This window comes from Paraburkholderia gardini, from assembly GCF_907164545.1.
Lineage (GTDB): Bacteria > Pseudomonadota > Gammaproteobacteria > Burkholderiales > Burkholderiaceae > Paraburkholderia > Paraburkholderia gardini.
Genome location: NZ_CAJQZB010000043.1, coordinates 1 through 53,327 on the forward strand (window position 1 = coordinate 1; position 53,327 = coordinate 53,327).

Annotated in this window: 49 protein-coding genes and 2 pseudogenes; 27 read left to right on the top strand and 24 right to left on the bottom strand. The window is 62.5% G+C overall.

What is annotated here, in order from left to right:
* Positions 1 to 270: 270 nt before the first annotated feature.
* Positions 271 to 1,218 (bottom strand): transcriptional regulator GcvA, encoded by a 948-nt coding sequence (gcvA, locus tag LPA37_RS23730; RefSeq protein WP_228978183.1) that lies wholly within the window; start codon positions 1,216 to 1,218, stop codon positions 271 to 273.
* 142 nt (positions 1,219 to 1,360) lie between these two features.
* Between gcvA and LPA37_RS23735 the strand changes: the two genes are divergently transcribed.
* Positions 1,361 to 2,587 (top strand): MFS transporter, encoded by a 1,227-nt coding sequence (locus LPA37_RS23735; protein WP_229013867.1) that lies wholly within the window; start codon positions 1,361 to 1,363, stop codon positions 2,585 to 2,587.
* A 47-nt stretch (positions 2,588 to 2,634) separates the two neighbouring features.
* Here the strand turns inward: LPA37_RS23735 and LPA37_RS23740 are convergent, their stop codons facing one another.
* From LPA37_RS23740 to LPA37_RS23750, 3 genes are all read right to left on the bottom strand, one after another.
* Positions 2,635 to 3,024: a hypothetical protein gene (locus LPA37_RS23740; protein WP_229013868.1), complete on the bottom strand. Its 390-nt coding sequence runs from the start codon at positions 3,022 to 3,024 to the stop codon at positions 2,635 to 2,637.
* A 135-nt stretch (positions 3,025 to 3,159) separates the two neighbouring features.
* A complete protein-coding gene (locus LPA37_RS23745) occupies positions 3,160 to 4,356 on the bottom strand; it encodes a GGDEF domain-containing protein (protein WP_229013869.1) in 1,197 nt (398 codons plus the stop codon).
* A 357-nt stretch (positions 4,357 to 4,713) separates the two neighbouring features.
* On the bottom strand, positions 4,714 to 5,586 hold the full coding sequence (locus LPA37_RS23750) for an EamA family transporter (RefSeq protein ID WP_229013870.1): 873 nt from the start codon (positions 5,584 to 5,586) through the stop codon (positions 4,714 to 4,716).
* Positions 5,587 to 5,671: 85 nt separating this feature from the next.
* Between LPA37_RS23750 and LPA37_RS23755 the strand changes: the two genes are divergently transcribed.
* On the top strand, positions 5,672 to 6,148 hold the full coding sequence (locus tag LPA37_RS23755; protein WP_228978174.1) for an Lrp/AsnC family transcriptional regulator: 477 nt from the start codon (positions 5,672 to 5,674) through the stop codon (positions 6,146 to 6,148).
* Between the two features lie 145 nt (positions 6,149 to 6,293).
* Here LPA37_RS23755 and LPA37_RS23760 read toward each other — a convergent pair whose 3' ends face one another.
* From LPA37_RS23760 to LPA37_RS23795, 8 genes are all read right to left on the bottom strand, one after another.
* A complete protein-coding gene (locus tag LPA37_RS23760; RefSeq protein WP_229013871.1) occupies positions 6,294 to 7,250 on the bottom strand; it encodes a quinone oxidoreductase family protein in 957 nt (318 codons plus the stop codon).
* A 289-nt stretch (positions 7,251 to 7,539) separates the two neighbouring features.
* Positions 7,540 to 8,973, bottom strand: coding sequence for a DUF1254 domain-containing protein (locus LPA37_RS23765; protein ID WP_228978171.1), 1,434 nt, complete (start codon positions 8,971 to 8,973; stop codon positions 7,540 to 7,542).
* Positions 8,974 to 9,143: 170 nt separating this feature from the next.
* Positions 9,144 to 9,509, bottom strand: coding sequence for a response regulator (locus LPA37_RS23770; protein ID WP_090536429.1), 366 nt, complete (start codon positions 9,507 to 9,509; stop codon positions 9,144 to 9,146).
* A gap of 29 nt (positions 9,510 to 9,538) precedes the next feature.
* Positions 9,539 to 10,078, bottom strand: a complete 540-nt coding sequence (locus LPA37_RS23775; protein ID WP_228978170.1) for a hypothetical protein — start codon at positions 10,076 to 10,078, stop codon at positions 9,539 to 9,541.
* Positions 10,075 to 10,809 (bottom strand): methyl-accepting chemotaxis protein, encoded by a 735-nt coding sequence (locus LPA37_RS23780; RefSeq protein WP_228978169.1) that lies wholly within the window; start codon positions 10,807 to 10,809, stop codon positions 10,075 to 10,077. The genes LPA37_RS23775 and LPA37_RS23780 overlap by 4 nt, the downstream gene beginning before the upstream one ends.
* 68 nt (positions 10,810 to 10,877) lie before the next feature.
* On the bottom strand, positions 10,878 to 13,259 hold the full coding sequence (locus LPA37_RS23785; protein WP_229013872.1) for an ATP-binding protein: 2,382 nt from the start codon (positions 13,257 to 13,259) through the stop codon (positions 10,878 to 10,880).
* A gap of 201 nt (positions 13,260 to 13,460) precedes the next feature.
* Entirely contained in the window at positions 13,461 to 13,754 is a 294-nt protein-coding gene (locus LPA37_RS23790) for a hypothetical protein (protein WP_229013873.1), read from the bottom strand.
* Positions 13,755 to 14,020: 266 nt separating this feature from the next.
* The gene (locus LPA37_RS23795; RefSeq protein WP_228978164.1) at positions 14,021 to 14,842 is read right to left on the bottom strand and encodes an alpha/beta fold hydrolase; all 822 of its coding nucleotides are present in this window, start codon (positions 14,840 to 14,842) and stop codon (positions 14,021 to 14,023) included.
* Positions 14,843 to 15,053: 211 nt separating this feature from the next.
* Here LPA37_RS23795 and LPA37_RS23800 point away from each other — a divergent pair, with 211 nt between their 5' ends.
* A complete protein-coding gene (locus tag LPA37_RS23800) occupies positions 15,054 to 16,409 on the top strand; it encodes a TAXI family TRAP transporter solute-binding subunit (RefSeq protein WP_229013874.1) in 1,356 nt (451 codons plus the stop codon).
* A gap of 73 nt (positions 16,410 to 16,482) precedes the next feature.
* On the opposite strand, the gene LPA37_RS23805 is transcribed toward LPA37_RS23800, so the two are convergent.
* Complete coding sequence (locus tag LPA37_RS23805; RefSeq protein WP_228978158.1) at positions 16,483 to 16,803, bottom strand: DUF4148 domain-containing protein; 321 nt, start codon at positions 16,801 to 16,803, stop codon at positions 16,483 to 16,485.
* A 227-nt stretch (positions 16,804 to 17,030) separates the two neighbouring features.
* Positions 17,031 to 18,056 carry a LacI family DNA-binding transcriptional regulator gene (locus LPA37_RS23810; RefSeq protein ID WP_228978157.1) on the bottom strand — a complete coding sequence of 342 codons (1,026 nt, stop codon included), beginning with the start codon at positions 18,054 to 18,056 and terminating at the stop codon, positions 17,031 to 17,033.
* Between the two features lie 233 nt (positions 18,057 to 18,289).
* Here LPA37_RS23810 and LPA37_RS23815 point away from each other — a divergent pair, with 233 nt between their 5' ends.
* The 7 genes from LPA37_RS23815 (at position 18,290) to LPA37_RS23845 (ending at position 25,383) form a co-directional block, all read left to right on the top strand.
* Positions 18,290 to 19,438, top strand: coding sequence for an ABC transporter ATP-binding protein (locus tag LPA37_RS23815; protein ID WP_228978155.1), 1,149 nt, complete (start codon positions 18,290 to 18,292; stop codon positions 19,436 to 19,438).
* Positions 19,439 to 19,629: 191 nt separating this feature from the next.
* Positions 19,630 to 20,832, top strand: a complete 1,203-nt coding sequence (locus LPA37_RS23820) for an ABC transporter substrate-binding protein (protein WP_229013889.1) — start codon at positions 19,630 to 19,632, stop codon at positions 20,830 to 20,832.
* Positions 20,833 to 20,925: 93 nt separating this feature from the next.
* A complete protein-coding gene (locus tag LPA37_RS23825) occupies positions 20,926 to 21,831 on the top strand; it encodes a carbohydrate ABC transporter permease (protein WP_229013875.1) in 906 nt (301 codons plus the stop codon).
* 18 nt (positions 21,832 to 21,849) lie between these two features.
* On the top strand, positions 21,850 to 22,701 hold the full coding sequence (locus LPA37_RS23830; protein ID WP_228978153.1) for a carbohydrate ABC transporter permease: 852 nt from the start codon (positions 21,850 to 21,852) through the stop codon (positions 22,699 to 22,701).
* Positions 22,702 to 22,729: 28 nt separating this feature from the next.
* Entirely contained in the window at positions 22,730 to 24,694 is a 1,965-nt protein-coding gene (locus tag LPA37_RS23835) for a beta-galactosidase (RefSeq protein ID WP_229013876.1), read from the top strand.
* A gap of 97 nt (positions 24,695 to 24,791) precedes the next feature.
* Positions 24,792 to 25,112, top strand: coding sequence for a hypothetical protein (locus tag LPA37_RS23840; RefSeq protein WP_228978206.1), 321 nt, complete (start codon positions 24,792 to 24,794; stop codon positions 25,110 to 25,112).
* Between the two features lie 67 nt (positions 25,113 to 25,179).
* The gene (locus tag LPA37_RS23845) at positions 25,180 to 25,383 is read left to right on the top strand and encodes an aspartate/glutamate racemase family protein (RefSeq protein WP_324251727.1); all 204 of its coding nucleotides are present in this window, start codon (positions 25,180 to 25,182) and stop codon (positions 25,381 to 25,383) included.
* Positions 25,384 to 25,467: 84 nt separating this feature from the next.
* Here the strand turns inward: LPA37_RS23845 and LPA37_RS23850 are convergent, their stop codons facing one another.
* Both LPA37_RS23850 and LPA37_RS23855 read right to left on the bottom strand, forming a co-directional pair.
* Entirely contained in the window at positions 25,468 to 25,746 is a 279-nt protein-coding gene (locus tag LPA37_RS23850) for an HU family DNA-binding protein (RefSeq protein WP_228978149.1), read from the bottom strand.
* 213 nt (positions 25,747 to 25,959) lie between these two features.
* The gene (locus LPA37_RS23855; RefSeq protein WP_229013877.1) at positions 25,960 to 26,664 is read right to left on the bottom strand and encodes a YceH family protein; all 705 of its coding nucleotides are present in this window, start codon (positions 26,662 to 26,664) and stop codon (positions 25,960 to 25,962) included.
* 163 nt (positions 26,665 to 26,827) lie between these two features.
* On the opposite strand from LPA37_RS23855, the gene LPA37_RS23860 reads away from it, so the two are divergent.
* Both LPA37_RS23860 and LPA37_RS23865 read left to right on the top strand, forming a co-directional pair.
* Positions 26,828 to 27,217 (top strand): cytidine deaminase, encoded by a 390-nt coding sequence (locus tag LPA37_RS23860; RefSeq protein WP_228978146.1) that lies wholly within the window; start codon positions 26,828 to 26,830, stop codon positions 27,215 to 27,217.
* Complete coding sequence (locus LPA37_RS23865; protein ID WP_229013878.1) at positions 27,214 to 28,185, top strand: nucleoside hydrolase; 972 nt, start codon at positions 27,214 to 27,216, stop codon at positions 28,183 to 28,185. The genes LPA37_RS23860 and LPA37_RS23865 overlap by 4 nt, the downstream gene beginning before the upstream one ends.
* Positions 28,186 to 28,220: 35 nt before the next feature.
* On the opposite strand, the gene LPA37_RS23870 is transcribed toward LPA37_RS23865, so the two are convergent.
* The 3 genes from LPA37_RS23870 to LPA37_RS23880 form a co-directional block, all read right to left on the bottom strand.
* Positions 28,221 to 28,904 carry an alpha/beta hydrolase gene (locus LPA37_RS23870; RefSeq protein ID WP_228978143.1) on the bottom strand — a complete coding sequence of 228 codons (684 nt, stop codon included), beginning with the start codon at positions 28,902 to 28,904 and terminating at the stop codon, positions 28,221 to 28,223.
* A 19-nt stretch (positions 28,905 to 28,923) separates the two neighbouring features.
* Positions 28,924 to 29,556, bottom strand: a complete 633-nt coding sequence (locus LPA37_RS23875) for a DNA-3-methyladenine glycosylase I (protein ID WP_228978141.1) — start codon at positions 29,554 to 29,556, stop codon at positions 28,924 to 28,926.
* Positions 29,557 to 29,673: 117 nt separating this feature from the next.
* The gene (locus LPA37_RS23880; RefSeq protein WP_228978204.1) at positions 29,674 to 31,119 is read right to left on the bottom strand and encodes an NAD-dependent succinate-semialdehyde dehydrogenase; all 1,446 of its coding nucleotides are present in this window, start codon (positions 31,117 to 31,119) and stop codon (positions 29,674 to 29,676) included.
* Between the two features lie 187 nt (positions 31,120 to 31,306).
* Here LPA37_RS23880 and LPA37_RS23885 point away from each other — a divergent pair.
* A pseudogene (locus LPA37_RS23885) lies at positions 31,307 to 31,719 on the top strand (SDR family oxidoreductase); the annotation flags it as partial.
* Between the two features lie 193 nt (positions 31,720 to 31,912).
* Here LPA37_RS23885 and LPA37_RS23890 read toward each other — a convergent pair.
* From LPA37_RS23890 to LPA37_RS23900, 3 genes are all read right to left on the bottom strand, one after another.
* Positions 31,913 to 32,977, bottom strand: a complete 1,065-nt coding sequence (locus tag LPA37_RS23890) for a DMT family transporter (RefSeq protein WP_228978139.1) — start codon at positions 32,975 to 32,977, stop codon at positions 31,913 to 31,915.
* 127 nt (positions 32,978 to 33,104) lie between these two features.
* A complete protein-coding gene (locus tag LPA37_RS23895) occupies positions 33,105 to 33,689 on the bottom strand; it encodes a catalase (RefSeq protein WP_228978137.1) in 585 nt (194 codons plus the stop codon).
* A gap of 61 nt (positions 33,690 to 33,750) precedes the next feature.
* Positions 33,751 to 34,545 (bottom strand): hypothetical protein, encoded by a 795-nt coding sequence (locus LPA37_RS23900; protein ID WP_229013879.1) that lies wholly within the window; start codon positions 34,543 to 34,545, stop codon positions 33,751 to 33,753.
* A 138-nt stretch (positions 34,546 to 34,683) separates the two neighbouring features.
* Between LPA37_RS23900 and LPA37_RS23905 the strand changes: the two genes are divergently transcribed.
* The 3 genes and pseudogenes from LPA37_RS23905 to LPA37_RS23915 form a co-directional block, all read left to right on the top strand.
* Entirely contained in the window at positions 34,684 to 35,274 is a 591-nt protein-coding gene (locus tag LPA37_RS23905) for a thiamine phosphate synthase (protein WP_229013880.1), read from the top strand.
* Between the two features lie 166 nt (positions 35,275 to 35,440).
* A complete protein-coding gene (locus tag LPA37_RS23910) occupies positions 35,441 to 35,713 on the top strand; it encodes a DUF4148 domain-containing protein (protein WP_229013881.1) in 273 nt (90 codons plus the stop codon).
* Positions 35,714 to 36,044: 331 nt separating this feature from the next.
* A pseudogene (locus LPA37_RS23915) lies at positions 36,045 to 36,325 on the top strand (ABC transporter permease); the annotation flags it as partial.
* Here LPA37_RS23915 and LPA37_RS23920 read toward each other — a convergent pair.
* Positions 36,288 to 36,680: a hypothetical protein gene (locus tag LPA37_RS23920; RefSeq protein ID WP_229013890.1), complete on the bottom strand. Its 393-nt coding sequence runs from the start codon at positions 36,678 to 36,680 to the stop codon at positions 36,288 to 36,290. The pseudogene LPA37_RS23915 and the gene LPA37_RS23920 sit on opposite strands and share 38 nt — an antisense overlap.
* 366 nt (positions 36,681 to 37,046) lie before the next feature.
* Here LPA37_RS23920 and LPA37_RS23925 point away from each other — a divergent pair, with 366 nt between their 5' ends.
* Positions 37,047 to 38,171 carry a purine-nucleoside phosphorylase gene (locus LPA37_RS23925; protein ID WP_228978119.1) on the top strand — a complete coding sequence of 375 codons (1,125 nt, stop codon included), beginning with the start codon at positions 37,047 to 37,049 and terminating at the stop codon, positions 38,169 to 38,171.
* 210 nt (positions 38,172 to 38,381) lie between these two features.
* Here LPA37_RS23925 and LPA37_RS23930 read toward each other — a convergent pair whose 3' ends face one another.
* On the bottom strand, positions 38,382 to 38,771 hold the full coding sequence (locus LPA37_RS23930; protein WP_229013882.1) for a hypothetical protein: 390 nt from the start codon (positions 38,769 to 38,771) through the stop codon (positions 38,382 to 38,384).
* On the opposite strand from LPA37_RS23930, the gene LPA37_RS23935 reads away from it, so the two are divergent.
* The 10 genes from LPA37_RS23935 (at position 38,763) to LPA37_RS23980 (ending at position 53,162) form a co-directional block, all read left to right on the top strand.
* The gene (locus LPA37_RS23935) at positions 38,763 to 42,587 is read left to right on the top strand and encodes a nitrate reductase subunit alpha (RefSeq protein ID WP_229013883.1); all 3,825 of its coding nucleotides are present in this window, start codon (positions 38,763 to 38,765) and stop codon (positions 42,585 to 42,587) included. The genes LPA37_RS23930 and LPA37_RS23935 overlap by 9 nt on opposite strands.
* Positions 42,584 to 44,125: a nitrate reductase subunit beta gene (gene narH / locus LPA37_RS23940; RefSeq protein WP_228978113.1), complete on the top strand. Its 1,542-nt coding sequence runs from the start codon at positions 42,584 to 42,586 to the stop codon at positions 44,123 to 44,125. Before LPA37_RS23935 ends, narH begins: the two co-directional genes overlap by 4 nt.
* Positions 44,126 to 44,815 (top strand): nitrate reductase molybdenum cofactor assembly chaperone, encoded by a 690-nt coding sequence (narJ, locus tag LPA37_RS23945; protein ID WP_229013884.1) that lies wholly within the window; start codon positions 44,126 to 44,128, stop codon positions 44,813 to 44,815. It begins immediately after the preceding gene.
* Between the two features lie 78 nt (positions 44,816 to 44,893).
* On the top strand, positions 44,894 to 45,580 hold the full coding sequence (narI, locus tag LPA37_RS23950; RefSeq protein ID WP_229013885.1) for a respiratory nitrate reductase subunit gamma: 687 nt from the start codon (positions 44,894 to 44,896) through the stop codon (positions 45,578 to 45,580).
* Between the two features lie 15 nt (positions 45,581 to 45,595).
* The gene (locus LPA37_RS23955; protein ID WP_229013886.1) at positions 45,596 to 46,393 is read left to right on the top strand and encodes a peptidylprolyl isomerase; all 798 of its coding nucleotides are present in this window, start codon (positions 45,596 to 45,598) and stop codon (positions 46,391 to 46,393) included.
* Positions 46,394 to 46,505: 112 nt separating this feature from the next.
* Positions 46,506 to 47,720: an MFS transporter gene (locus LPA37_RS23960; RefSeq protein WP_228978106.1), complete on the top strand. Its 1,215-nt coding sequence runs from the start codon at positions 46,506 to 46,508 to the stop codon at positions 47,718 to 47,720.
* 56 nt (positions 47,721 to 47,776) lie between these two features.
* The gene (locus tag LPA37_RS23965) at positions 47,777 to 48,190 is read left to right on the top strand and encodes a ribonucleotide reductase subunit alpha (RefSeq protein WP_228978105.1); all 414 of its coding nucleotides are present in this window, start codon (positions 47,777 to 47,779) and stop codon (positions 48,188 to 48,190) included.
* Positions 48,191 to 48,435: 245 nt separating this feature from the next.
* The gene (locus LPA37_RS23970) at positions 48,436 to 49,515 is read left to right on the top strand and encodes a phytoene/squalene synthase family protein (RefSeq protein WP_229013887.1); all 1,080 of its coding nucleotides are present in this window, start codon (positions 48,436 to 48,438) and stop codon (positions 49,513 to 49,515) included.
* Positions 49,516 to 49,682: 167 nt separating this feature from the next.
* Positions 49,683 to 51,920 (top strand): NADP-dependent isocitrate dehydrogenase, encoded by a 2,238-nt coding sequence (locus tag LPA37_RS23975; RefSeq protein WP_229013888.1) that lies wholly within the window; start codon positions 49,683 to 49,685, stop codon positions 51,918 to 51,920.
* 321 nt (positions 51,921 to 52,241) lie between these two features.
* Complete coding sequence (locus LPA37_RS23980; RefSeq protein WP_228978100.1) at positions 52,242 to 53,162, top strand: dihydrodipicolinate synthase family protein; 921 nt, start codon at positions 52,242 to 52,244, stop codon at positions 53,160 to 53,162.
* Positions 53,163 to 53,327: the final 165 nt, after the last annotated feature.

Consider the following 53,327-nt stretch of genomic DNA (forward strand, 5'->3'; position numbering starts at 1 on the left):
ACGACTAAGTCGAAGCCAGACCGCCCCTTTGAACGACCGCTTCCCGGTGACCAATCTGGGAATCCGAATGGCGAATATGGGTCGGCTACGGAAGTTCGGTTCGACAGGTGGCTACCCGATAGCCGGCCGCGGGCGTACTTCCGGGTTCGGCCAGGAACGGCCAGCAGGAAGCTTGTCGGCAACGATCCGCGCTCTTCAGGACCTTCGTTGCAGCGGTGCAGCAGTGCAGCACGGCAGCCCGGTGTACTGCCATTCAGGCAAGCCGCAAACCTACACAGACTCAAACGGCCCTGAGCCCTGGCTGGCCATCATCGTGATCCATTGCTCAAATGCCACGACGGCGTCATCGCCGGTGCGATCTGCGTTGATCACCAGCGCGTAGTCGGGGGCGCGCCACGTTGGCGCTGCAATCGGGCACACCAGGCGGCCCGCGGCGACGTCGCGCCCAATCAGCGGCAGCGAGGCGAGCGTCACACCCAGACCCTCCACGGCGGCGGCAAGCTGGAGATAGGCGTGTTCGAACTCGACGTGACGGGCAGCCCGCAGATCGGGCGCGCCCGCCTCCCGCAGCCAGCGCGACCACGCTGTGCGTGTACTGGCGGAATGCAACAAGGTGTGGTGGCGCAGATCCGCCACGTCCTGTATCGGGTGCTGGCGCAACAGCGCGGGGCTGCAGGCGGGCAGGCGCACGTCGGCCATCAGCGTGCGCGACACGAGGCCCGCACCCTGTTCGTGCCCGGAGCGCACCCCAATGTCGAAGGCGTCGCCGATATAGCGCAACTTGCGCGATGTGGTCGACACCCGCACGTCGATGCCGGGATAACGCGCCTGAAAGCCGGCCAGACGCGGCAGCAGCCAGCACAACGCAAAACTGGCCAGCACGTTCACGCGGACGGTGCCCGATACGCGGCGCGTGAATTCATCATGGCGCAGTCGCGCCGCCCCGGTCGCGAGACGCTCGAAGGCGTTGCTCACATCGTTGAGCAATGCTGCGCCCTCATCGGTGAGTAAAACGCCGCGCGCGCGGCGCTCGAATAGCGGTACGCCAAACCAGTCTTCCAGCAGCCTGATCTGTTTTCCGACAGCCCAATGGGTGACGTGCAAATCGGCCGCGGCGGCGGCAAAACTGCCATGCCGGGCCACCGCCTCGAAATTGCGCAGCGCGTTGAGTGGCGGCAGCTTGCTCCAGTCTTTTTCCACGCCTGTGTCCCTACCCATGATGTGACTTTTTTTCTCTGCTGACCCGATATTACGTCAATTGAAGCATGGTGCAGTGGGTCATAAAATTGCCATCCGGGAATGCGCGAAAGCGCCAGACGTCCGCCACTCCGGCCCGCGCCTCGTAACCAGAGGGAGTTTTATGCGCTTCACCCCGTTTTCCCTGCCGCCTCGTGTAGCCAGCCGGTCCGGCCGGCCGGCTTCCCCGGCGCGCTCCCGCGTGTTGTGGCTCTCCTGTGTCGCGCATGCACTGCACGACGGCTACACAGACATGATCTATGTCCTGCTGCCGGTGTGGCAGACGGACTTCGGTCTGAGCTATGGCGCTCTCGCCATGCTACGCGGCATCTATGCGGGCACGATGGCCAGCCTGCAACTGCCTGCCGGGCGCCTGGCGCAGCGCCTGGGCAGCCGGGCCACGCTGGTCCTGGGTACGCTGCTGGCCGCGTCTGGTTATGCGCTGGCGGGGATGTCGGGCAGCCTGTTGGGCCTGTGCGTGGCGTTGACGATATCAGGCAGCGGCTCCAGCACCCAGCATCCGGTCGCCTCGGGCGCGGTGTCCCGTGCCTACGGGCGTAATGCCAGGGGGCCGTTGAGTATCTACAACTTCTCCGGCGACCTCGGCAAATCCGCACTGCCGGCGGCCATTTCGCTGCTGGTGACCCTGATGCCGTGGCGCCATGCGCTGTGGATGGTGTCCACTCTGGGCTTCGTGGTTGCGGCAGCGATTGCACTATTTCTCCCTTCCATACCGCGCAACGCGCACGCTGCCGAGGAGCCGTCCGTCCCCCGTCGCGGCACCGCGGGTACGGGTTTTTCGCTGCTGTTCATGATCGGCGTGCTCGATACCGGCGTACGCATGGGACTGTTGACCTTCCTGCCGTTCCTGCTCAGGGCAAAAGGCGTCTCGTCACCGATGATGGGATCGGCGCTGGCACTGGTTTTTATCGGTGGCGCCGCCGGCAAGTTCGCCTGCGGCTGGCTGGGCGCACGCATGGGGGTAACTGGCACGGTGCTGGTAACGGAGGGCGGCACAGCGGCCTTGATCATCGCCGTGATGTTCTGCCCGCTGCCGCTCACCATGGTGCTGCTGCCGCTGCTGGGCGTGATGCTCAACGGCACCTCTACCGTGCTGTATGGGACGGTGCCGGAACTGACATCCGTTGAGGGTACCGAGCGGGCATTCGCGCTGTTTTATACCGGCACAATAGCTTCGGGGGCGGTCTCGCCGGTGATCTATGGCTTTCTCGGCGACTGGATCGGCATACATGGCGCTACCTTTGCCACGGCTCTTACCGCCGTCGCCATCTTCCCGCTGGCAATTGCACTGCGCTCGTATCTGGCACCCGGAGAGAGAACGCAAGCGTAGGCCGGACGACCCTCCAAAATCGTTTTCGGTCAGCGCCGTGAGGGCATTCAGTCCTTGCAGTGCATGTCCTGCCTTGGCACAACAATGATCACCGGGTATGTTCCCCGGTCGAGCTCCACGCGCGCGACCACGGATATCGTCGCGCTGTCCATGTCGTCATACACGCTGGCCTGTTCATGGCTAAGGCTTGTGATGCCGGTACAGGCAGACGCGCGACCCTCGTCGGAAATGTGGCATTGGATCGGGTTGTCCGCAAGGTACCGATATTTGTCCCTGTCGGGGGTCGCAAGGTATTCACGAATGCTCTGCGCCGATCCACCGACGCCAGTGACATACCCCATCGAGCACTGCTGCCTGGATGGATCGCTGCCCCCGGATGTCTGAGCGTTCGCGGTCGCGACGACTGTTGCGAGTGTCAATGCAAGGAGATATTTCATGGCGCTGGTCACGGTTGCCGGATCGAAGTGCCGAATTGTAAAGGCACCCGGCCCATGGGGTCTGACAAACGCACGCGTAACCGGTCGCTTTTTAGAGCGGCACGCCAAAGATCGATGTCTTCGCAGGAACGCGCGCTAACCGGCGTCTTGCGGTGACAGGTTCACATCGACGGCAGTAACTGCGGCCTTCGGGACCCGGTGATCAGGCCTCGGCCCACTCTGCTTGTTGCGCTTGGCGTCGTACATCGCGGTATCTGCCAGGCGGAGTACTGCGTCGATATCGGTGTCCCCGGCACTCGCATGCGCGATGCCAATGCTCGCCCCTATCGTAATCGCGAGCGTCGGCGAGAGTTCGAATGGCTGTTCAAGCGCGCGTGCAATAGCCGCCGCCAGTTCTTGCGGCGCCTCGCGGTCCGCGAACGCGTCGACGATCACAAATTCGTCTCCGCCCATACGCGCAACCAGCGCGTGCTGGCTTGCGAGTGCGCGCAGGCGCGTCGCGACCTGAATCAACAGCATGTCGCCTGCGTCGTGTCCGTAAGCATCGTTGACCGGCTTGAAGCCATCGAGATCGAGATAGAGGAACGTCATACCCGCCCTGACGGGCGGTGTGCCGCGCGGATCCGTGGCCTTGAACAGGCCTTCGCGGTTGAGCAGTCCGGTGAGCGCATCGTGACGTGCACGGTGACTGTTTTCGCGCTCGGCTTTCATCGTTGAGATGAGCATGCCGTTCAATCGCTGCGCGGCGACACTCATCGCAAACATATAAAACGGAATCTGTAGAAGCGTCAGAAGAAGCACGGGTTCGTCTGCAAGTAGCGCCCCGATACAGCACGGCCCCAGTGAAAAAAAGATCATCACCGCGACGAGACGTGGCGCGGCGAAGTTGCGAAAACAAATGCCGCCGACCATTGCGGCCGCGGAAAGGAACGAAAGCGTTGCGGCAACCCAGTCGCCACTGATCACGCTAACGAATGCACCATAGCCGACCGTGGCGCCCCAAAGCGGAGCCAGCAGGATGTAGAGGTCCGTTGGCGTCGTCCAGGCTTGCGCCGCGCGACGTCGCGAAATGAAGAGCACACATAACCGGGCCGCGCAAACCACGATTTCCGCGACGAGCCACAGGCGGAAAAGCAAGGTCGGATGTCGATACGCGAGGACCCCTGCAACCGCGATCGTATTAAGCACACCGCCGAAGAAAATGGGTAGTGTTCCGAAAAGTGTGCCAACCAGTGCGACGCGAATCTCGAGTGGTGTCTCCTGACCTGGCGCGGCCAGCCATTTCGCCAGCCGGCCGTGCGGCAAGGAATAGTTGTTGTGGATGCTTTGCATGAGCAACACCTTTTTGCGGGCCAGCGCCCGACCCTGGTCGCGAGGCGACGATAGTCAAAGGGGTAATAACAGGTGTCGGCAACCCTGCGACGCGGTTTAAGAGCAGCGTTTCCCCCGAACACGCTGCTGCGCCGTCTTTATCCGGGCGCCTGGTCAACACGGACAGGTTGAGCCGACCGGCAGAGCCCTTGACAGTGTCGTCCTGAACTTGAGTTTATCAGGCTTCCTCGTGAGTTCGGCGGGATGGTCTCCGCCAGAAACGCGTCCCTCACGCGCATATCAGCGTTGCTCCGCTATCGTCCCGCGGCGCTCGCCGTCCATGCCCGGGCACCGCCGGATATCCCTCGCAACTCGCGGTTAATGTGTCTCCTTCGCACGATGCAACGCAATGCCGACGATCACGAGTCCGATACCCGTCAGGTCATGCAACGTCGGTTTTTGCGCCAGCACCAGAAAGCCGATGGCAGTCGCGGTAGCGGGCAGGATCGAAAGCAGCAGTGCAAAGGTCGCGCGGGCAAGCCGTGCCATCGCCAGCTGATCGGTGACGTACGGAATCACCGATGACGAAATGCCGACGCCGATTGCCGCGGCCAGCAGGCCGAAATCCCTGAACGCGGGGAGAGCCTCGTGAATGCCGAAGGGCAGCGCGGCAATCATCGCAATCAGCATCGACAACCCCAGGCGATCGATCCCGCCCTCACCCGAGATTCGATGCCCGAGCACGATATAGACGATGAACAGCGCACAATTCGCAAACGCGTACAGGTAAGCGAGCGGAGCGCCCGCAATGCGGACGTCGGTCAGAATATAAACGCCCGCGCCGGCGACAATCAACGCCGCGACATTGCGAGCGGACCTTGCGCCGAATGCAGCCAGTCCGATCGGTCCGAGGAATTCGATCGCCCCGACCGTGCCGAGCGGCAGCGCATTGATGGCGAGATAGAAAAGCGAATTCATCGCCGCTAACACCGCACCGAGCGATACGACGAGCCAGCGCTCCTGCCCGGTGAGTTTCGCGAAATAGCGCCACGGCCGTCGCCAGATCGCAAAGACGATTGCCGCGCTCGTGATGCGCAGCCAGGCGACGCCGAGCGGTGCGATGTGCGCGAACAACATCACTGCGAACGACGGGCCGAGGTAGTGAAACACCGCGCTGATGACGAACCACGCGTGTGGCGGCACCCGCTCTGCGATGACGCTCCTGGCATGCGGCAATGGTCTCCGGTCCATACGCCCATGCTACGCATGTCGCCTATACTTCGACATACGGAATGGAAGGTGACGCCAGCTATTTTCTTTCGAAATAGAGGCTCGCATGGCATCTGACTTTAGCGAACAACCGGATATCGGCGACGCGACCAACGTCGCAATTCTGAAGGCGCTCAGCGCCGATCCCCGAATCAGCACGGCGGAACTGGCGCGCAAGATCGGTATGTCGGGTCCGGCGGTGCGTGAACGGGTCAGCCGTCTCGAGGAAACGGGCGTGATACGCGGTTACCGCGTCGATATCGATCCCAGAGCGTTAGGGTACGCAGTCACTGCTTTCGTGCGCGTGCGCCCGATGCTTGGGCAACTGCCGAAAGTGATCAGGCTCGCGCAGGAAACACCCGAAGTGATCGAGTGTCACCGCATCACCGGTGAGGACTGTTTCATGATGAAGCTGTGCATCAGAAGCATCGACACGCTCGATACGGTGCTGGACGCATTTCTCGCGTACGGCCAGACCACAACATCGATCATTCAGTCCACACCCGTTGCCTTACGTACACCGCCGCTGCGCGGTCCAACATGACGACGCATACGTTCGCGCAAGTCATCTGCTGGTTATTGGCGATCGCACACCGCTTCCGGTGCAAACCACATCGAGGGCGATCTTTCGATGGACGTGCTGAGCCGTCGCGTCGCCCGGCGGCCCGAAAACATTCGTGCGCCTTGCATCAGAGCGTAAACACAGTCCGCGCGGACGCTTCACCGGTCCATGCGCTTTCGACCTCGGTCAGCGGCACGGCGTCGGCTTCGATCGACAATCCGCTGCTCACGACTGCCTTCAGCAGTTCGCCAATCGCGCCGAGCAGCCGCTCGTTCGACACGCTGCCAAGCCCGGTGCCCATCATCTCCAGCCCCGAACTGCGTAGCGCCGAAGCCGGAACATTGATCGTGTTGCCAGCAAGCGACCCGATCTGCACGAAGCGTATACGCGGTTCGGCTTCGCCGCTGTGTCCGCCCACGGCGCCCAGCAGACTTTCCGCCGACGGCCCGTACAGGTAATCCAGGATCACGTTCACGCGATGACCGTGAATGGCGTCGCGGAACGTTTCGGTCAGCGCGCTGGCGGGCGCATCGAGCGGAATCAGCACGTCGGCGCCCAGTGCGGCAAGGCCTTCGATACTCTTCGCGTTGCGCCCCGTCACGATCACCTTGTTCGCGCCGAGATGCCGCGCGATCTGGATCGCCAGCCGGCCGGAGACGCCGGTCGCGCCGTTGATCAGCACGTTCTCGCCGCGCTGGAAATGCGCGCGTTCGGTCAGCGCGGCCCACGACGACATGCCCGGATTGCCGATCGCCGCGGCCGTGACGTCATCGACGTCGTCCGGCACCGGCACGCAGTACGTCGTCTTCACGACCGTCGTTTGCGCCATCGCGCCGAATGGCCCGCGTGGAAACGCGAAGTACACACGCCGCCCGTCCGGCAGCAGCCCCACGCCATCGACGCCCGGCACGAGCGGTAGCGTTTTGCCGCTGCTGTAGTGGCGCCCGGATGCCTGGCTCTTCACGAGCTGGCTGAGCGCCGCCGCACGGACCTGCACGAGCGTCTCGCCCGCTTCGGCAACCGGACCGGCAAAGTCGCCGTAACGCGGCGATGCGTTGAAATCGTGAACTATCGCAGCTTTCATTTCAGGCTCCCGGATTCGAACGACGACCGTACGGTCTTGCGTCCACGTCAAATGGACCGACTCAGCATTCTACGGATGTCCGCGCCGGCGCGCCGGAAGGCGACGGATGGACTCTGACCGGGGTGTATCGCAGCGAAACGGGATTGTGCCGACGCATCGTCGAGTTAAAAAGTGTCGGGGTGACTGGCGGAGAAGCGGAAACAAAAACCGCCCGGGCGCCCGTAACTCGCAAAGGGCACCCGGGCGGTTCAGGCTTCCGTGAACATGGAAGTCACTTTCAGCGCATCGCTTATTTCGCGGGCTGGATCTTCGGCGAAACCCACTCGTTTTTCAGCAGCGCGGGTTTCGGCCAGTAGTAGCGCATCGCGACCATGAACTTGCCTTGCGGCGCGGGCAGCCAGTTCGCTTCCTTGTCCTTGCCCGGCGATTCGTTCTGGATGTAGATCGTATATCCGCCGTCCGGATCGGTCTTCAGTTCGGGCAGCATCGGCGAATTGATCAGATAGCGGTTGAGCGGATTCTTGACCAGCAATTGTTCCGGCACGTTGTACATTGTCATCGACCAGAACGCGTTGACAGGCGGCAGATGACCCTTCGCGAAATGCAGCGTGTAATGCTTGCTGCCATCCAGCGGTTGACCGGTCGCGTCTTTCTCCAGAATCGGATACAGCGCTTCGTCACGCGAATTCGCGCCGATGCCGACCTGCGTGCCCGTGGCGCGTGCCACATAGTCGTTCTTCAGAAACTTGCGCGAACCGAACAGCGTGTCGCTCCGGCCGGCAAGCGAAGCACGACGTGCATCGATCGCCTTCTGCCCGTCTTCCATGCCCGCCTTCAGCGCCGCCTGCGTGGCAGGCGAAAACGCGGACACGTCGAACGTTTTACCAGGAACGATCCCGATCTGCTCGAAGCGATGACGCAACGCGGCTTCCGCTGGATTCACCGGTGCGAACTGCAACACGAACGCGAGCTGGTTGAAGAATTCGGGCGACGTGTGTTCCGCGCCCGGCGGCAGGGGCTTGATCCAGTCGATGGCGGGTGCCGGTTGCGGTGCGGGTTGACCTTCGAACGCCGAGAGCGGCTCGATCCTGTAGCCGGCCTGGATCTTCTTCACATTGTCGAGATCGGCGGGATTGAAGAGCTGCGTTCGGCCCACCACGTTCACCATGTCGGTTTCCGAATGGATGACCTTGCTGATGCCCTTCGGTGTCGCCCCCTTCCAGCCGGGGCCCGCGATCAGGTAGTGCCCGCCCTGGTTACCCGTTGTGCGGCTGCCGATGTAGTCGAAGTTGAACGTATACATATCCATCAGCTGGAATACGAAGTACCGGTTCTTCTCCATCGGCGGAATCGTGATGACGACCGGCTCCGCGCGCAGGTCCAGCCCGGCGAACGAGTACGGCGTATCGGAATTGGGTGTGACGAACGCAGTGTCTTCAGGTGTGAAGACACGCGCGATATTCAGGATCGAATTGAACGGCCCCTTGTACTGCGACCCGGTCCTGTCGACGGAGAACGCGTACATCGTCCGGTACATATCGACCATCGGCGTGCCGAAAATATAGGCTTCCTTTGCGATGGTCTCGATCTGGGCCGGTTTCAATGCAGCCGCGCCCGCGGAAGGTTGTGACGCGCTATCGCCGGTCGCGGCCTGGGCCGCGGCGGTAAACGTCATTGCAACGGGTAACAGCAGCGAGAGACATACGATCTTCTTTTTGAGCATGGAAAATCCTGTGTGAACCTGAAGATGACCGCGTCGACGGTGTTCGCGGGTCGACACATTCTAGCGCGCGGATGCGCGCCTGCGATCAACGGATCCACACTGCGGGAATCGGGCATGACATCGCGCAGAAATGACGCAAGGAACCGCCTCCGCCCGAACGCGCGGAGCGTTCAGCCTGCCAGCTTCCTGAACGTTTCCAGCACGGCATCGCCCTTGAACGGCTTCACGATCCAGCCCTTCACGCCCGCCGCCTTGCCGCGCTCCTTCATCGCGGGGCTGCTTTCCGTGGTCAGCATGATCACGTTCACAGCATGATTCGCAAGTTCGCCGCGGATCTTCTCGACCATCGTCAGGCCGTCCATGTTCGGCATGTTGACATCGCTGATCACGAGCCGGATGCCCGGGCTTGCCTTCAGGCGCGCGAGGCCGTCCTTGCCGTCGACGGCCGTATCGACGTCGAGGCCGTTCTTGCGCAGAAAACCGGCGACCTCGTCGCGCACCGTGCCCGAGTCGTCCACCACCAGAATTTTCGACATGTTGTTTCCTGTGACGTCAGTTGCAAAATTCAGAACAGTTCGAGTTCGCCGCTGGTTTCCTCGACTGCGTTCACCTCGGCGGTGAAATCCAGCGGCGCGTGCGCGCAGACGCAGACCGTCGCGCCAAGACGGATCGAACCGTTGATCGTGATGGCGAACGATTCGAGGTAACCGGGTTTCAGCTCTTCCAGATAGGGCAGGCAACGCGCGCTCAGCACGTAAGGCGTCGACATGCCGAGGTCCGGAAAGTAGTGCAGCAACGCCTGGTTCATCGCGCCGCTGCAGAGATTGCAGATCTCGAGAAACGTTTCGCGAAACGTCGCGCCCTCTTCGTTCCTCGCGAAGTAATCGCACGTAGTGGCGTCTTCGTCGAAATGCAGCACGAGCAGCATCCGGAAAACGATCGACGAGATCGTCAGAACCACGACGCTTTCCGTGCGTTCAGGCCCGGCGTCGCCCTCGCGGACCGGCACGATTTCGCAACTGTCGCCCGCTTCCATCGGCAGCCGCGCGCGCGCCGCCTTTTGAAAAATGCGCTCGAAACTTTCCCTTGCGTGCTGACTGATCACGTCGGCGCCTGATCGAAGCGGGACTGGAACTGGCTCGCGAGCGTCGCGACGCTGCCCAGCGACGCAGTAATCATTTTCCCGCCGGCCTGGATGTCCTGGAACGTGCCCGTCGTCGTGAGGTCGCTGCGATGCAGGCTGTCGCGATAGCTCTTCGACAGCTCTTCCGAGCGCGCCGCGAGCGCCCGGACTTCGCTCGCCACGACCGCGAAGCCGCGCCCGGCCGTGCCGGCGCGCGCGGCTTCGATCGACGCGTTCAGCGAGACGATCACCACGTGCCTCACGATCGAGGAAAGCTCCTGATTCTTCGCGTGCATGTCCCGGTTCTGCGCCATCAGCGAGATCATCTGTTCGTGCCAGCGCTCGAACGTCGCGCCAAGACTCCTCAGACGCGACGCTTCGCTCGCGATCTGTTGTGCAAGCGCGGCCCATTGATGCCGGTCTTCTGTCGCGGCGTTCATCAAGGCGCGAATGTTTTCCGCCGCGTCGGCCTCGCTCGCGAGTGCCTCGCGCAGCGCGGCCATCTGCGTTTCGAGCTGCTGCTTTTCGTGCGCGGCCTGCTCGATCAATGCATGCTGCGCGGCGCTGGTCTGAGCCAGCGTCTCGATGTGCGCCTGCACTTCGGATCGCTGCCGCGTGCGTGCGTGAGCGCCGTAAAAGCGGTACGCCGCGAACGCGAGTACGCCGCTCACCGCGCCGCCGGCGAGAGCCGCCAGACAATACTGTTCAATCACAACCTGTCCTTCTCTTCTGGATGTCCATCGGGCGATAGGGAAGAAAATCGCGCGACCGGTGCTTCAGTTCAGTCCACGAGCGCGCCGGCCCGCGAAGCGTTGACGTCGCGACGTGCGTCCGTGCCGAGGCTGTCGATCGCCATGTTGTCCGGCAGGCAGACGACCGTCTGAAACTGCCGGAAGTCGGCGCCGTGACGATCGTCGGTGAAACGCAACTCGATGCGGCCGTGTTCGCGAGCGAGGAAATCGCGCACCGCGTCCATGCCGACACCACGCCCCGACACTTCGGTGATCGCGTGAGCGGTCGAAAACCCCGGCCGGAAAATCAGCTGTGCAATGGCGGCGTCGTCCAGTTTCTCGTCGGCGCCGATCCAGCCGCGCCCGATCGCGATGCCCCGGATACGCGCCAGTGCGAGGCCGCGTCCGTCGTCGCTGAGCGTGACCTGAAGCATGTCGTGATCGACGCCGACTTCGATATCGATCGCACCAGCCGCCGGCTTGCCATTCGCGATGCGCTCGTCGCCGTTTTCAATACCGTGGTCGATCGAATTACGCAGCAGGTGCATGAATACGTTTCGCAGCGTGCCGGCGGCCTGGCTGCGCAGGCGGTAGCCGTTGTCGTCGATGCGCACCGCCGGCTCCGCCTTGCCCAGTTCCCGCGCAAGCGATGGCAACGATTCGAGCACGCCCGCGAGCGATTCGCCGACGCTCTCGCTCCCCACCAGACGCAATGTCCGGTGCACCGCATCGCGCATCGCAACCAGCTCGTCGAGACTTGCGACGTTCGCGGTTTCCAGCAGTTGCAGGCTCTCCCGGATGTGCGCGCGATCGACCATCAGATAGTGCTCGACGTGAGCGCTACGCGACGCGCCCTTGCGTCCGAGGCTGACTTCGTTGATCGTCGCGTAGCTTTCGATCGCTTCGCGCACGCGCGCGAGTTCCTGCATCAGGTCGTCCTGATCCCACGCACGATCGGCATCGGCCTGGCGCAGCTCGTGATAGCGCTGTTCCGTTTCGTGCACGACGTTGGTCAGATACTGAAGGTTGTAGGTGCGCGCGTTGCCCTTGATCGTATGCATGTTGCGGAACAGTTCGGCGATCGCCGCACCGTCGGCCTGCGAATGCTTGCGGATGATCCGCTCGTTCTCGCTGACGAAGCCCGCTGAACTCTCGATGAACTGCTGGAATTTCTCCTCGCTCACCGCGAGAATCTCGCCGATCATCTCCAGCCGGCGCTGCTGCTCGCTCGCCTGCGCCGCGAGTTCGCGCAACTCGGTGACGTCGCGCACGCACAGCATCAGACGCACGACCGTATCGCTTTCGTCGGTGATCGCGGACCAGCTGAGATCGAGCGTCTTCTCGCGGCCATCGGGCATGCGTCGTGTGATTTCGTTCACGAGCAGATGCTGGTTGAACGCGAAGTTGATGCAGTCTTCGCCAAGGCACGCATGCGTGGCGGCGTCGATCTGCGAGAGCGCGTCCGCGCCAAGGTCGGTATCGGCGAACACCAGTTCCATCAGGCCGCGACCGGCGATGTCGCGCGTTTCGAAGATCGCTTCCAGATACGCCGAATACTCGGCGTGAATCACCGCGCCATCGACGACCGTCAGAATGCCCTGCTGCATGTTCTGCAACATCGCCTGAATATCGGCGGTTTTCTGCTTGAGCAACGCCGAGCTTTCCTGGATCTTCGCGATCATGCCGTTGAACGCGACGATCGAATGGCCGATCTCGTCCATGCGCCCAACCGGCACGCGACGCGTGAAATCCTGGCTCGAGGCGATCTCGCTCATCATCGCCTGCATACGGCTCAGCGGTCGCGTGATCTGCCGGTACAGCAGTGCGCCGATCAACGTGAGCAGCAATACGGCGATACCCGTCACGATCGCAATCGCCATCGTCGTGGTGGAGAGCGTCGCGTTGAGCGAGGTAATGGCGTCGTCCTTCTCGCGGTTTTTCTCGACGCGCAGCGTTTCGACGATCCCTTCGAGTTCGTCGCGATACTGCGCGACGTTGGCAAACAAGAATGCCTGCGCGAGTTCGTTCTTGCCGGCGGCTTTCATCGTCGCCGTTTCGTTGATCGCCGCGAAGTAATTTTCGACACTGTCGCGCGCCTGTGCGACCAGCCCTTTCTGCGCGTGGCTGGCCGCCGCGCGGTCCTGCAACGCGAGCGCGCGTTGCAGCGAGGCCTGCTTCGTTTTGAGTTCTTCCTGTGCCTGCGCGACCACGTTGCCGTCGGGCGCGTAGACGAGTGTCATCGTGGCCAGCTGTACATCCTTGACCTGCGAGACGAGATCGGCGGAAGCCAGCGTGCCTGGCACGACGCCCTCAGTCACCTGACGGACTTCTGCGGCGCTACGCCCTGTCTGGTAGACGGCATAACCGCCAATGGCCGACAGCGCGATGAACATCAGAACAACGAGCAGCGTAATGCGATGACGGATAGTCATGTACAACCCCCGGGGTCAACCAGCGTATCGGGCCCGCGTGAGAGGCCGATCGCGTTTTAAGATGTTTCGAATGGTCGAGCGCGGTGATTATTCGGGAGGGATGTGACGGACCGATGACGCATCGCGATTCTTCGATGCAGGGTGAAGGCGAATCTAAAAACGAAGACGAAGACGCAGCGCGACAGGATGCGCCGCGCGCGCTCAGGCGAAGTCGGGTACGAGAACGGGCGGCGGTTCGAGCGCGGCCCAGCGGGTCCAGCCCGGCGCCTGGTCGGACGACTTGATCCGCACGGCGCGCGAGCCGTCGACGAAAACCAGCGACTCGAAATCGAGTTCGCTTTCGTCGGCGGCATTACCCACGTTGACGCGACCCTGCTGATGGGTAAAGTCGAGGTTACCTTCGCGCAACAGGTTGAGGTACGTACCGCCTCCGGCCATAGCCGGCTTGCGGTCCCAGCGGTTTAGAAGTGTGGCTGCAATTTCGGCATCGAACATGTGATCTCTCCTTGCCTGTGCGTCATGGCCACGCGGAAGGCATATGCCCAGGCGCTCCACAGGGCGCCTCTAGCAGTCTGGAAGACACCATTGATCCGATCACTATACTGGAAAAACAGGTAAATGGTGCGACGCACAATACGTGTCACATTGCTCCCGCTGCCCTTTTCCGGGGGCAACCGCCGTGAACCTGCCGCACCAGAAGTGGCGATGACGCAGGCGGTTGCGCGTACAACGGTCAGCAGACCCGCGTCAGACAGGCTGTGTCACGACTCGAGAAACGCCAGCAGGTCGGCGTTGATCTTGTCGGCCATCGTGGTGCACATGCCGTGCGGGCCACCTGGGTAAACCTTCAGCGTCGCGTTGGGGATGATCTTCGCGGACAGACGGCCCGCTTCGTCGATCGGTACGATCTGGTCGTCGTCACCGTGCAGCACGAGCGCGGGCACGTCGATCTTTTGCAGGTCTTCGGTGTAGTCGACTTCGGAGAACTGCTTGATGCAGTCGTACTGGCCGCTGATCGAGCCCTGCATGCCCTGCGCCCAGAATGAGTCGATCACGCCCTGCGACACCTTCGCGCCGGGCCTGTTGTAGCCATGGAACGGCATCGCAAGATCCTTGTAAAACTGCGAGCGATCGTCGGCCACGCTCTTGCGGATACCGTCGAACACGTCGATGGGCACGCCGTTGGGATGCGCCCCGGTCTTCACCATCAGCGGAGGCACCGCGCCGATCAGCACGACTTTAGCGACGCGCATCGTGCCGTGACGGCCGATGTAGTGCGCGACTTCGCCGCCGCCCGTGGAATGGCCGACGAGCATGGCGTCCTTCAGGTCGAGATGCACGATGAGGGCGGCGAGATCGTCGGCATAGGTGTCCATGTCGTTGCCGCTCCACGTCTGGCTGGAACGGCCATGACCACGGCGGTCGTGCGCGATGACCCGATAACCCTTCTGGACGAGGAACAGCATCTGCGCGTCCCACGCGTCGGCGCTCAGCGGCCAGCCATGCGAGAAGACGACGGGACGCCCCGTACCCCAGTCCTTGTAAAAAATATCGGTGCCGTCTTTCGTCGTGATCGTGCTCATGGAATCATCTCCTGGGTAGATGGGGGGATCGGACTGCCGGACTGCTGCCTTGCGCGGTAAGCTTCCAGAGGATACTAGCTCACCAATATGACGTCGTCGCACTCGCGGCCAGCCTGCGCGGGCGGCCATGAAAGAATTCAGGGCTGCCGTCCGTATCGCGGTGCCCGCGATGCGACGGACGGGCCCACAACAGCCATCCGGGGAACGACGTATGAGCCACCCTCACGAACAGAACTCACCGCACCGGCGCTACGGCCATGCCACGACGGAGTGGCATGATCACATCCTCGTCTGGGGGCCGGCCGCCCTGCTGTGCGCGCTGGCAGTCGGACTCTTCATCTGGCTCGTCGATCCCGCGCCGCCGAAAGTGATCGTCATGAGCGCGGGGCCGAAGGACAGCACGTTGCTGCCGGCCGCCGAGGCGTACCGCGAGATCCTCGCGCGCAATGGCATCACGCTGAAGGTGCTGACGTCCGCTGGATCGGTGCAGAACCTGCAACGCCTGCTCGACCCGAAACAGCATGTGGACGTCGCGCTCGTGCAGGGCGGCATCGCACAGGGCGTGGATACCTCGTCGCTCATGTCGCTTGGCAGCGTGTTCTACGCGCCGGTCGTGGTGTTCTATCGGGGCCACGGCATGGACCGGCTTTCGCAGTTCGCGGGCAAGCGCATCGCGATCGGCCGGGAAGGCAGCGGCACGCGCCTGCTCTCGCTGGCGCTCCTGGGCGCGAACGGGATCGAGCCGGGCGGCACCACGACGCTTCTGCCCAGCGACGGCGCCGAAGCCGCGAGACAGGTCGTCACCGGGCAGGCGGACGCGGCCATTGTCAACGGCGATTCGGCCACGCGCGCGATGATGCTGCGGCTGTTGCAGGTGCCCGGGGTGTCGGTGCTGGACTTCTCGGAGGCGGCGGCTTACACGCGGCGCTTTCCTTATCTGAACGAGATCGATCTGCCACCAGGCCTTCTCGATCTCGGACACAAGATTCCGCCGGACACCGTCCATCTGATCGGGCCGACGGTCGAAATCGTCGCGCGTTCGACGCTGCATCCGGCCATTTCCGATCTGCTCATCGAAGCGGCGCAGCAGGTTCACGGCACGGCAGGCCTGTTGCAGCACGCCGGCGAGTTTCCGAGTCCGATTGCGCACGAATACCGGATCAGCGAAGACGCGATACGGTACTACCGGTCCGGCAAGAGCTTCTTCTATCGCAACCTGCCGTTCTGGCTCGCGAGTCTCGCCGACCGGCTGCTGGTGATATTGCTGCCCGCGCTGGTGCTGCTCGTTCCCGCGTTACGCACGATCCCGGCGCTGTATCGCTGGCGCGTGCGCTCGCGGATCTATCGCTGGTACGGTTCGCTGATCGCGATCGAGCGCGGCGCACTGGCAAAGGCATCGGGCGAAGAGCGCGACGCGCTGCTCAAGGAGCTCGATCACATCGAGGAAGGCATCAACCGGATGAAGATGCCGCTCGCCCACGCCGACGCGTTCTATGTGCTGCGCGAACACGTCGGCTTCGTGCGTTCCCGGCTGACGGGAGAACGACGCCCGGCATCGAACGCATAACTCGCACGCCAGAAACAACGAAAGCCCGCCAATGCGGGCTTTCGACATTTACAGCGTGTACAACGTGTGCGGCTTAGTGCGCGACGTAGACCGGCGGCGAGTACGAGCTCACCGTGACTTCACGGCGGACACCTGCCTGCGACGAACCATTCGTCGACGAACCGTAACCGCTGTTTTGCACAGTGCTGTTTTGCGCGGCGACGCGTGCTTCGGCGGCCTGGATGTTCTCCGGATAGTCGATTTCACCGATGTTCGGGTTGTAGCCGGCTTTTTCCAGTTGAGCCAGCTCGGCGCGAACCTGTGCGCGGGTCACGGGGCCATTCGATTGTGCGAACGAAACAACCGGAGCAGCGAGCACTACAGCGAGAGCAACAGCCTTGATGAGCGACTTCATGGTAACTACCTCCGAATAAATCTGTCTTGACTGGGTCTGCAAACCGGTTTGTTTGCAGCGATTGAAGCCAGTGTAGAAGCAGACATACCTCGGGATAAATACCGGAAAGGCGAAATCACTGTTCTGAAATGCGGACCAATTGCAAAGCCTTGTCGGGCGGGGGTTTCAAGCTCCCTGGCTCGGGGTCCCGATGCCGATACCGGAGCCGTTTCGTGGAGCGGTTTGCGTCAACCGGTTCGCCCGGGCGCACAGGTCGACTGGCGCACCATCAGCTTCGGCGGCGGTCCTTGCAGCATGGGCGGCGATGCATCGACGCGCTCCTTTCGCATCAGCTGGATCAGCAGATCGATGGACAGCCCGGCGATTTCGCTCGTGTTGATCGCGACCGTCGTGAGCGCCGGGCGCACCTGGTGCGCGAGCTGGATATCGGTGATGCCGATCACGGATACGTCCTCGGGCACCTGACGGCCCAGCGACGCGAGCGCCTGCATCGCGCCGATCGCGAGCAGGTCGTTCGTTGCGAAGATTGCCGTGAGGTCAGGCGTATTCGACATCAGCTGGATGCACGCCTCGTAGCCCGCATCGATCGTGTCGCGGATCTGCAGCACCGCGGCGGCGTCCGGTTCGATGCCGGCGGCACGCATGACCTCGCGAAACCCGTTCGCGCGCGCGTCCTGCAAACCGCCGCAGCCGTCGCCGACCAGCATGCCGATGTCGCGATGTCCCAGTTCCAGCAGATGCCCTGCCGCCAGCGCTCCCGCGCGCGCGAAATCGACCGCGACGCACGGCAATCCTGGCGGCGACTCCGGATGCTCCCACAGGCTCAACACGATCGGCGCGCCGATCGCCGCCGACGCGCACAGCTCGTTGATCGCGATATCGGTATTGAGGACGATCACGCCTTCGGCCAGCGTGCCGGCGACCTGCGTGAGATAGGCGCGGCCGGTTTCGGCGTCGTCGTCGGTGTTGCACACCATCAGGAAATAGCCCGCGCGGCGCGCGGCGCGCTCGGCCGCGAGCACGAACTCCGGATAGAACGGATTGGCGATATTTCCGAGCATCAGCGCGAGCGTCGACGAGCGTCCCTCGGCGAGTGCCCGCGCGTTCAGATTCGGCCGGTAGCCGAGTTCGCGAATCGCGCTCAGCACGCGCTCGGCGGTTTCAGGGCGTACCTTCTCGCGATTGCGCAGCACGTTCGACACCGTGGCCGCCGTGACCCGCGCGCGGCGCGCGACTTCCGTCAACGTGACCATGGCGACCCGTTCCGTGAAGTCACACCGGCGAACCGTCCCACATTCAGGGAACAGCAACCAGATGTTGCACAGCCGGCGCAGGCTTTGTTAAGTTTCATGAAAATACTCCGGAGACAGACATCGTGATTTCAAATCCCAGCTACGAATTTAAGCGCTTAAATGAACGCGGCGCAAGCGTTTCGCCGATTTTTTTGCAGCGAAATTTAAGCGCTTAAATTCAAAGGGAGACGGGCATGTCGGCAATCAGTCTCACGCAGGTCGAGAAGTCGTACGGCAATAATTCGCCGGTGATCCGGCGTCTGAATCTCGATATCGGCGAACACGAGTTCTGCGTTTTCCTCGGGCCGTCGGGCTGCGGCAAATCCACGTTGTTGCGGATCATCGCCGGTCTCGAGGACATGAGCGAAGGCGATCTCCACATCGGCGGCAAGCTGATGAACAGCGTCCCCGCCGCGGAGCGCGGCGTCGCGATGGTGTTCCAGAGCTACGCGCTCTTTCCGCACATGACCGTGTTCGAGAACATGGCGTTCGGACTGAAGCTCGCCAAAACACCGAAGGATGACATCGACCGCAAGGTGCGCGAGGCCGCGCGGATTCTTGAACTCGACGCCCTGCTGGAGCGTCAGCCGAAAGCGCTCTCGGGCGGGCAGCGGCAGCGCGTGGCGATTGGCCGCGCGATCGTGCGCGAGCCCGGCGTATTCCTGTTCGACGAGCCGCTGTCCAATCTCGACGCCGCGCTGCGCGGTCAGACGCGCATCGAAATCGCCCGACTGCATCAGCGTTTTGCACAGGCGAGCGTGGTGTACGTGACGCACGATCAGGTCGAGGCGATGACGCTCGCCGATCGCATCGTACTGCTGCATGCGGGCGCGGATACACAGCGCTTTGGCAGCATCGCGCAGGTTGGCGCGCCACTCGAGCTTTATCATCGTCCGCGCTCGCGTTTCGTCGCGGGTTTCATCGGCTCGCCGCGCATGAATTTTATCGACGCCCGCGTCGATTCGATCGAGCCGGGCCGCGTGACGGTGAAGCTCACCAAGGGCGACGAAAAACTCGCGGTCTGTGTCGACGGCACGCGTCTCGTGCGCGATCAGCCCGTGACGCTCGGCATCCGTCCCGAACACATCCGCGCCGATGGTGAAGACCAGTCGCTGCGTGGCGTCGCGACGCTCACGGAACAGCTCGGCGAACACAGCTATATCCACGCCGATTACGCTGGCGGCGCACTGGTCTTCAAGGCGCCGGGCGATACATCGACGCAGCCTGGCGAGCGCATCGCGCTGCGCATTCCCGCCGACGCGTGCCATCTGTTCGACGCCGATGGCATTGCGCTTGAACGCACGGTCGCGGGGTCCGCATTGCCCTCGCTTCAGGTTGCATGAGCGTTGCTGAAAGCTGTACCGCATGCGCCGGCCGCGGAGCCGGCAGGATCGACCGGCCGCACGGTGCGTGCCGACACATAACGTAGACAACGTAGTCAAGGAGACAGCAGATGAAAACCAGTGGCATCAATCACGCAACGCTCGCACGGCGTCGTACGAAGCGCCTTTCCAGCGCCGTCGCCGCCGTCGCGATGGTCACCGCGCTGCTGGCGGGCGTGACCGCGCAGGCCGGCGAGCTGAACGTCAACGTGTCGGCGCGCGGCAACCAGCGCTCGACCTGGCAGGACGCATTCGACAAGTTCAAGAAAGCGAACCCCGACGTCGACCTGAAAGTGACGTACGTCACCGAGGAAACGTACAAGGTGCAGATGGGCGGCTGGCTCGCCACCGATCCGCCCGATGTCGTGTCGTGGCACGACGGCGAACGCATGGCGTATTACGCGCAGCGCGGACTGCTCGAAGACCTCTCGTCCGACTGGAGCAAGAACGGCTGGGACCAGCAATACGCTTCGGTGAAGGAAGCCTCGACGTACAAGGGCAAGCAGTATGCGGCGCCGCTCGGTTACGACGCGTACGGTTTCTTCTATCGCAAGGATCTCTTCGAGAAGGCCGGCATCAAGGGCGAACCTAAAACGTGGGATGAATTTCTCGACGCCTGCAAGAAGCTGAAGGCAAGCGGCGTTGCGCCGATCGCCGTCGCCGCGCGCGACAGCTGGACGCTCGCAGCATGGTTCGATTATCTCGACCTGCGCATCAACGGCAACGCGTTCCACCAGAAACTGATGGCCGGTGAAGTGCCGTACACGGACGCGCGCGTGAAGAAGGTCTACATGGCATGGAAGACGCTGATCGACGACCATTACTTCATCGACAACGCGCTCTCCTACGATCTCGATTCGATCGCGCCGTTCCTCGTGAACGGCAAGGCGTCGATGATGCTGATGGGCACGTTCTTCTCGGCGAGCATTCCGGCATCGGTCAAGCCCGAGACCGGTTTCTTCCGCTTCCCGATTGTCGACGCGAACGTGCCGACCGCCGAAGACGGTCCGGTCAACGTGCTGCTCGTGCCGGCGAAGGCGAAGAACAAGGTCGATGCACGGCGTCTGCTCGCCTTCATGGAAACGCCGCAGATCAACGCGGATCTCGCACGCGGCTGGGGCCAGTTGCCGTCCAACAGCAAGGCAGAGGAACCGGACGATCCGATCTCGAAGGTCGGCTTCCAGACCCTTGCGAGCACGACCGGCGGCATCGCGCAGTTCTACGACCGCGACATGACAAAGGAAATGGCCGACGAAGGCATGAAGGCGATGCAGCAGTTCTATAGCGATCCGTCGCAACTCGACTCGCTGCTCGCGCGACTCGAAGCGATCCGCAAACGCATCTACAAGAAGTAACGTCTCTGTACAGGCGCCTCGATGCGGCGAATGCATCGGGGCGTGGACTCAAGGCTCATCCGCATTTCCCGCGGACTTTACGAGGCCACTCGAATGTCTGATTCAGCAGCCCGCCCGCTGGCGACGGCTCGGGGCCGGCGCACGCCCGCAACCTTGAAACGCCAGCACCGCGCAGCGTTTTTCTTTTTGCTGCCCGCCTGTGCGCTCTTCAACCTGTGCGTGATCTGGCCCATCATCGACAGCATCGGGCTCAGCTTTTACGACTGGGATGGCATGACGCCGAAGGTCTTCGTCGGCTTCGCGAACTACATCGAGCTGTTTCATGCCGACGTGTTCTACGTCGCGCTGAAGAACAACCTGATCTGGCTTGCCGTCTTCCTGCTCGCGCCGCCGCTCGGGCTCGTGTTCGCGCTGTATCTGAACCAGCAGATCAGGGGCATGCGAATCGTGAAGTCGCTGTTCTTCGCGCCATTCGTGCTCTCGGGTGTCGTGGTCGGGCTCGTGTTCAGCTGGTTCTACGATCCGACGTTCGGTCTCCTCAAGCTCATCGTCGGACACGGCATTCCCGTGCTGGGCGATCCGCACACCGTCACGTTCGGCATCGTCTTCGCCGCACTGTGGCCGCAAACGCCCTATTGCATGGTGCTGTATCTCACGGGGCTGACCGCCATCAATCCGGAAGTCGTCGAGGCCGCGCGCATGGAAGGCGCGAAAGGCGTGCGGCTTCTGTGGCACGTGATCCTGCCGCAACTGCGACCCGCGACGTTCATGGCCGTCGTGCTGACCGTGATCGGCGCGCTGCGCAGCTTCGACCTGATTTCGGTGATGAGCGGCGGCGGTCCGTTCGACAGCTCCACCGTGCTCGCCTATTACATGTACGACCAGGCGATCAAGTACTACCGCGAAGGCTATTCGGCTTCGATCGCGGTCGTGCTGTTCGCGATCATGCTCGTCTACATCGTGTTCCACCTGCGCCGGATGCTGCGCGAAGAACGCTGATTCACGGAGTCTGCCCTTATGTATCCGCTTCCTGTCGAACGCTGGAAACCGCTCAACCGCGCGTTATACAAGGCCTCGCTGCCACTCGCGCTCCTTGTCTGGCTGCTGCCGATGCTGGCCGTTCTCGTGACGTCGATACGCTCGTCCGAAGAGCTTTCGCGAGGCGATTACTGGACCTGGCCGAAACACTTCGCGCTGTGGGACAACTACAGCGCGGCGCTCACGCAGACGCCGATGCTGCACTACTTCGCGAACAGCGTGCTGATCACGGTGCCTTCGGTGCTCGGCGCAATGCTGCTGGCCTCGATGGCGGGGTTCGCGCTGGCGACGTATCGCTTTCGCGGCAACACGGCCGTGCTGTTCGCGTTCGTCGCGGGCAACTTCGTGCCCGTGCAGATCCTGATGATCCCCGTGCGCGACATGGCGCTCAAGGTTGGCCTGTACAACACCGTGTGGGCGCTCGTGATCTTTCACATCGCGTTTCAGACCGGGTTTTGCACGTTATTCCTGCGCAACTTCATCAAGCAGTTGCCGTTCGAGCTGATCGAAGCCGCCCGCGTGGAAGGCGCGAGCGAATGGACGGTCTATGCGCGCATCGTCCTGCCGCTGATTCGCCCTGCTCTCGCCGCGCTCGGCATTCTCGTCTTCACGTTCGTCTGGAACGACTACTTCTGGGCGCTCTGTCTCACGCAGGGTGACGAGGCCGCGCCGATCACCGTCGGCGTCGCCGCGCTCAAGGGCCAGTGGACGACCGCGTGGAATCTCGTCGCGGCGGGGTCCGTACTGGCCGCGATGCCCTCCGTGCTGATGTTCTTTGCGATGCAAAAACATTTCGTTGCCGGCCTGACGTTCGGTGCAAGCAAAGGCTGACCCGTTACTTTTACCAGAGAGAATCCTGATGCAGCTAGGTGTCTGCTATTACCCGGAACAATGGCCGCAATCGATGTGGGCCGACGACGCGAAGCGGATGGTCGAACTCGGCATTTCGCACGTACGTATCGCCGAATTCGCGTGGAGCCGCATGGAACCGCGCGCCCATGAATATGACTGGGCATGGCTCGACGAAGCGGTCTCGACGCTGGCCGATGCCGGTCTGAAGATCGTTCTCGGCACGCCGACCGCGTCGCCGCCCAGGTGGCTGGTGGACACGTATCCCGACATCCTGCCCGTGCGCGCGGATGGCACGCGCTGGAACTTCGGTTCGCGCCGTCATTACGACGTATCGAGCGAACGCTATCGCGAGGAGTGCGTGCGTATCGTCACGGCCATGGCGCAGCGCTATGGAAAGCATCCGTCGGTTATCGCGTGGCAGACCGACAACGAACTCGGCTGCCACGACACGATACCGAGCTACTCGACGGCTGCGCTGACGCGTTTCAGAACCTGGCTCGCGCGCCGCTACGAAACCGTCGACGCGCTAAACCGCGCATGGGGCAACGTGTTCTGGAGCATGGAGTACCCATCGTTCGACACCATCGAACTGCCGAACCTCACGCCCACCGATGCGAATCCCATCCATCTGCTCGACTTTCGCCGCTTCATGTCGGATGAAGTCGCGAGCTTTCATCGCGAGCAGGTCGACGTGCTGCGCGAGTTCGCACCCGGCGCGGACGTACTGCACAACTTCATGGGCTTCTTCACGACTTTCGATCACTACCGTTTCGTGGAGAACGGTGCCATCGACGTCGCCGCATGGGACAGCTATCCGCTCGCGCGCACCGAGGTCATCGCGCTGCCCGAAGAAGACAAGGCACGCTACGCACGCACGGGACACCCCGATGTGTCCGCATTCGATCACGACCGCTATCGCGCGATTGGCGCGGGCCGTTTCTGGATCATGGAGCAGGAAGCCGGTCCGGTGAACTGGGCGCCCTGGAATCCGGTGCCGGCGCCGGGCATGGTGCGACTATGGGCGTACGAGGCGTTCGCACACGGCGCGGAACTGGTGTCGTATTTTCGCTGGCGTCAGTGTCCGTATGCGCAGGAGCAGATGCATTCCGGGCTCAACCTGCCGGACAACCAGCTGTCGCCAGGCGGCCTGGAAATCGCGCGGGCGGCGAAGGAAATCGCGGCGTCTTCCGTGCTGTCGGGCCTCGCGCCCGCTTCGCGCGCACAGGTCGCGCTGGTGTTCGACTACGAGACGCAATGGATGTTCGAGATCCAGCGTCACGGCAAGACGTTCGACTATCAGACGCTCGCATTCGACTACTACCAGGCATTGCGGGAAATGTCGCTGGACGTCGATATCGTTTCGCGCAACGCGGATTTCTCGCAGTACGCGCTGGTGGTCGTGCCGAGTCTCGCCGTCGTGCCGGACGATCTCGTGCGGGCGATTGAAAACTCCTCGGCGCAATGGGTGTTCGGACCGCGCAGCGGATCGCGAACGCCGGAGTTCTCGATTCCCCTGACGTTGCCGCCCGGTCCGCTTCAATCCGTGCTGCCGGTTCGCGTGCTGGAAGCGGAATCGCTGCGCCCGACGCTCACGCCCGCGACGTCGATCCACGGCGTCGACGGCAACGCGATTCACTGGCGCGAGCATCTGCAGCCTGAGGCCAGCACCGAGGTACTGGCGAGCTTCGACGACGGCTGGCCTGCGCTCGTGTCGCATGGACGTGTGCGTTATGTGGGTGCATGGTTCGATCACGCGCTGCATCGCGCGCTGCTCGAAGACGCCGCGCGCGCCGCCGGGATCGCCATCGGCACGCTGCCTGAAGGCCTGCGCGTGCGCCGTCGCGGCAACGTGACGTTCGCGTTCAATTTCGGTCCGGACGTCGTCGCGGCGCCAGCGCCCGCGAACGCGCGCTTCGTACTCGGCGCACGCGAACTGCACACCGCCGATCTCTGCGCATGGCTCGACGCGTGACGATGCAACGCCGGCCGGTGTCTGGCAGTGCTGCGCAGGTTGCCGACGCCGGCGTATCATCACGGCTTCAATCGAGCGAAGAGGTGTAGCGGTGAAGATGAGATCGTGCCGGTCGTTTCTGGCTGCCAGTGCACTGGCAGCGGTGTTGCCACTCGCCGCGTGCTCCCATGCACAACCCGTTGAGTTTTCGGCAGGCGGCACAGTCGGCACGAACGACCCCGACTTCGCCGCGATGGACCGCTCGATCGCCGAGTGCAAGGCGATCTCGCGCAACGCGGCGACGAATCAGTGCTCGAAGATCCGTGCGTACGAGTCGTGCATGAAATCGAGAGGCTATATCACGGTACTCGGCCCGGAAAATCCCAAGGGTTGCGGCGACCCCGCATGGGAAAGCGACGTGCGCAAATGGCTCAACTGACAACGGCCATGAAGACCATCGGACTGACTGGAGCAGGACTTCTCTCGCAGCCGCATGCAGGACCGGTTTGGCATTGAATTCGTCGTGCCACGGCATCGTGCACGAAGCTTACAAACGCGTTATCGACGGCCTGCAGACCCAGGGGGTCGAGGGCGTCATGCTGGGGTGCACGGAAATTGCGCTGCTGAGCGCGCAGAAAGATATGACGTTGCCCGTCTTCGATACCACCGCGCTGCATGCGCAGGCCGCGGTGAGCCAGGCACTGGCCTGACCCGTTTTATCCGCGGGAAACCCCGCGAAAACGGGTCAGCCAGAAGCTGGCGCTGGCTTGCGACACAGCGCCACGAACGGTCGATCAGGACGCGTTCACGACTTCCTTGAACGACTTGCCTGCCACGAACTTGACCGTTTTCGCGGCGGCGATCTGGATCTCGGCACCCGTCGACGGGTTGCGGCCCACGCGCGCGGCACGTGCGCCCGTGGAGAACGAGCCGAAGCCGATCAGCTGGACGGTGTCGCCCTGTGCAACGGCGGAGGTCACTGCTGCGATGATCGCGTCGATCGTGCTGCCGGTCGCTGCCTTGCTTTCGCCCGTCGCTGCTGCGACGGCATCAATCAGTTCCTGTTTGTTCATTACTCATCCCGTTCGGTGATTGTGGTTCGAGCGCACGCAAAAAGGCGCCCGGACCGACACCCTAACCCATCCGGGCGCGTCTGCGCAAATCCGTGATGGGGTGGTCTGACCCGCCAGACGTCCCGAATGACGGGCTCCGGCAGCCGCCGGCAGGGTCGGTCCACCCCGAAAATACGCGCCAAAGCGACCTGAAAGCACCCCTTTCGAGGGTGCTTACGGCTGGTTTGCGGTCTTATCGACGCTGATGCCCAGTTCGGCGGCCATCTTTTCGACCATCGTCCGCAGCTGATCCAGTTCTTCGCGAAGCTGCTTCTGTTCCGCTTTCAGGCTTTCGAAGGCCGAGGGAGACACGGATTCATCCAGCACGCCCGCTTCGGACGTCTCCGGCATCGCGACGTCGCCGCACAACAGATGCATCCAGCGGCTTTCGCGCTCGCCTGGTGTGCGCGGCAGTTTGATCACGCGTGCAGGTTCGCCGGTAGCCAGCTCGTCGAGAAAAACTTCCACCGAGGAGATATCCGCGAAACCATGCAGACGCGCGCTGTTCAGGCGCAATTCAGCGGCCGTTTGCGGTCCGCGCAAAATCAGTGTCGTCAGTAGCGCGGCCGACTGGCCCGGCACACCGAGTACGCGCGCCATGTTGTGCTCGAAACGCGGGACGCGGCTGCTGCTGCCCTCGGACACCAGACTCAGGCGCTTCAGGTTATCGAGCGTGGTGAGCACTTCGGCCTCGGTGACGTTCATGACGGGGTTGCGCGCGGTTTTCTGGTTGCAACCGGACGTGAGCGCGTTCAGCGAAAGCGGATACGTGTCCGGAACGGTGTGCTGCTTTTCGAGCAGCACACCCAGCACGCGTGCTTCGAGCGGCGTCAGCGAGCGCAGCGGCAGGCGCGTGAAAGATTCAGTCGTGGAATTCATTGTGTATTTACGGGCGGGAGCGGATACCTTACGGCGAGCCCTATGATATCCCGCGAGCATCTCGCGGCATGTAAGGGTCCGACTGGTTTAGCATCGGAGGCGTGCTCAAGATGGTCTGGCAGAAACATCGGCATGTGCATCATGCTCAACTGAGGAGTCGGATATGACCATGGAAGAACTGCTGAAACGCGCGGGTTTCGCGCGCGACAAGGCGTATGCCCCCTATTCGAAGTTCAGCGTCGGCGCGGCGCTCCTGACGAGCGACGGCCACGTGTTCGAAGGCTGCAATGTCGAGAACGCGTCGTACGGCCTGTGCAACTGCGCGGAACGTACCGCGTTTTTCAGCGCGATTGCAGCGGGCTACAAACGCGACCAGTTCGCGGCGCTTGCCGTGATCGGCGATACCGATGGCCCGATCGCGCCGTGTGGCGCGTGCCGCCAGGTCATCATCGAGCTGGGCGGCCCCGACCTGCCGATCCGTCTGGGCAACCTGCGCGGCGCGACCCGCGACACCACCGCGCGCGAACAACTGCCGGACGCGTTCCATCCATGAGCCAGCATAAGGTTATCTACGACACCGATCCCGGCGTCGACGACGCGATGGCGCTCGTCTTTCAGGCGCTGCATCCCGACATCGCGCTGCTGGGCGTGACGAGCGTGTTCGGCAACGGCACCATCGAAACCACGACACGCAACGCGTGCTATCTGGCCGCGAAATTCGCGCCGGGTACACCGGTCGCATGCGGTGCCGCCGCGCCGCTCAGGCGCGCCGCACCCGAGCCGCTTGCGTCAATTCACGGCGACGACGGTCTCGGCAACATCAGACCCGATACGCACGCTCAAACCGGAAGCGCGCTCGACCCACGACCGGCGCATCGCTTCATCATCGAAACGGTGCGCGCGCAACCCGGCGAGGTCACGCTGATCGCAGTCGGCCCGTTGACGAATCTCGCGCTCGCGCTCGCCGAAGACCCGCGGATCGCGACGCTCGTGAAGCAGGTGGTGATCATGGGCGGCGCATTCGGCACCGATGGATTCCTCGGCAACGTAACGCCTGCCGCCGAAGCGAATATCCTGGGCGATCCGGATGCAGCCGATGTAGTACTGGGCGCCGCGTGGCCAGTGACGATCGTCGGTCTCGACGTGACGCAGAACACCATCATGTCGACGGCGTATCTCGCCTCGATCCGCGATCGCGCAGGCGACGCCGGACGTTTCGTGTGGGACGTGTCGCGTCATTATGAAGATTTTCACAGGAAGAGCGCGCAGCTGGCGGGCATCTATGTGCACGATTCGTCGGCGGTTGCGTATGTGCTTGCGCCGCATCTGTACACCACGCGCAGCGGCCCCGTGCGTGTGCTGACGGATGGCATCGCTACTGGAATGACAATCCAGAAGCCAGCGACCATGCCGGAGCCGGCACCCGACTGGGACAGCCGGCCGGCATGCAAGGTATGCATTCGCGTCGACGCGCCCGCGATGCTGTCGCTCTACGAAAAGACGCTCTGCGGAACGCTTTAGCGCTATTCCCGCAGCAACGCTCCGGGCTGCACGCCTCAGGCCGCAAGCGCCGCGATGCGCGCGCCGAGCCACGCGCGGATCGCTTCGATCTCTTCCGCGCACACGGAATGCGGCATCAGGTATGCGTGCCAGTCGACCTTGCAGCCTTGCGCGATCGCGAAGTCGCGGCCCTTTTCACCGAGCGCGAGCGGCAGCACATCGTCGTGGGTACCGTGTGCGGCAAAAACCGGCGTGTCGCGATTCGCTGCGCCGAAGCGGCGCTCGATGAAACCGGGCGAAGGCACATAGCCCGACATCACGATCAGCCCCGCGAGCGATTTGTCATGTGTCAGTCCCGCTGAATACGTCATCGCGCCGCCCTGCGAAAATCCGGCGAGGAAAATTTTCGATGTCGGAATGCCATGTGCATTCTGCGCGGCGATCAGTTCGCGCACCGTCGCGCACGAAGCCTCGATGCCGGCTTCGTCGACCTGCCGGTTGACGCCCTGAAACGACAGGATGTCGTACCACGCCCGCATCACATAACCGTTGTTCGCCGTGACGGCGATCTCGGGCGCGTTCGGAAACACGAAGCGCACGGCCGGCAAGCCCGCGAGGCGCAACTCGGGGACGAGCGGAACGAAGTCGTTCGCATCGGCGCCAAGGCCGTGCAGCAGAATGACGGCGAACTCCGGGTTCGGCGCGGTTTCGATTTCGATCGTCGATGAAAGACCAGTCATGTTGAATCGCTCCGCAGGTTCAGGATGATCGTGGCCAGACGCCGGAACTGCCGCGGCGATGGCTGTCGAGCAAATGGGTATCGATGATACCCGTCGCTTCCATCAGCGCGTGCATCGTGGTCGGGCCGACAAATGAGAAACCTCTCTTGCGCAACGCCTTGCTCAGCGCAACGGAGGCATCGGAGGTGGTCGGAATGTCGGCGATGGTACGCGGCTCGGGTGTCGCGCGCGGCTTGAATGACCAGATGAAATCCGCAAGCCCGCCATCCGCGCGCAGCGCGACGGTTGCGGCCGCGTTGCCGATCGTCGCGAGAATCTTCGCACGATTGCGGATGATGCCGCTGTCGGCCAGCAGCCTTTCGACATCGTCCTGCGTGAAAGCGGCAACCGTGTCCGGTTCGAAGTCGCGGAACGCTGCGCGAAACGCATCGCGCCTGCGCAGGATCGTGAGCCACGAGAGACCGGACTGAAAGCCTTCCAGCGCGAGCCGCTCGAAGAGTCCGCGCTCGTCGCGCACCGGCATGCCCCACTCGGTATCGTAATAGCGCTGCAACAGCGGATCGACCGCGGCCCACGCCGGGCGCGCAAGACCATCTTCGCCGATAACGACGCCGCCCGTTTCCGCCACTGCCGTATCTGGATTCGAACGCATGGTTTCAGGATTTTGCCGCGCGTTTAGTCACGCGTTTAGCCGTTCAATGAAAACGCCGCCCTTCGCTTTGCTTTTCAGGCAAGGCTCAGGGCGGCGGCATTACAGCGCCAACGTGAATCAGACTGCCATCACCGACACGGCCTTCGTCACGAGATAGGCTTCCATCGCTTCCGGGCCGCCTTCCGAACCGTAGCCCGAATCCTTCACGCCGCCAAACGGCATTTCCGGCGAAGGCGTGGCGGGCTGGTTGATCCACAGCATGCCGACTTCCATTTGCTGCGACAGCAGATGCACGTTGCGGAACGACTTTGTGAACGCATAGCCGGCGAGGCCGAACGGCAGACGATTCGCTTCGGCGATCGCTTCTTCGAGCTTGTCGAAACCACGGATGGCCGCGATCGGACCGAACGGCTCGTTGTTGAACACATCGGCTTCGAGCGACACGTTCGTCAGCACCGTCGGCGAGAAGAAGTTACCTTCCGCGCCGACGCGCTCGCCACCGGTCGCGATCGTGGCGCCCGTGGCGCGTGCGTTGTCGATCACCTTGCTCATCGCCGTCAGGCGACGTGCATTGGCGAGCGGCCCAAGCGTCGTGCCTTCGGCGAGACCGTCGCCAAGCTTCAGGCTTTCGGCGTGCTTCACGAGCGCGGCGGCAAACTCTTCGCGGATGCTGTTGTGCACGAGGAAGCGCGTCGGCGAAATGCAGACCTGGCCGGCGTTACGGAATTTCGCGCCACCCGCGGCCTTCACGGCGAGCGCCACGTCGGCATCTTCGGCGACGATGACGGGCGCGTGACCGCCCAGTTCCATCGTCGCGCGTTTCATGTGCTGGCCGGCGAGCGCCGCCAGTTGCTTGCCGACCGGCGTCGAACCGGTGAACGTCACCTTGCGGATGACCGGGTGCGGAATCAGGTAGCTGGAAATCTCAGCCGGATCGCCGAAGACGAGACCGACCGTGCCCGGCGGCACGCCTGCATCGACGAACGCCTGCAGCAGGCCCGCCGGCGACGCGGGGGTTTCTTCCGGTGCCTTCACGAGGAACGAGCAGCCGCTCGCGAGCGCCGCGCTCAGCTTGCGCACGATCTGGTTGACCGGGAAATTCCACGGCGTGAACGCGGCAACCGGGCCGATCGGCTCCTTGATCACCAGTTGCTGCGCGGACAGGTTGCGCGACGGCACAATCCGGCCATACACACGGCGACCTTCGTCAGCGAACCACTCGATGATATCGGCGGCGGCCAGCACTTCGACCCGCGCTTCCGGGAACGGCTTGCCCTGTTCCTGCGTCATCAGGCGGGCGATGTCCGCGGCGCGCTCGCGCACGAAGCTCGCGGCCTTGCGCATCGTCGTGGCGCGCTCGTTGGCGGGAATCTTGCGCCACGCCTCGAATCCGCTTTGCGCGGCGGCAAGCGCCCGGTCGAGGTCGGCAATCCCGGCGTGCGCCACCTTGCCGATGGGTTTGCCCGTCGCGGGATTGACGACGTCGAGCGTCTTGCCGCTTGCGGCGTCGCACCATTCGTTGTTGATCAGGAGTCGGGTATCGGTATAGGTCGATGTCACGATGTCGGGTTCCAGATGAGTGAGGAATGTCAGGCAGCAATACGCGCACACCTGTCAGAAGCATGCCGCGGAACTGTTAATGGTATCCGAATGCGCCTGCTCGCGTCGGCGACCCTGGAGCATGGGCAGCCACCAGAATGCTCCGGGGCCTCCGGGCACATTGCCAGAAGGGGAATTCTTGTCATCGCTGTCAATCCAGACGGTGCAGGCGTTGCTGCCGGGCATGCGCGAAAGGGCTGGGGGCGCGTCGTCAACCTGTCCAGTCTCGTCGTGCCCGGATTCGCGCAACGCTCCGCTTACGCGGCCGCCAAAAGCGCGATGATCAGCCTGACGCGCACGTGGGGGCTCGAGCTGGCGGCAACCGGCATCACGGTCAACGCGATCGCGCCGGGGCCCGTCGAAACCGGGATGTTCCGGGAAAACACGCCGAAGGGCAGCGAAGCCGAGCAACGGTTCCTTTCGATGGTGCCGATGCAGCGCCTTGGCAAGCCCGACGAACTCGCCGCGAGCATTGCGTTCCCGCTGTCGGAGGAAGCAGGTTTTATCACGGGGCAGACGCTCTTCGTAGATGGTGGAACGTCGATCGGGCGCGCCAGTTTCTGACGGTTGTCGCGACCATATCAGCCCGGATCGACACCATGGCAATGCCCAAGCCGAAGCCGTCGTCACGCCGCCGAAACAGCGGACAATCGTGCGAGGCGAAACCGTCAGGGGACAGATGTGCGGCCTTGATGTCGCCAGCGATCTGCCAGGCCTGAGAGCGCGATTTCAGCGTCAGTGGTTTAAGGCGCTGCGCTCAATGCGAATGACGATGGTGAATGTCCGGGTAATGCGCATGTGAATGTGCGATACGTGCGTGACGATGAGGATGAACGTGCGGCTCCTGCCCGTCGTACGGAAACGCATGGGTGTGCTGGTGATGCGCGTCGTGACTATGCGCATGCGTATGCTCGAGCGGCTCGTGCGTGTGCAGATGCGCATGACGCTCGCGGATGTGCAGCCATACGCCGAACCCCATCAGAATGGCAGCCATCCAGAAGACGACCGGCGGCCGTTCTGGCCAGATCGCGAGTGAAAGCGTCACGCCAAAGAGCGGCGCCACCGAAAAATACGCGCCGGTTCGCGCCGTGCCGAGATTGCGCAGCGCAACGACGAACAGCACGAGGCTGACGCCGTAGCCCGCGAAGCCGGTCGTCATCGCGGCGGCGATGCGTGCAGCGGAAGGCAGATGCGCGCCGGCGATCAACGCGATCGAAAGATTCACCGTACCCGCAACGAGGCCCTTGATACAGGCGATGATCATCGCGTCACTGGTGGACACCTTGCGCGTCAGGTTGTTGTCGATGGCCCAGCACAGACAGGCGCAGACGACGAGAAGCGCGCCGACGGGCAACGCACCTGCACCCGGCTGCCAGGACAGCAGCACGCCACCAGCGACAATCGTCATCATCCCGAGAAACACCGGCAGATCGACGTTCTCGCGAAACACCACCCACGCGATGATGGCCGTCAGCACGCCTTCCAGGTTGAGCAGCAGCGAAGTCGTGGCTGCGGGCGTCGAGGTCAGTCCGAGCATCAGGAGCGCGGGGCCCGCGATTCCGCCCGCGAGGATCGCACCGAGCAGCCAGGGCACATCAGCGCGTGGCATGCCGCGTTCGCTCTGATGTCGAGTCGGGGTCTTACACAGCACGCGTCGTACGAGGATGCAGAAGCCGAGTCCGATACCGCTTCCCAGATAGAACAACCCCGCGAGCATGAAGGGCGACAGCGCGCCGAGCAGCACCTTGGCGAGCGGCGTCGTGGCGCCGAACAGGGCAGCCGCGACAAGCGCGGTCAGCACGGCATTGAATCGGGTGGTCATGAACGTGTCGGTCTGGATGTCAGGCGATCGCGGGGCAACGCTTCAGGGCACACGTTGCCCTCGCCACGCCATCATGCCAGACCCACGCGCGGAAAGCGCAAGCCTGATCCGGGCGTTCCCGCCGGATTCACTCCCGCCGCTTCGAGAACGACACCCGATACGCAGCGCTGCGGGCGGCGAAAATCTCGTCGGGCGGAATGCCGATGCCGTCCGCCAGGATCGACGGATCGAACACCGTTTCGTCGCACGACGCGTTCTGTTCGAGCGACGTGATGTCGATCGTGCCCAGCACCACGGTTTCGCGACTGTCTTCATCGGGCCAGCGGATTGTCACGTCCATCGTCGGATCACCCGGCCGGTCAGGCACGGCCAGCACGTGAAAACGCGCAGTGCCTGCCGCGATCCGCTTTTCGAGCTCTTCGACGAGGAACCCGGCGGGTTTGTCTTTCGCTTCTTCGTCCGTGAGCGTGACTTCGCCGTCGACCGGAACCACCTTGAACTTGATGAATCGCACGTCGCCCTTTGCGTTGGTGGCGGGAAACGCATGCACGCCCCAGTAGGTCGTGCCGACAAAGCTGCCCGGCAGCGGCCTTTGCGCGACGAATTTCGCCTGGTTCAGGGTTTCAGGATTCGCTTCAGAGAACGCCTTGACCTTCGCGGGATCCGGCTTTCCGTCGGCACCCGGCGCGCGGGCCTTCAGGAACGCGAGCATCTGGTCGAGCGTTCGCGCGAAGCCGCTCCCGCGCCTTCATGCCCCATCCATCCGGCAATCCTCACTCCATCCCGGCCGCGCTTTTAACCTGCGTCCGCACACCAGCCGTCACTGTCAGACGTCTGGTACACCACTGCACGAACATGGCCAGTGCCGCCGCTTCGAGGAACGAGGTCGTGGCCGTCTGATGGGCAAGCACAAGCGAAAGAAACAGACAGAACGCCGCAAACGAAAAACGGCCCAGCACCATCCCGCGCAGTAGCGACACCACGAACGCGGGCCCATGCGCGCGATGTGACGAGACGGACAGCACGCTCCCAAGTAACGGGAATACCGCGAGTAATCCGCTCCACGTCGCGCCTAGCCGCCCTGACAACGTAGTGACGACCAGCGTCAGCACCGCGCCGGCGAACATTCTGCCGGCCAGATCCGCGCGACGAAGCGGCGCCCCTGCGGCGACGGCGGAACTGCGTGGCAGGAACGACTGGCCGAAGAGAACAGCGGTCAACGCCGCGCACACTGCCCATATCGGCGAAACAGGCAGCAAGGACAGAAGGCATGCGGCGACAAACCAGGTTCCCAACGCGGCGGCCAGCGCCGTCGGCCATGAACAGGAACGACATGTCCAGGCGTAGGCAAAATTGAACGCTTCGGATGCGAGGATCGCGCAAAGAGACAGCGTCGCGGCACGCGCACCAAACGCGGGGCCGTGCTCAAGGACAAGCAGATAAAGAATGGGGCCGGCGACGACGGGGAGTCCAGCAAGCCATCCGGCGATCGATGGACCCCACCACTTACCGGACATCGAGACGATCAGCAGAAACAGAGGTACCAGTGTGAGCTTGAGTGCAAGCATGGCAAAACCGCGCGGATATAAAGCCAGATACTATCAAAGGACCGCGTCGTAGCGTCGTATAAAGCCGCGCGCGCTGAACGGCGATCGTCATGTGCCGTCTGCCTTTACACTGTGTGCCCGGAAACAGGCGATGCCCTGATGAAAAACACGCTTTCACTGCCGGATCGTTATCTGATCACGCCCGAGCCGGACGCAATAAGCCAGGACGTCTTTCTCGATTGCCTCGAACAGGCGCTCAAGGCAGGTATTGCGCTCGTCCAGCTACGCAGCAAGACGATGAGCGCGGACCACTACGCACTGCTCGCAAGGCAGGCGCTCGATCTCTGTCACGCGTTTAGTGCGAGGCTGATCGTGAACCATGCGGCGTTCACACTCGACGCGCTCGGCGCCGACGGCGTGCATATGAGCAGCCAGCATCTGATGAAGCAGACCCGACGTCCCGTGCCTGACGACATTCTGTTTTCCGCCAGCTGTCATGACGCTGCACAGTTGTCCCAGGCTCAGGCACTCGATGCGGATTTCGTCACGCTCTCACCGGTATTGCAGACACGCACGCATCCTGAGGCTTCGCCGCTGGGATGGGATGCGTTCGCGGCGCTGACCTTGCTGACGGATATACCGGTGTACGCGCTCGGTGGCATGGAACGCGTCCATATTGCCAGGGCGCGGTCGGCGGGCGCGACCGGCATCGCGGCCATCGGCAGCCTGTGGCCTGGGCCACGCGATTAACACGCTCTCACGCCACGAGATGACTGACGGCTGTAACGCAAACCACCGCTCAGGCAGCGAGTTCCGCGGCGCTGCCCTGTGCCCGGCCCGCCCGGCCCCTGCCCTTTGTTCTGCCCGACGCATCACCTAACATAAAAGAGCGGCTCTCACCGCTTGAGGTGTTGCCATGAAAACAGTTATTCGTATTACGGCAGGTGTGCTTGTGAGTGCGTTCTGTGTGGGATCGGCGCTCGCCCAGACTGGCTCGCGACCGTATGATCCTTCGACCCCGCTTACCCGCGCTGACGTACGCGCGGATCTTGTCGCGTGGCGTGCGGCCGGCTACGATCCTCTGGACTGGCTCGACTATCCGGAGAACGCGCAACGCGCAAGCCGTATCGTTGCGGCGCAGCGCGCGCACGGCACGGGCTCGGGCTCGGGCGCGAACAGCATGCAATAAGGAGGGCCACGCGCGCATGGCATCACGGCCGCGCAGGCTGCACCTCCAGGACGTCGACGTCCCATCGACACCCAGACGCTTCAGGTAGCGAGGGAGCCGGCTTGCCGCCGTCCCTCGCTTCATCCATCCGGATAGAGAACGCCGCTCGTGATAACGCGGCCGGATCTTAGCGCGTCAACGCGGATTTGCGCGTGACGATGCAGCCGTCTGTCCAAAGCCCGATGCATTTAACGTTCCGGTCACCTGACATCGCGAGCCCGATCCGGCCAGGTTGAACTTCACGCGCCGCTTTTCAACGCCCGCCTAAATCAGATCAGGCGACATCCGTTCGACCGGCAAGATCGCGCCTTACGTGATGATCAGACTTGTTCAGGCAACGATCATTCCTGTCGCGACACATTTTGTCTTCATGTGCCGTCTGTCGGCAGCCCGATTGCCATTTATCTCGCGGTGGTGCTGCTCATCGCGGCCAGTCCGACGGCCGGCATCATGCTTTCTTCGCTCGTGCAAAACCAGTTGCAGGTGATGCAACTCATCATTTTCTATTTCCTGCCCAACATCCTGCTTTCCGGTTTCATGTTTCCGTTTGCGGGCATGCCGAAACGGGCGCAGTTGACCCCTGCGTGCCCGACAGACACGCTGCAAGCTGCCCCGTCACCAAAGCCAGATAGTTCGCGGGCGCCGGAAGCACCGCAAGCGGCGCGCTCACCGCGTCGGGCGTCACGAGCGTCTTCAGGTTCGCGCCGGGACCGGCTGGGTTGCCGCTTGTCGTCAGCAGCGCGGCGAGTGCGGTTGAAAGCGTCGTGGCGTTCGCGATGGTGGACGCCAGGCCCGCTGGGATCACCGCGACGACCGAATAAAGCGTGTCCCGCTGGCCCGCGGGATCGGCGGCAACGACAAGCAGCGGCGCCGTCAGCATTCCGGTGCCCAGGCACGCAAACACGCCCTTCCTTATCCGATCGTTCATGATGAGCCCTGTGACGGTTGTGCAACCTGCATCTCGCGTGATGCAGGCCGCAATCTCTGCCTGGTCGAGACGAATACGGCGTTTTCTCCGTACTATGCATGCGGCATCAAAGCGTATCCATGAGCAGAATTGACTATGCGCAAACGGGTTTCCTTAAAGACAGGCTGTGACGCGCGACTTCGCGGACAGCCCCGATATTGACGCTACAGAACGCCGAAGCGGGTCGCGCGATCACGTCCTGACTATCGGAAAATTTTTTGCGCCCTATACTGATCTGGACCGGGACCGCGGACAAAGCGTCCCGGACATGCATCGCCCGACCGCCCGCTCATGCCCTGGCCTTCCAACCTGAGGGAGCCCCGCCCGATGAACGTGAAAGCGCTGCTCAAGCAAGTCCCGAACCGTCGCACCCGACGTAACCTGCCTGTCGCACGCACTGCACTCTCCATCGCGGTTGCCGCATCATGTACGTTCGGCGTGTGTCTGCCGGGTATCGCGCAGGATTCCGACGCCGCTGGCCGCCCGGCCGGCTCCGGCAACGGCCGCGACGTGAAAGTGATGATCATTTCGATGTTCGGGCCTGAAGGACAGGTATGGCTCGACAATCTTGGCCCGTGGAAAGCCATCAAGGTGCCAGGCCTTTCGCCCGACTACCCCGAAGTGCATTGCAACCGCCAGGAAGTCTGCGTGCTGACGACGGGCATGGGCCATTCCAATGCGGCGGCTTCGCTGATGGCGCTCACGTTCTCCGACAGGTTCGATCTGCGCCGCACGTATTTCATGATCGCGGGCATTGCGGGTATCGATCCGATGCAGGGCACGCTTGGATCGGCCGCGTGGGCGAAGTATCTGGTCGACTTTGGGATCCAGTGGGAAATCGACGCGCGCGAGAAACCCGATAGCTGGCCCAGCGGCTTCCTGGGCATCAACACGAAGTCGCCTTCCGGCAAGCCGCCGCTCGATTACCGCACCGAAGTGTTCGCGCTGAACGCGAAGCTTGCCGATACTGCGTTTGCGCTTTCGCGAAACGTGACGTTAGCGGACACCAGTGCCGCGCAGCTCGCGCGCGCGAAATTCAACTATCCGCCGGCCAACCAGCCGCCTGAAGTGATCCAGTGCGACACGCTCGCGGGCGATACATGGTGGTCCGGCAAATATATCGGCGAGCGCGCACGCTACTGGACGAAGTTGCTGACCGATAACAAAGGCACCTACTGCACGACCCAGCAGGAAGACAACGCGACGTACGAAGCGCTCAAGCGCGCGGCGAGCACGGGGCGTGTTGATCTGAGCCGCGTCGCGGCACTGCGCTCGGGTTCCGATTTCGACCGGCCGTACGACGGCCAGAGCGCGTCCGATAACCTCGTCAACTATGCGGCACAAGGCGGCTTCGGTCCCGCCATCGAAAACCTTTACCGTGCCGGCAATCCACTCGTGCAGGACATCGTCACACATTGGGGCGAATGGCGCGATGGGGTGCCGTCGCGGTAATCAGGACACGGGCTTCCGATGATTCGTTACGATTTATCAAATATCGCAACGTGACCTATTATGGAATACGCCTGAGTGTCTGATGGATTTCCACGGAGTGCAGTTCATGCAAGACTCGACCCACTAAGTTCTTACCGTTACCGTCCGGATTTAGGAGACTCGTCGGCTCGATTTGACCCGGGTCAAGTTGCCGATGCTGCTTATGAGTTCTCATAGCAGGATGCGCGGCATGGGGATTTCAGCCTGGGCGCTGCTTCCAGGCCAGAAGGCTTGCGATTCACGCACTGGCGATCTGAACGACAGGGTCGCGATGATTACCCGCGCCGCGCCTGGACATACCGGGGTCCAGCCGCAGCGTTGAGCTTGCCCCGACACACCGGCCCAGCGAATTCTGACGACCGGGTTTATGCGAAGCGCGTGAAGGTGGTGTCCACGATATCGGAAGAAGCAGTGATCGCCCAATCCAGAAACCATCAGATTCCGGCGTTCCAGAATGCGGTTTATCGGCAGCGTCATGGAGAAACTCAGGATGCCCACAATTTTGAACAATATGCGTAGACTTCGAGCAGCGAATGCCACGGAGTCGATCAGATGAGCCACTTTATCGATCGCCTGAAGTACTTCTCCACATCGAGGCCGACGTTCTCCGAAGGTCATGGGATGACAACCCATGAAGACCGCGGATGGGAAGACGCCTACCGGCAACGATGGCAACATGACAAGATCGCGCGCTCGACCCACGGCGTCAACTGCACAGGTTCGTGTTCGTGGAAGATCTATGTCAAGAGCGGTATCGTCACCTGGGAAACCCAGCAGACCGATTACCCCCGCACCCGTCCCGATATGCCAAATCACGAGCCGCGCGGCTGTGCCCGCGGTGCGTCCTATTCGTGGTATCTCTACAGCGCGAATCGTCTTAAATATCCGTTGGTTCGCAGTGCGCTGCTCAGGCAGTGGCGCGAAAAGCGCCTGACGCTCGCCCCGGTGGAGGCATGGGCTGCGATCGTGAATGATCCGGAAGCCCGCGTCTCATATACGCGTCGCCGTGGACTGGGCGGCTTCGTTCGCTCAACCTGGGACGAAATAAACGAGATCGTTGCGGCCGCGAACATCCACACCATCAAGCGACACGGCCCGGACCGGATCATCGGGTTCTCGCCGATACCGGCCATGTCGATGGTGTCCTACGCGGCGGGTAGCCGCTATCTGTCGCTGATCGGCGGCGTCAGTCTGAGCTTTTATGACTGGTACTGCGACCTGCCGCCGGCGTCGCCGCAGACGTGGGGCGAACAGACCGACGTTCCGGAATCGGCCGACTGGTACAACTCGAGCTTCATCATGTTGTGGGGCTCCAACGTGCCGCAAACGCGCACCCCCGACGCCCACTTCATGACCGAGGTACGTTATCGCGGCGCCCGGGTCGTATCGATCTTTCCCGACTACGCCGAGGGTGCGAAGTTCGGCGACATCTGGCTGCATCCGAAGCAGGGGACCGACGCGGCGCTCGGTCTCGCGATGGGCCACGTCGTGCTCAAGGAGTTTCACGTCGCCGGCAAGAACGAGTATTTCCTTGACTACTGCCGGCGTTATACCGACATGCCGCTGCTCGTGCGCATCGTCAAACAGGGCGAACACTATGTGCCCGAAAGACTCCTGAGATCCGACGAACTCGATGACGCGTCCGGCCAGGATAACAACGCCGCCTGGAAAACTGTCGCGTTCGATGAATTGAGCGGCAAGCCTGTCGCGCCAACCGGATCGATCGGCTTTCGCTGGGGGCAGAAGGAAGGTGGCGACGCCGGCAAATGGAATCTGAAAGAAGAGGATGTCCACGGCAATGCGATCCGGCCGGTCATGTCGTTCGTGGAGAAGCACGACGAAGCAATCGATGTCGCCTTCCCCTATTTCGGCAATGTCGAACATACGCATTTCACGCATACCGGCCATGCGAGCGTATTGCCGCGCCGCATCGGCGTACGCAGGATCGCCACTCGAGCCGGTGAAATTCTGGTTGCCACGGTCTACGACCTGTTCATTGCCAACTATGGCGTGGACCAGGGGCTCGGCGGCCCGAACGTCGCGACCAGTTTCGACGACGACGTCCCGTACACACCGGCGTGGCAGGAGAAGATTACCGGTGTCAAACGACACGACGTCATCGCGGTCGCGCGCGAGTTCGCCGATAACGCGCACAAGACCGAAGGCAAGTCGATGGTGATCGTCGGCGCCGGCTTGAACCACTGGTTCAATATGGACATGAGCTATCGCTCGATCATCAACCTGCTCGTCATGTGCGGCTGCATCGGCAAATCGGGCGGCGGCTGGTCTCACTATGTCGGCCAGGAAAAGCTCCGGCCGCAAACCGGCTGGCTGCCGCTGGCATTCGCGACCGACTGGCACAGGCCGGCGCGCTTCATGAACGGCACGTCGTTTTTCTACGCGCATACCGATCAATGGCGCTATGAAACGATGAAAGTCACCGAACTGCTGTCACCGCTCGCCGATGGCAGCGGATTCACCGACAGCCCGATCGACTACAACGTTCGCGCCGAACGGATGGGCTGGTTGCCCTCCGCGCCGCAGTTCAAGACCAATCCGCTCGATCTCGGCCGGGCATCAGCCGGCTCCGACGCGGCCGCTTATGTCGCGAAGGGTCTCAAGGACGGCTCGCTTGAGATGTCGTGCGTCGATCCCGACGCAGCGGAAAATTTTCCGAGAAACCTGTTTGTCTGGCGCTCGAACCTGCTCGGATCGTCCGGCAAGGGACATGAGTACTTCCTCAAACATCTGCTCGGTGCCGAGCATGGCGTGCAGGGAAAAGATCTGGGTACAAGCGCCGGCATCCTGCCCAAAGAGGTGAAGTGGCACGAGAAAGCGCCCGAGGGCAAGCTCGATCTCGTCGTCACGCTCGACTTCAGAATGTCCACCACGTGCCTGTATTCGGACATCGTGCTGCCGACCGCCACCTGGTACGAGAAGGACGATATGAACACGTCCGACATGCACCCGTTCATCCATCCGCTGTCGGCGGCCGTCGACCCGGCGTGGCAATCCAGAAGCGACTGGGAGATCTATAAAGGCATCGCGCGCAGGTTCTCCGAACTGGCCGAAGGCCATCTGGGCGTGGAACGCGACGTCGTGATGTCGCCGCTCCAGCATGACAGCGCCGGCGAAATCGCGCAAACCGAGGGCATCGCCGACTGGGGTCACGGCGAGTGCGATCCGGTGCCGGGAAAAACGATGGGCACCATTGCGGTTGTCGAACGGAACTATCCGGATACCTGGCGCAAGTTCACCTCGCTCGGACCGCTGCTCGACTCGTTCGGCAACGGCGGCAAAGGCATTACGTGGCAAACCGGCGAGGAAATCGAACAGCTTCGGGCGCTGAATTATCCGGTCGCCGAAGCCGGCGTCTCGCACGGTCGGCCGCAGATTCTCTCGGCGATCAATGCAGCCGAAGTGATCCTGTCGCTCGCCCCGGAAACCAACGGTGCGGTCGCGACCAAAGCATGGCGGGCTTTGTCGGTGCTCACGGGCATCGATCACACGCATCTCGCGCGCGCTCGCGAGGATGAAAAAATCCGCTTCCGGGATATTCAGGCGCAGCCGCGCAAGATCATTTCGTCGCCGACATGGAGCGGGATCGAATCCGAACATGTGTCCTATAGCGCGGGCTATACGAATGTGCATGAGCTGATTCCCTGGCGCACCCTGTCCGGACGTCAGCAGCTGTATCAGGACCACGCGTGGATGCGCGACTTTGGCGAGTCGCTGTGTGTCTACAAGCCGCCGGTCGACACGCGCAGCACCACCGGCATGGCCGGCAGCCACTCGAATGGAAACCCGGAGATCGCGCTGAACTTCCTGACCCCCCATCAGAAATGGGGCATTCACAGCACCTACACCGACAACCTGTTGATGCTGACACTGTCGCGCGGCGGGCCGATCGTCTGGATCTCCGAGATCGATGCCCAAAAGATCGGCGTGGTCGATAACGACTGGATCGAGGCGTTCAATCTGAACGGTGCGCTGGCCGCCCGTGCGGTCGTCAGTCAGCGCATTCCGGAGGGTGCCGTGATGATGTATCACGCGCAGGAAAAGATCATCAATACACCGGGCACCGAAGTCTCGGGCGTGCGCGGCATTCACAATTCGGTCACCCGCGTGATGCCGAAGCCGACCCACATGATCGGTGGCTATGCGCAGCTCTCGTACGGTTTTAACTACTACGGCACCGTCGGCTCCAATCGCGATGAATTCGTGGTCGTCCGCAAAATGAAGACGATCGACTGGAAGGACGAGTCGACGCCGGCGTCCGTGCTGTCGGCGGCCGAGGCCGCGCGTCATCAGCACACACTCGCTCACGGCGCGCCGACCCTCGCGATGGCCAATGACGAATCGGGAGAAAAGCGATGAAAATTCGCGCGCAGATCGGTATGGTGATGAATCTGGACAAATGCATCGGTTGCCATACCTGCTCCGTCACCTGCAAGAACGTCTGGACCTCACGCGAAGGCATGGAGTACGCGTGGTTCAACAATGTCGAAACGAAACCGGGCGTCGGCTATCCGAAGGACTGGGAAAACCAGGAGCGCTGGAATGGCGGCTGGAAGCGCAAGACGAACGGCAAGATCGAGCTTCGCGCCGGCAGCAAGTGGCGTGTGCTCGCCAATATCTTCGGCAACCCGAACCTGCCGGAGATCGACGACTACTACGAGCCGTTCACCTTCGATTATGCGCATCTGCACGATGCGCCCGACGTCAAGGTCGGACCGGTCGCCCGGCCGCGTTCGCTGATCACCGGCGAGCGCCTGGAGAAAATCCAGTGCGGCCCGAACTGGGAAGAAATTCTCGGTGGCGAGTTCGAGAAACGCAAGCACGACTACAACTTCGATCAGGTGCAGACCGACATCTACGGGGAGTTCGAGAACACCTTCATGATGTACCTGCCGCGACTTTGCGAGCACTGCCTGAATCCCGCCTGTGTCGCGTCCTGCCCTTCCGGCGCAATATACAAGCGGGAAGAAGACGGCATCGTTCTGATCGACCAGGACAAGTGCCGCGGCTGGCGGATGTGCGTGTCCGGGTGTCCCTACAAGAAGATCTATTACAACTGGCAAAGCGGCAAGTCGGAGAAGTGTATTTTCTGCTATCCGCGTATCGAGGCGGGTCAGCCGACCGTGTGCTCGGAAACCTGCGTCGGCCGGATCCGTTATCTCGGCGTGCTGCTGTACGACGCCGACCGGATCGAGGAAGCCGCATCGGTCAAGGACCCGCAGGACCTGTACGAAGCGCAACTGTCGATCTTCCTCGACCCGAACGACCCGGCCGTACGTGAACAGGCCGCTCGTGACGGCGTGCCGGAGAACTGGCTCGACGCCGCACGCCATTCACCGGTGTACAAGATGGCGATGGAGTGGAAGATCGCTTTTCCGCTTCACCCCGAATACCGCACCCTGCCGATGGTCTGGTACGTCCCGCCGCTCTCGCCGATCAACTCGGCCACCAACGATGGCCGGCTCGGCATGAAAGGCTTGCTGCCCGACGTCGATTCGCTGCGCATCCCGTTGCGCTATCTGGCCAATCTGCTCACTGCCGGTCGCGAGGCGCCGGTTCGGCTTGCCCTCAAACGCATGCTGGCGATGCGCGCCTTCATGCGCGAACGCCATGTCGAACGTCGCGAGAGTCCGGAACTGCTGGACGAAGTCGAGCTGAGCAGCGCACAGGTCGATGAAATGTACCGGTATCTGGCCATTGCCAATTACGAAGACCGCTTCGTGATCCCGACCGCCCACCGCGAATATGCCGAAGATGCCTTCGACCTGCGCGCATCGTGCGGCTTCTCGTTCGGCAACGGGTGTTCCGACGGCACCACGGAAAGCAGCCTGTTCGGCGGACGCAAGGGCATCAACAAGACACGCAAGACCATCCCGATTCGCGCGGCGGGTGAATAAATGAACGATAACCGTCAGATTCTCAGCATGCTGGGCGCGCTACTGGACTATCCCGATCAGGCGCTGATCGACGCGCTCGACGAAATCCGCGCCGCGCTGGCCGGGTACGCCGCCTTGCCGCCAGACACGCGCGCAGCCCTGATCGAGCTGGTCGACCGGCTGTCGGCGCGGCCATTGCTGGATCTACAGGAAGACTACGTCGAAATCTTCGACCGTGGCCGGGCAAGTTCGCTCTATCTGTTTGAACACGTCCACGGCGAGTCGCGCGAACGTGGGCAGGCGATGGTGGACCTGCTCGCCATGTACGAAGCGAAGGGACTGTTTCTCGGCGCCGGCGAACTACCCGACTATCTGCCGGTTTTCCTGGAGTTCCTGTCTCAGGAAACACCGGCGCAAGCGCACGCGCTGCTGGGCGAAATTGCCGATATCAACCGGCAGATCGCAACCCGGCTCGCCGAGCGCGGAACGCCGTATTTCGCGGCCGTTGCCGCATTGCTGCCGCTCGCTGGCGAAGCGCCGCTGCTGAACGCGAATGCGACCGCATGCGACGACACCACCACGCACGAGATCGACGGCGAAGCGCTCGATCGCGAGTGGCAGGAGGAGCCGGTGAGCTTCCTGGGCGCGCAAGCGCCTTTGTCGACGGCACCGCAGCCGATCCAGTTTTACGACAAAAGACCTTCACGTTAGTCGCGTGAACCGGAAAGAACAGGCTTCCGTGCTCACATTCCACGCATCAAAGAACAGGATCCTGGCTGGAGAAACCTCATGAGTCAGCATTTCATCAACGCATTGCTGTTTGGCATCTATCCTTATGTGTGTCTCGCGATCTGGCTGCTCGGCAGCCTGATCCGTTTCGATCGCGAGCAGTACACCTGGAAGAGCGATTCGTCGCAACTGCTCAGGCGCCGTCAACTGCGCCTTGGCAGCAATCTGTTCCACGTCGGCGTGTTGACCGTGGTCGGCGGACACTTCGCCGGTTTCCTCGCGCCTCACTGGATGGTGTCGCCCTTCCTGAACGCCTCGCAGCATCAATGGCTCGCGGTTGGGGTGGGCGGCATCGCGGGCATCGTCGCGATCATCGGACTGTCGATCCTGGTGTACCGGCGTCTGTCCGATCCGCGCATCCGCATCAATAGCGCCCATGCGGACATCCTCGTGCTGGTGATGCTGTGGCTGCAACTGGCACTCGGACTGGCCACGATTCCACTGTCACTGGCGCATATGGACGGCGCGATGTTCGAAACCCTGAGCGACTATGTGAAGGGTATCGTCACGTTTCAACCGGGCACCGCGGACCTCATCCTCCAGGCGCCGCTCGTCTACAAGACCCATATTGCGCTCGGCTTCACGATATTCCTCATTTCCCCATTCACCCGCCTCGTTCACATCTGGAGCGGCATGGCGACGGTGAGTTTCCTGGTTCGTCCTCACCAGATCGTTCGCAAGCGCTAACGCGAGGAATTCCCCATGTCGGCAAACTGCGATATTTCACCCGCGCCCGCCACGCCTGACGTGCTTAGCGTCAACGGTACCGTGATCGAAAGCGCTGCCATTGCGGCGGAATCCGCGTTGCACGCGGACGAACCAGATCCCGATCACGCTGCGCGACGGGCGCTGGTGGTACGTGAACTGCTGTCCCAGCGCGCCACCGCAACAGGTTTGCTGGCGAACGGCGCCGGTCTCGACGATGAGACAGTCGACCGTCTGCTGGAGCTGGAATGCGCGATGCCGGTTCCGTCCGCAGAGGAATGCCAGCGCTACTACGCAGCGAACATGCAGAAATTCCGCAGTCCGGACCTGGTCTTCGCGCGCCACATCCTCTTTGCGCTGACCGAAAAGGCCGCGATGACGCGGGTCCGCGCCCGCGCCGAAGAAGCGCACCGCGAGCTCGCGCAGCATCACGACCGGTTCGATACGCTCGCCCGGACGTTATCCAATTGTCCGTCTGGCCAGGTCGGCGGAAATCTGGGGCAGTTGACCCGTGGCGAGAGCGTGCCGGAATTCGAGGCAGCCATTTTCGGCAACCAGCACATCGGCCTGCTTCCGGGGCTCGTCAATACGCGTTATGGCTTTCATATTGTCTGGGTGGAGCGTCGCGTCGCGGGTGAAGTCCTTCCGTTTGAAGCGGTGCAGGCGACCATCGAACGCTATCTCTCCGGTCATGTCCGGCACAAGTCGATTCAGCAATATCTGACCTTGCTCGCATCCAGCGCCGAACTGCGCGGCATCGCTCTGGATGTGCGCCCGGGCCTGTTGTTGCAATAGTGGCTGGCCGTAGCGTTTGCCCGTCGCACCCATCCTGACCGATGACGTCCACATGTAGCCGTTATCGTTGTCGTCCTGCTCTGGAGCAGTTATGAGTTCACGAAGAAGTCCCATGGTAGTTCTATGTGTCACGACTTTGGCATTTCTGGTCTGCTTTGTCGTATGGATGATGTTCGGCGTGCTCGGCATCGAACTACGAACCGAGCTTGGACTGAACAGCACGCAATTCGGGCTGCTGACGGCCACGCCGGTTCTGACTGGCGCACTATTGCGTGTGCCGCTGGGAATCTGGACGGACCGTTTCGGCGGTCGCGTGGTGATGACGCTGTTGCTGGTCCTCTGCGCCATCCCCGTGTTCCTGATCGCATACGCGACGGCGTTCTGGCAGTTCCTCGCGATCGGCCTGTGTCTCGGCGCGGTTGGCGCATCGTTCGCAGTAGGAACGCCGTATGTCGCGCGGTTCTTCCCGCCCGAAAAGCGTGGCTTCGCGATGGGATTCTTTGGCGCCGGCACGGTCGGCGCCGCCGTGAATCTGTTCATCACGCCTTCGCTGCAGGCGGCATGGGGCTGGCGCGCTGTCCCGAAGATCTATGCGATCGCGCTCCTCGTCACCGCGCTGATCTTCTGGCTGGGCTCCGCTACCGACCCGGGCGCAGGTAAGACGTCGGGGCCGTGGTACAGGCAGTTTCGGGTTCTGAAGGACTCCAGGATATGGAGGTACTGCCAGTATTACTCGATCTGCTTCGGCGGTTTCACCGCGCTATCACTGTGGATCCCACAGTATCTGAAGGGCGAATTCGGCTTTTCGGTCGTCACTGCGGCGGCGCTGGCCGCCGGCTTTTCGCTGCCGGGATCGGTGTTGCGCGCGCTCGGCGGCACCCTGTCCGACCGCTTCGGTGCGCATAAGGTGACGTGGTGGGGATTGTGGGTCGCGTGGGTATGTCTCTTCCTGTTGTCGTACCCGGACACTTCGTTCGTGGTGAGCACGATCGACGGCCCGCGCAGTTTTCATATCCATCTTGGCGTGCCGGTCTTCATCGCACTGCTGTTCATTCTCGGCGCGGTGTTCGCGTTCGGTATGGCGTCGACGTTCAAGTACGTCGCCGACGACTTTCCGGAGCAGATGGGCGTCGTCACCGGCATCGTCGGACTGGCTGGCGGGCTGGGTGGCTTCCTGCTACCGATCCTTTTCGGTGTGATTCTTGACTGGCTTGGCGTTCGCTCGAGTTGCTTCATGTTTCTGTACGGTATCGTCTGGGTGTCGCTGATTCTGCTGTATCAATCCAGCGTGCGACACGTTCACATCGACGGAACAGCCCCGCAGTAACGGAATGAACAGCCAGCTTGCCGCGCGCTGCCGACACGACACCACATGGATGATCGATGACAAGTATTTCGAGTTTTGATGAGCTGGTTCGCGTCGCGCGGCAACAACCCGAACCCCAGCGCTTGCTATTCGTGTTTACCGCGGTCGAGTTGCCCGCTGACTGCACACCTGAAGAACGGGCCCGCTTCGAAGCGGGTAAGGGTGGCGCACTGATACCGCTGATGTGCGTGGACAAGACGCCCGAGGAACTCGGCACGTTTAGCGATCTGCTCGAAGAATCGCGACAGGTTCTCCAGGAATGGGCAATCGTCTTCGTCGCGGCGCTCTCGGGTCAAAACGGGTGTGCGCCGCGGACTGAAGACGCGGAAGCGCCGTTAAACAGGATGGTGGAGTCGATCAAAACCGGGTCGATCGGCATGTTCATTCCATTCGATGCGCACGGTCAGCCCGTGCTATTCGGTCTGGCCTGAGTATCGTCGGGCCCTTGAGGCTGTCAGGCGTGGCCGTGTGTTCCTCGACCACGCCGCCAGACGTAAGGGCGCATCCGGGTTGCACGAAGGAAGCAGCACGCCCCGCGCCTGGCCTCCTTCGAACCGGAGAACCGGGGCATCGGATCGCCGCACGGTGCCGGGTGCGGAACACGTGAGGCTGAGGAGAAACGGTTTGCCAGGTACAATTCGGCAGCGTCGCTTTCCCATCCTGATCCGAACACCCTATGCGCAATCCTGCCCGGGCCTTTCTCCTCGGCCCGCTTTTGAAGGGCGTCTCACGCTCCTTCTACCTCACGCTGCGCGTATTGCCCGCCGGCATGCGCGATCCGATCGGTCTCGCGTACCTGCTGGCGCGCGCCGCGGACACGATTGCGGATACATCGCTGATTGCGCCGGGGCAACGGCTGGAAATGCTGCTTGCGCTGCGTGAGCAGGTGAACGGTGCGAATGGTGTGGGCGGAGACGACGATCGTCTGGAACGCATGGCGGTCGAAGTGGCGACCCGGCAAACTCACCCGGCTGAAAAAGTCCTGCTCGAATCGCTCGGCCCCGCGCTCGACGTGCTGGCTCAACTGGGTGAATCCGATCGCGACGCGGTACGCGAGATCGTCACGACGCTGACCGAGGGCATGGAATTCGATCTGCGCACGTTTCCGGACGAATCGTCGGGACGCATCGTTGCGTTGCACGAATTCGGGGAACTCGACAGGTATACGTATCTGGTGGCTGGCTGCGTCGGCGAATTCTGGACGAAGATGACCTGGGCGCACATGCCAGGCACGCTCAGGGGTCAGCCGGACGTGACGTTGAACCGCGGCGTGCGTTTCGGCAAGGCGCTTCAGATGACCAACGTGCTGCGCGATTGCGGCAAGGACCTGCGCATCGGCCGCTGCTACATTCCGTCGACGATGCTCGACGAAGCGCGCCTGAGCCCCGAGGACCTGCTACTGCCCCAAAGTTCGGTACGCGCCCAGCCGCTGATGTTCGAGCTGGTCCGCAAAACGCTCGATCTCTTTCGTGAAGCGATCGAATACACGCTCGCGATTCCCGCGCATTCGGTGCGGTTGCGGCTCGCCTGCCTGTGGCCTGTCGTGATTGGACTCGATACATTGCTGCTGCTCGTCGATAACGACGCGTGGCTCGACCCCGCGAAAGTCTCGAAGGTCAGACGCAACAGGGTGTACCAGGTCATCGCGTATTCGATACCGGCCGTCGCATCGGACAGGCTCATCCGTCGCTGGACCGGCAGTCTGATGAGCCGGATCGAAAGCCGCCTCGCCGCCCCGCCGCCACGGGCTCGTTGACACTTTCACACGCCCTTCCCCGTCTGCAGGTAAAATTTGCGTTTTGCGTTTGCCGTACGGGGCCCGGTTCAGGCCCCGCGCAAAATCAGGCAAAATTCGGTCATTGGTGCCGGGCTACGCGCAGCCGGCGGCTTTCCCCACCCTGTTTTCTGTTCTTGAGACACGCGATGAGTACCCAGCAACCCACGATTATCTACACCCTCACCGACGAAGCGCCCCTGCTGGCGACCAGTGCTTTCCTGCCGATCATCCGCACGTTTACCGCGCCGGCTGGAATCCGGGTCACGACCAGCGACATCTCGGTGGCTGGCCGCATCCTGGGTGAGTTCCCGGAATTCCTGACCGAAGAACAGCGCGTGCCGGACAACCTGGCCGAGCTGGGCCGTCTCACGTTGCTGCCGGATACGAACATCATCAAGCTGCCGAACATCAGCGCTTCGGTGCATCAGCTGGTCAGCGCGATCAAGGAACTGCAGGGCAAGGGCTACAAGGTGCCGGACTTCCCCGAAGAGCCGAAGACCGAAGCCGAAAAGGCAATCCGTCAGCGTTACTCGCGTTGCCTCGGCAGCGCCGTGAATCCGGTGCTGCGCGAAGGCAACTCGGATCGCCGCGCGCCGGCCGCCGTGAAGAACTACGCACGCAAGAACCCGCACAGCATGGGTGAGTGGAGCATGGCTTCGCGCACGCACGTCGCGCACATGACGCATGGCGACTTCTACCACGGCGAAAAGTCGATGACGATCGACCGTGCCCGCGACGTGAAGATGGAACTCGTCACGAAGAGCGGCAAGACGATCGTCCTCAAGCAGAAGGTGTCGCTGCTCGACGGCGAGATCATCGACAGCATGTTCATGAGCAAGAAGGCGCTGTGCGACTTCTACGAAGAACAGATGGAAGACGCGCGCAAGACGGGCGTGATGCTGTCGCTGCACGTGAAGGCGACGATGATGAAGGTCTCGCACCCGATCGTGTTCGGCCATGCCGTGAAGATCTTCTACAAGGAAGCGTTCGAGAAGCACGGCAAGCTGTTCGACGAACTCGGCGTGAACGTCAATAACGGTCTCGTCAACCTGTACGAAAAGCTGGAAACGCTGCCGAGCTCGAAGCGCGAGGAAATCATCCGCGACATGCACGCATGCCACGAACACCGCCCGGAACTGGCGATGGTGGATTCGGCAAAGGGCATCTCGAACCTGCACGCGCCGAACGACGTGATCGTCGACGCGTCGATGCCGGCCATGATCCGTATCGGCGGCAAGATGTGGGGCGCCGACGGCCGTCCGAAGGACACGAAGGCGGTGATCCCGGAAAGCACGTTCGCCCGCATCTACCAGGAAATCATCAACTTCTGCAAGACGAACGGCAATTTCGATCCGGTGACGATGGGCACGGTGCCGAACGTCGGCCTGATGGCGCAGCAAGCCGAAGAGTACGGCTCGCACGACAAGACGTTCGAAGTGCTGGAAGCCGGCGAAGCGCGCATCGTCGACATCGCGACGGGCGAAGTGCTGCTCGTGCAGAACGTCGAGGCAGGCGATATCTGGCGCATGTGCCAGGTCAAGGACGCGCCGGTCCGCGACTGGGTCAAGCTCGCTGTCACGCGCGCACGCAACTCCGGCATGCCGGCCGTGTTCTGGCTGGACCCGTACCGTCCGCACGAAGCCGAAATGATCAAAAAGGTCGAAACGTACCTGAAGGATCACGACACGGAAGGCCTCGACATCCAGATCATGTCGCAGGTCCGTGCAATGCGTTACACGCTGGAGCGCGTGATCCGCGGCCTCGACACGATCTCGGTCACGGGCAACATCCTGCGCGACTACCTGACCGACCTGTTCCCGATCATGGAACTCGGCACCAGCGCGAAGATGCTCTCCATCGTCCCGCTGATGGCCGGCGGCGGCATGTACGAAACGGGCGCGGGCGGCTCGGCGCCGAAGCACGTCAAGCAACTGGTGGAAGAAAACCACCTGCGCTGGGATTCGCTGGGTGAATTCCTGGCGCTGGCTGTTTCGCTGGAAGATCTGGGCATCAAGACCGGCAACGACAGGGCCAAGATCCTCGCCACGACGCTGGACGCCGCCACGGGCAAGCTGCTCGAGAACAACCGGAATCCGTCGCCGAAGACCGGCCAGCTCGACAACCGTGGCAGCCAGTTCTACCTCGCGATGTACTGGGCACAGGAACTCGCCGCGCAAACCGGTGACGCAGCCCTCGCGGCACAGTTCGCTCCGCTCGCGAAGCAGCTGACGGCGAACGAGCAGACCATCGTCGGCGAACTGTCGTCGGTGCAGGGCCAACCGGCGGACATCGGCGGCTACTACCGCCCTGACGCCGAAAAGCTCGACGCCGTCATGCGTCCGAGCAAGACGCTGAATGCCTCGCTGGCTTCGGTCAAGGCGTAAGGCTGTCGTGTTGTTGCTGTAGCACGCACGATACGGCCTGAATCCCAGGCCGTATCGGTCGTTACCCTTCTGGCTCCGCGCTGGAAGGGTGCTTCAACGAAAGCCGCACGTGCGCTTTTTCCGTTCGAAGCAATCCCGGGTGTTCGCCCGGCGACCCACTCCCCTCCCTCCCTTCGTACTGACACCCGAGACACCGGGTAAGTCGTGAAAGCGATCACATGATAGAAAGCATTCGCTATACGACGCAGCGCCTGCACCCGTATAGTCGCCGCTGCGCTCAGAGCGAACGGCACGCATCGAGCTATCCAGGAGACTTGATCAATGGCAACCCCTATCTATCGCGGCGTGTTCCCTGTCGCGCCTACCGTTTTCGACGACGCCGGCCGGCTCGACCTTGACGGTCAGAAGCGCGCCATCGATTTCATGATCGATGCCGGTTCGAACGGCATCTGCATTCTCGCGAACTTTTCCGAGCAGTTCGTCCTGAGCGACGACGAGCGGAGCACCGTCCAGAACGTGGTACTGGAGCATGTCGCGGGCCGCGTGCCGGTGATCGTCACGACGACGCACTTCAGCACCGACCTATGCGCTGCCCGCAGCCGCGCGGCCCAGGATGCAGGTGCGGCGATGGTGATGATCATGCCGCCGTATCACGGCGCGACGATCCGGGTTGGCGAGTCCGGCATTCACGAATTCTTCAGCAAGGTGTCCGCTGCCATCGATATCCCGATCATGATCCAGGACGCGCCGGTCGCCGGCACGCCGATGCCGGCATCGTTCCTTGCGAAGCTGGCGAAGGAGATCGAACACGTGTCGTACTTCAAGATCGAGACCGCGCAGGCCGCATCGAAACTGCGTGAGCTGATCAGGCTGGGCGGCGACGCCGTGGTCGGCCCGTGGGACGGCGAAGAGGCCATCACGCTGATTCCCGATTTCGACGCAGGCGCGACGGGTGCGATGACAGGCGGCGGCTATCCGGATGGCATCCGCAAGATCGTGGACGCCTACGCGTCAGGCGATACGGAACAGGCAGCGGAGCTTTATCAGCAATGGCTGCCGCTGATCAACTACGAGAACCGCCAATGCGGACTCGCGGCGTGCAAGACCCTGATGAAAGCGGGCGGCGTCATCAAGTCCGATACCGTGCGTCATCCGCTCGCGCCAATGCAGCCCGCAGTGCGCGACGGGCTCCTGAAGGTCGCCCGACGACTCGACCCGCTGGTGCTGCGCTGGGCTCACTAAACCCGCGTATCGCGTGCGGAAGATGCGTGACCGGATTCGTATGATCCGGTCACGCATGTGAAGCCCGGGGCGTTGAAGCGTCAGAACTGATCTGCGTCAAGCGCCAGCACACCCTCATCGCCCTTCGCCGTCACGATCGACGCTTCAAGCGCCGACGCCTGCGCC

Coding starts and splice junctions, on each gene's coding strand:
- gcvA (WP_228978183.1), bottom strand. CDS start 1,218: ATGGGTAGGGACACAGGCGTGGAAAAAGACTGGAGCAAGCTGCCGCCA.
- LPA37_RS23735 (WP_229013867.1), top strand. CDS start 1,361: ATGCGCTTCACCCCGTTTTCCCTGCCGCCTCGTGTAGCCAGCCGGTCC.
- LPA37_RS23740 (WP_229013868.1), bottom strand. CDS start 3,024: ATGAAATATCTCCTTGCATTGACACTCGCAACAGTCGTCGCGACCGCG.
- LPA37_RS23745 (WP_229013869.1), bottom strand. CDS start 4,356: ATGCAAAGCATCCACAACAACTATTCCTTGCCGCACGGCCGGCTGGCG.
- LPA37_RS23750 (WP_229013870.1), bottom strand. CDS start 5,586: ATGGACCGGAGACCATTGCCGCATGCCAGGAGCGTCATCGCAGAGCGG.
- LPA37_RS23755 (WP_228978174.1), top strand. CDS start 5,672: ATGGCATCTGACTTTAGCGAACAACCGGATATCGGCGACGCGACCAAC.
- LPA37_RS23760 (WP_229013871.1), bottom strand. CDS start 7,250: ATGAAAGCTGCGATAGTTCACGATTTCAACGCATCGCCGCGTTACGGC.
- LPA37_RS23765 (WP_228978171.1), bottom strand. CDS start 8,973: ATGCTCAAAAAGAAGATCGTATGTCTCTCGCTGCTGTTACCCGTTGCA.
- LPA37_RS23770 (WP_090536429.1), bottom strand. CDS start 9,509: ATGTCGAAAATTCTGGTGGTGGACGACTCGGGCACGGTGCGCGACGAG.
- LPA37_RS23785 (WP_229013872.1), bottom strand. CDS start 13,259: ATGACTATCCGTCATCGCATTACGCTGCTCGTTGTTCTGATGTTCATC.
- LPA37_RS23790 (WP_229013873.1), bottom strand. CDS start 13,754: ATGTTCGATGCCGAAATTGCAGCCACACTTCTAAACCGCTGGGACCGC.
- LPA37_RS23795 (WP_228978164.1), bottom strand. CDS start 14,842: ATGAGCACGATCACGACGAAAGACGGCACCGATATTTTTTACAAGGAC.
- LPA37_RS23800 (WP_229013874.1), top strand. CDS start 15,054: ATGAGCCACCCTCACGAACAGAACTCACCGCACCGGCGCTACGGCCAT.
- LPA37_RS23805 (WP_228978158.1), bottom strand. CDS start 16,803: ATGAAGTCGCTCATCAAGGCTGTTGCTCTCGCTGTAGTGCTCGCTGCT.
- LPA37_RS23810 (WP_228978157.1), bottom strand. CDS start 18,056: ATGGTCACGTTGACGGAAGTCGCGCGCCGCGCGCGGGTCACGGCGGCC.
- LPA37_RS23815 (WP_228978155.1), top strand. CDS start 18,290: ATGTCGGCAATCAGTCTCACGCAGGTCGAGAAGTCGTACGGCAATAAT.
- LPA37_RS23820 (WP_229013889.1), top strand. CDS start 19,630: ATGGTCACCGCGCTGCTGGCGGGCGTGACCGCGCAGGCCGGCGAGCTG.
- LPA37_RS23825 (WP_229013875.1), top strand. CDS start 20,926: ATGTCTGATTCAGCAGCCCGCCCGCTGGCGACGGCTCGGGGCCGGCGC.
- LPA37_RS23830 (WP_228978153.1), top strand. CDS start 21,850: ATGTATCCGCTTCCTGTCGAACGCTGGAAACCGCTCAACCGCGCGTTA.
- LPA37_RS23835 (WP_229013876.1), top strand. CDS start 22,730: ATGCAGCTAGGTGTCTGCTATTACCCGGAACAATGGCCGCAATCGATG.
- LPA37_RS23840 (WP_228978206.1), top strand. CDS start 24,792: ATGAGATCGTGCCGGTCGTTTCTGGCTGCCAGTGCACTGGCAGCGGTG.
- LPA37_RS23850 (WP_228978149.1), bottom strand. CDS start 25,746: ATGAACAAACAGGAACTGATTGATGCCGTCGCAGCAGCGACGGGCGAA.
- LPA37_RS23855 (WP_229013877.1), bottom strand. CDS start 26,664: ATGAATTCCACGACTGAATCTTTCACGCGCCTGCCGCTGCGCTCGCTG.
- LPA37_RS23860 (WP_228978146.1), top strand. CDS start 26,828: ATGACCATGGAAGAACTGCTGAAACGCGCGGGTTTCGCGCGCGACAAG.
- LPA37_RS23865 (WP_229013878.1), top strand. CDS start 27,214: ATGAGCCAGCATAAGGTTATCTACGACACCGATCCCGGCGTCGACGAC.
- LPA37_RS23870 (WP_228978143.1), bottom strand. CDS start 28,904: ATGACTGGTCTTTCATCGACGATCGAAATCGAAACCGCGCCGAACCCG.
- LPA37_RS23875 (WP_228978141.1), bottom strand. CDS start 29,556: ATGCGTTCGAATCCAGATACGGCAGTGGCGGAAACGGGCGGCGTCGTT.
- LPA37_RS23890 (WP_228978139.1), bottom strand. CDS start 32,977: ATGACCACCCGATTCAATGCCGTGCTGACCGCGCTTGTCGCGGCTGCC.
- LPA37_RS23895 (WP_228978137.1), bottom strand. CDS start 33,689: ATGCTCGCGTTCCTGAAGGCCCGCGCGCCGGGTGCCGACGGAAAGCCG.
- LPA37_RS23900 (WP_229013879.1), bottom strand. CDS start 34,545: ATGCTTGCACTCAAGCTCACACTGGTACCTCTGTTTCTGCTGATCGTC.
- LPA37_RS23905 (WP_229013880.1), top strand. CDS start 34,684: ATGAAAAACACGCTTTCACTGCCGGATCGTTATCTGATCACGCCCGAG.
- LPA37_RS23910 (WP_229013881.1), top strand. CDS start 35,441: ATGAAAACAGTTATTCGTATTACGGCAGGTGTGCTTGTGAGTGCGTTC.
- LPA37_RS23920 (WP_229013890.1), bottom strand. CDS start 36,680: ATGAACGATCGGATAAGGAAGGGCGTGTTTGCGTGCCTGGGCACCGGA.
- LPA37_RS23925 (WP_228978119.1), top strand. CDS start 37,047: ATGAACGTGAAAGCGCTGCTCAAGCAAGTCCCGAACCGTCGCACCCGA.
- LPA37_RS23935 (WP_229013883.1), top strand. CDS start 38,763: ATGAGCCACTTTATCGATCGCCTGAAGTACTTCTCCACATCGAGGCCG.
- narH (WP_228978113.1), top strand. CDS start 42,584: ATGAAAATTCGCGCGCAGATCGGTATGGTGATGAATCTGGACAAATGC.
- narJ (WP_229013884.1), top strand. CDS start 44,126: ATGAACGATAACCGTCAGATTCTCAGCATGCTGGGCGCGCTACTGGAC.
- narI (WP_229013885.1), top strand. CDS start 44,894: ATGAGTCAGCATTTCATCAACGCATTGCTGTTTGGCATCTATCCTTAT.
- LPA37_RS23955 (WP_229013886.1), top strand. CDS start 45,596: ATGTCGGCAAACTGCGATATTTCACCCGCGCCCGCCACGCCTGACGTG.
- LPA37_RS23960 (WP_228978106.1), top strand. CDS start 46,506: ATGGTAGTTCTATGTGTCACGACTTTGGCATTTCTGGTCTGCTTTGTC.
- LPA37_RS23965 (WP_228978105.1), top strand. CDS start 47,777: ATGACAAGTATTTCGAGTTTTGATGAGCTGGTTCGCGTCGCGCGGCAA.
- LPA37_RS23970 (WP_229013887.1), top strand. CDS start 48,436: ATGCGCAATCCTGCCCGGGCCTTTCTCCTCGGCCCGCTTTTGAAGGGC.
- LPA37_RS23975 (WP_229013888.1), top strand. CDS start 49,683: ATGAGTACCCAGCAACCCACGATTATCTACACCCTCACCGACGAAGCG.
- LPA37_RS23980 (WP_228978100.1), top strand. CDS start 52,242: ATGGCAACCCCTATCTATCGCGGCGTGTTCCCTGTCGCGCCTACCGTT.